Source organism: Chryseobacterium sp. FP211-J200 (genome assembly GCF_001643375.1).
Classification (GTDB): Bacteria; Bacteroidota; Bacteroidia; order Flavobacteriales; family Weeksellaceae; genus Epilithonimonas; species Epilithonimonas ginsengisoli.
Window position 1 is genome coordinate 57,672 of the sequence record NZ_LSHB01000003.1, and the last position, 40,896, is coordinate 98,567.

Sequence of the window (40,896 nt, forward strand, 5' to 3'; positions counted from 1 at the left end):
AGCGGTTGACAAGATGCTGGACGAAATTGGCGAAGACGAAACGGTTTCCGACGCTTTTATGGATTACGTGAATTATAATTTGGATAATAACGAGCGTGTCAACCTCAATCAAACTTTGTACAATTCGGCTAAGAAATTTGTGAGCGATGTGCATTACAAACCTTTGCAGGACAACAAAGATTTCGAATGGGAAGCTTATGAAAACAAGAAAAACGAACTTAGAGAAACCATTAAAAATCTAAAATCAGAATCGCTTGAAATCGCAACGAAAGCTTTGGAATTAATAAAAAGCAGAGATATTGAGATTGAGGATTTTGCGAGTGGAAAAAGTGGAATTGGTGGATTTTTCGTTAATATTCTGGAGTTTCATAAAATTAAGGACAAGAAATTTCCATTCCCAACAACTTCCGAAGATTCGAAGATTGAAACGTTTCTCAAAGGCGCTTCAACAAAGGGAAAACACAAGCAATCCGAAATTCAGGATATTCTTCCACAATTGATTTCGTGGCGACGAGAAATCATTGATTTGTATATCAATTCTCAGAAAAAAGAAAAAGTTTTGCAAGCGATTTTGCCTTTAAAGGTGAATGCGGATATTCAGAAAAAACTATTGGAAATCGAGGAAGAGAATGATTTGGTTCTGCTTTCGAAGTTCAATATTTTGATTAATGAAAATCTTAGAAATGAACCTTCAGCTTTCATATATGAGAAAGTGGGGACGCAGTTTCAGCATTATTTCTTTGATGAATTTCAGGATACTTCCACGATGCAATGGCAGAATTTCCTTCCACTTCGTGACAACAGCATCACGTCGGACGACACAAGTTTCACCATCGTTGGCGACCCGAAACAAAGCATCTACAGATTCCGTGGTGGCGAGAGTGAATTGATGCTCGACATCATTAATAAAAAAGAGATTACTCCCAAATTTGCAACGGCAGAAAATCTTGGCTTCAATTGGCGAAGTGCGAAGAATATTGTCGATTTTAATAATAAATTGTACGATTTTATGTCCGGTGATCTGAATGATGAACATCAGAAAATCTTCGGCGAAAATGCTTTGCAGGAATCAAAATCCAAGTTGGAAGGTCGCGTGAAAATCCATCTTTTGGAAAACTCGACCAAGAATATTTTCTATGATGAAACGGTGGCGAAAATGCAGACTGATATTCAGGAAAGTCTAGATAATGGTTTTGATTTTTCTGATATCACGATTCTTTGCAGAGGAAATTCGGATATTTTTAATTATTCTAAGTTGTTGGGAAATTTGAAAGTCAATTATAAAGGAAAAGAAACTTACATCAAAACGATTTCCGAGAAAGGTTTGACCTTGGATTTGGCCTTTACCATAAAAGCTTTGATCGAGTTTTTGAAATGGAATCTTGTTCCGAAAAATCGTCAATTCTTGGTTAAAATGATGTATTTTTTGAATGTTTCGGGAAGAATTAAAATGACGGATTTCACTTCCGAAATCAAAGAAATTTTGAAGTTCGAAAACAAGAAAGACATAGAGGATTTCATTAATGAAAAATACAATGTAACGCTGATTCAGAAAGATATTCCGCAACTTAATCTTTATAATTTCATTGAATATTACGTTCACGAATTCTCGGTTGAAAATAAAGAAACGGATTTCCTTCTGAATTTCCTAGAAATGCTTCACAACTACACGCAAAATACAGGTGCAACACTGAAAGAATTCCTGAAATATTGGGATGATGAAGCTTCAAAAATCAGTATTCAGGCGAGTGAAAACGTGGATGCGATTCAGATTATGACGATTCATAAAGCGAAAGGTCTGGAATTCCCCATCGTTTTCATCCCAATGCGAAATGAAAACAGTGACAAAAAATTCTCGGAATGGTTTGATTTGGGAAGCGATGATGAACTGAAAACCGTTATTCTAAATCAATTTTCTCCCGAATTAGAGAGGTATGATGAGGAATTGGCAGGTTTTAATTTGATTAATTCTTACCGAAATAAAATCGACCGTTTTTGTATCCAATATGTGGCGACGACTCGACCTGTGGAGCAATTGTTCTTTTATTTGGAAAAACCGAATAAATCTGCGAATCATTTGGAATTGTTTGATTTTGCAAGTCAATTTCAGCCTACGGAAAATGGCGAATTATTAGATTCATTTGATGTTTATGAAACCTCAGCAGAGTTACTAATAAAACAAAAACACAAGGAGAAAAAAGAATATCTATCTGAAAACATCAGTTCCATTTCCCAGAAAACAGAGAAAGCTTCGAATATCGAAATTGCGACCTCATCCAAAAGTTATCAAAACCGAGTGGAACACGTACGAATGGGAATTTTCACCCACGAAATCTTATCAAAAATCAAAACTAAAAAGGATGTTCTGAAAGTTCTGAATTCTTACGTTTTGGAAGGTACAATCACAAACGATGAGAAAACATCGATTTTGGAACGTATTGAAAATATCATTAATGATAAAAATTACAGTTCTTATTTTGAGGAAAATCTGATCATCATCAATGAACGTGATATGCTTTCTGTGGAAGATGGTAATTCGAAAACGTATCGTCCTGATAGATTAATTAAAACAAAAGATGGCATCATCATCGTGGATTTTAAAACGGGAAGCGAGAAGGAAAAAGATCAGAAACAGGTTGCGCTTTATCAGGAAAAATTGGAACAATTTGGGGAAAGGGTTTTGAAGACAGATGTGATTTATATATAGACTTAGAGAAAATAGACTGATAGATTATATACAAAAAAAATCCCGAGAATTACTTCTCGGGATTTTAATTTTCTATTTTTTAACGGCGGTTACAACCTGACCTTCCAATTTGGTGATATTATCGAAGATCTGTTTGAAGGCTGGATAATATTCTTTTGGGTAAACCGGGTCTTCAACTGTTGTCGTAGTTTCTACGGTAAGCTTATTTCCTTCCTGAGTCACTTTGTAAACGTACTGGATCGCATTGTCTTCTGTTCGGAACTTTTTGGATTTCGGAACATTTTCAAAAGCGTAACCATCAGGTAAAGTAATCGTCACTTTTTTGATTTTGTCATAACCTGTGTACAATTCAATTGGTGAACGTCTCTCATCAGTCTGGTCAAACTCGTGGGACCTGTTATACAAAAACAAGAGCGGATTGAACACCAATTTGCCTCCAATTCCATCTACGAATGTATCAGAATCAAAGTCGAAACTGGTTTGAAAGGCATTATCGTCAAGCAATTCTGTTTTTATATTTGTAAAAGGAAAAGTATACCGGTCTTTATAAGATTCTTTTTGATATGTCGCTTTGTCCTCTTCATATTTCTCATTGTTCATCATTGCATACAACATCGTATCTTTATCCGAAAATGAACCAGCTACAGTTCCGTCGGGATTCAGATCAGCATTCACCGTGAGATATGTTGTACTTTTACCAGGACATAGGACATTTACTTTTTTAGCATCTTTTTCCGTCATAATATAGCCGTTGTAATTCAGCGCATTTGGGCGGATCAAATTTGGAACAGAAAGTTTTGAACTAGCGTCGTATATAAAAGCTTTTTTATCGATCTCCAAAAATGCCAAAGTATAATTCAGTTGATTAATAGATGGTGAGTGATCCATAAGCAGACCTCTTCCGATAGTAGCGAGCGCCAATGGCTGAGCATCCAGACCGGCACTTCTCATGAGCATGATCAGCAACAAATTAATCTCTCCTGAAGTGCCAACCTTAGTTTCTAACAAATCTTTGATTCCTTTTTCATCTTCTGAGCCAACAGTGTAATAGCCGTTCCATGTGTAATTTTTTTGAACAAACTTCAGAATGGCAGCGGCTTTTTCCTGAGGTTTTTCTATATTTTTGATATCTGCAGGAATCAGGTCTTTTACTAGAGATTTTCTCTTCAGCTGCTCTCCGAAAAAGTCTGATTCGTAAAGTTGTTTGGAAATATCCTTCCAGGTAACCGCATAGGATTTGAATCCGCCCAAATCACCGCCTTCGTAAGCACCTGGCGTTCTTGTAATATTAGTTGAATTAAGTTCGGCTCTTATGGATGTTCTGTAATTATCGAGGTTATGAACATATTTTTCGTCCCGGTAAGGTGCAATATTTTCAAACCCGAAGCGGTAAGTATAATATTCTCCGCCGTAAATATTTTTATCTGTGACATCTCTGTGTTTGGGAACCAGACTTCCTTTATAATCGATATTGAATCCAAGATATTTTGGAAAGTCCAACACGTAATCGAAACGGCGTGTTGGTACATTTTCTTCTACGGTGATCTTATCTACAGACCAAACAAAAGGCGAAAGAACCGAATATTTGTACTCTATGACAGAACCATCTTTTACATTTTCAAAAGCAAATTTTGTAACCGTATAATTTTTAGATTCTTTGGATTTGTATTTGGAGTTTTTCTCGACAGTCGTTGCCTCTACTTTATCATTTACAAGATTATAGGTGGACACCTTAAGTGAAGTTACTTTTTCTGACTTGTTGTTTTTACCATCATAGGTGTAGATTTCCTGATTCAGAAATTTTCCAGCCTGGTCTTTTTTATAAATCTTCACCCTACTTACGACATCCAAATTGAGTTGTCCATCAACAATGTAATAGTGATAAGACTTATACAGTATCTCAGCCACTTCCGAGGGATTTTTTTCGTAGGTACTCGATTTTAGATCGGCATTATCGAGCTTAGAAATATCCAGAAATTTATACTGCCCGAAAACTGGTAAAACGGAACAGAATAGGATCAGTTGTAAAAATTTGGTTTTCATTATTTGGTTATAGTTTGGTTATTAGAATTTTTGTATGGTCGATCTTATTGGTTTTTTTTCTGAAGTTGATGTAATCGGAAATTTTATCAGCTGAGAAGATCCCTTTCTTCAGCATGAATTTTCTTCTTACCAATAATTTTTTATCTTGAGGAATGAACTCCATGGAGAAACTTCCAAACTCTGAGTCAATCTTTGCTGGTACAGGATTTTCAGCGAATTTATAATTATCAGGAATTGTGAACTCTATTTCGTAATCATCTGTAAAACCAAAAGGAATTTCAATAGGCATCTTTCTATCAGAATCCTCCAGATAAAAATCTGAATCAATGAAAGGAATTGCTCTAAAGTAGATATCTGAACCCAATGTCTTAGAATAATTTGAAGCTTTAAAGTTCAGATCAAAATTAAGATTGGCATTATCTCTGTCATTGATCATATTCTGAATATCAATATTCGATAGTTGCAAATTATCATAACGGTGTTTCAAAGCATCCTTTTGTTCTACAGGCGTAAGTGACAACAACGCCATAGACATATCATACAAACCTCCTGAATAAGAAAAACTAGAGGTCAAATCCAAATTGTTATCTTCTGAAATATTAGCTTTTATCCTTAATATTTCTTTATTATTTTCTGCCATTGATTTCGGCGTGTCAACAATCTCAGCTTTATCATTCTTAATCATTATGACATTTCTATCCAAAGTTTCATACCCCAAATGATTGAAGGCTATTTTTTGGCTCGTGCTTTCTAACCAGATATTTTTGCCGTTTTCGGTTGGTACAAACAAAACAATATGATTGCCTCCCATTTTAGGAAAATCTTTATCGAACAGCATTGGCGTATCATTCATATAAATCTCACAATAATAGGATTCTATACCTGCTGCTTTTAGCAAAACCCTCATGTAATTGGACAAGGCTTTACAATCCCCGTAACCCTTTTTTCTGACATCATCCGCAACCATTGGTTGCCAACCGCCAATTCCCAATGCTATTGCAACATATCTGGTTATATTCTGCATATACTGGTAGATGGTTTTTACCTTTTCTTCCGTAGATCCAGAAAGCTGGAGGGAATTGACTTCCTGCTGAATTTCCGGCGTAATTTGAGAAACGGGATTGAGAATCTCATCATGCAACCATTTTCCATAATTTTGCCAACTAGTAAAATCTCCTTTTTTACCTTTTAAAGTAAAATGGTCTAGCGCAAAATCTGCTTTTGGCATTAGAGTAACCGGATCTGGAGAATATTTTTCTTCAACTATAGCGGGAGAATTATCAAAAGAGATTGTAAAATCATTATCGCTTCCCTGAAAATTAAGTTTACCGTAGCTGGATTCTTTTATTTTTCGTCTCAGATTGATTCCGGATTTGTTATTATAATGGATGACAGAACGTTGAATTGACACATTGAAATCATAAAACGTCATCAAAGAATTGAGAAAAACAGTATCAGACGAATCTTCATCATAAGTCAACTCTATTGTATAAGGATAACTTGTTGAAAGAATCTTCAAAGACAAAACCCTGCTATCTGAATAAAGTACAAAGCTTTCATTATAAGATGAATCTGTTAGATCACTTTTAGAATAGGTCTTATATAATTTACCAAAAGCATCAAAAACTTTAACTTTTATATTGCTTACTTTGTTGGTTTTATCATACGGTATTTTTACAAAAGAATATTTTTCGCCAGCTTTATTCATTATCGTAAAAGCATTGACAAAATGAGTTTCTACATCATCCACAGAATTGATAATGATTTGCGAATCACGATTTCTGATAATCATGTTGGCATCTTTCTTTAGATCTTCCGGAATTTCTGAGATAGGGTAATTTTGTGAAAGCATCTTTACAGACACTAACACAAAAAGGGTTATTAGTTTTTTCATCAATCAAATAGGAATTAATTCGCTGCCGGCACAAATACCCGTTGCGCCAATTCCTGATCGAAAAGATATAGTGCAGAAGGATTGTCCTTAACCATTTTTATCTTTGAAACCAAAAGTGAGGCACTTGCTTCCTCTTCCACTTGCTCATTGATGAACCATTGCAAGAAACTTGTTGTGGCAAAATCACTTTCGTCATTGGCGGCTTTTACGATATTGAAGATGCTTTTCGTTACCAATCTCTCGTGATCTAAGGCTTTTTCGAAGATCTCCTGTGCATTGTTGAATTCGTGCGGTGGTTGTGGAACCTCGTTCAAGATGATCTGTCCTCCGATGTCATTCACATAATCGAACATCTTGTCTGCGTGCATCAATTCTTCTTTGGATTGTACACGGAAATAATTACCGATACCTTCCAGATCTTGTGCGTAGAACCAGGCGCTCATTGATAGATATAATTGTGCTGCATATTGCTCTTTTGTTATTTGCTCGTTAACAAGCGTAACAATTTTCTCTGAAACCATAACTTTATATATTTTTTTGTGAAATTTTAACTTTAAAATCCAAATATAAAAAAAAGAGCCGTTACAAAATAACGACTCTCTCTGAAATTAATCACTAACTAAAAACTTATTTAACTACTGCTGAATTAGCACTTTTTCTTTCTTTAAAATTTTCCTTTCTTTCAGCCATTCTCTTAGCCTTCAACTCTTGGAATTTTTTGTACTGTTCTGGTGTCAGGATCTTTTGCATTTCTGCTTCATTTTGCTTCATTTTCTGCATCTTATCCTCTTTTTTCGCTGACATGTCTTGTTTTCTTTCGGCAGCCTTAGATTCATGCAATGCTTTCAACTGCGCTACCTGGGTATCTGTAAGATCAAGTTCTTGCTTCATTTTCTGCAGGTGCTCAGCTTTTCTCTGTCCCATATCTGCTTTCTGCGTTGTCTGTGCAAATCCAAAAACACCTAATCCAAGAAATGCTGCGCTTAAAATTAATTTTTTCATATTGATTTAAATTTAATATTTGTTTGTGTACTGATTTTTATTAATCTATTGGTTTGATGTCAATTTCAAACCCAAGTTAAAAATTGAAATGATAAAGTTTGTTAAATTTTACCTTGAGGTAAATCTCATTCCAGAATTCCTGCCGTTGCCTTCAGATCTTGGAGCAGAGTTTTTTTGATTGCTTCTATTCTCGATTTTTCTCTTCGTATTTTGATTCTGTCTGACACCGTTATTTTGACTTCTGATTCCTTCATTTTTAATGTTTGGAGCAGTCTGCGTTCTGATATTTCCACTTCTTACGCCTCCAGAATTGTTATCTCTAATTCCACCTTGGTTTCGCACGCCACTATTTTCATTGGTTCTCATTCCTCCATTTTGTGAATTTCTGATTCCTCCGGAACCATTTCCATTTGAACCATTTCTAATGGGTTGGTTACGCATCCCTTCATTTCTGTTTGGTCGGATCATATTTTGATTTCTTCCCACATTTCTGAAACCTTCTTTGAAATTTCCACGATTCACTTTGTAGATATTGATATTCACATTTCTGTAAACCGGTCTCACTGGATATCTTCTAGCGTAGAAATTGGTAAAACGATTTCTATAATACACAAACGGACTTGCACCACGGAAATAAACATTTTGATAGACTACGAAAATCCTTGGTCCCAAAATATTTTGAAGCGCATAGAATCTGTCATAATACCATCTGTCCGGATTCCATCTGTAGTAGGAGTTCCACGCATCATAAGAAGCAAATCGGTTATTCAACATCAGGATCTGATTGATCTGGAACGGACTTAGGCGATATTGCGCAAAGAACTGATTCCAGTTGACAGAAACAACGGCATTCTGATAATCATTGTAATAACCTTGATAATACTGGTCTGGATAGTAGTCAGCCGGATAATTGTAATAATAATCATCTGGATAATCATAAGAGTTGTCGTAATATTCATATCCATTATATTCACTAGGATAAGTGTCATAATAATCCTGGGCAAAAACCAAAGTTCCCAAAACTAAAGCGAGGCTTAAAAATATCTTTTTCATTTTCTTTTATTTTAAAAATTTAATTAGAAAGTCATCTTTTCCTTTGTAATGAACTTTCTCCCTTTTGGATATTGGATAGGAATAAAAGTTAAAGTCAAACGAATCAAGATCTTCAAAACTCAAGATTAATTCAGTATTAACAACTGATAATCAGACCAATAATTTCCATCATTAAAAACAAAAACCTCTCAGAAAAATAATCTGAAAGGTTTTTATTAAATATTTTTTATGAAATTAATATCGTCCGCTGCCTTCTATCCAACCTGCGATTTTCTGGTTGAATTGTGTCTGTTCTTTTAGATCCTCAAGTTTCAGATGCATCCTGTAACGCCAATAATGTGGAAATACAGCTGGATCATTGATTCTCTCTTCATCCATATTCGGATTCATCAAGTTGTCATCTGTTGCTAAAAATTCCTGGATCGGAAAAATTGCCAACATTGCCTCGGTAAAAAGATGTTGCTTCATGATCATTTCGGATAGGTCCGGTGTCAAATCCCAAGGTGCAGTTCCGTATTGCCCCAATTGGTTGTTGAAATATTTCTGCGTCAGATTTCTGTCCTCGTGCCACCATTGTCTCAAGGTAGAACTATCGTGGGAAGAAGCCGTAACAACATTGAGATAACTTGCGTTCTTCGGGTCATACCAAGGAATATTATCCGAAGGCATTCTTTGTACCTTCAAAGCGGTAATTGCCAACTTGTCCATCACAACCGGAACCGAATCTGGCACCAATCCAAGGTCTTCACCACAGATTAACATAGTAGTAGAATTGAGTAAAGCTGGTAATTTCTCCATCGCCTTTTGGTACCAAAGTCCATCTTGGCGTTTGAAGAAATAATCATTGTAAACATCACTCAATTTCGCTTTTTCCCAATCTGGCAAATATTTGTAAGATGAAGTTTTTGATATATTAAATCTTGGATGATAAACAATTCCGTTCTCAGTTTCTTCCGTTAAGAATAAAACATTTCCGGCAAGAGAGATCAGTTTCTCTTCTGCCCAATCCCAAGATTCTTTTTTGAAATAATCGGTTAATTTTCTTTGGGTATCAAATTCCGGTTTGAAAGTATAAGTTCCATTTTGGTGACTATCAAAAAAGTGATTCTGAATCTTCTCCTTCGATTCGCCAAACGCTTCCCAAAGAATTGGTTCATTCACAAATGGTTTGATGTAACGATCTTGGTTGAAAGGAATCTGTCTGTCAGAAAACTCTCTCTCCGTCACAGGAACAGCTGGATAAAAGTAACCCAACAAACCTTGCGTCGCAGAGATCGGCATTCTCCAAATTCTGAAGAATCCAAGAATATGGTCGATTCTCATGGCATCAAAATACTGTTCCAAAACTTTGAAACGTTTTTTCCACCATTGGTAATCGTCGGCTTTCATCACTTCCCAATTGTAGGTCGGAAATTCCCAGTTTTGACCTAGATCTGAGAATTGGTCTGGTGGTGCTCCAGCTTGGAAATCCATTCCGAAAAGTTCAGGCTCTGTCCAGGCTTCTACAGAATATCTGTAGATCCCGATTGGCAGATCGCCCTTCACCGAAAGCCCTAGTTTATGCAAATATTCCACCGCGTCCTGCAATTGCAAATGCAACTGGTACTGAACCCAAGCGTGAAGCATGATCGTAGAATAATCCTTATGTTTAGGAGAATATAAAGTTGCAACTTTTCCGGCAACAAATTTCTTATGCGTTTTCCAATCATTGAAGTTTGGCGTGTTATATTTGTCCCTTAAAACACAAAATGCGGAATAAGGCATCAACCACTCTTCGTTATCTTTAATGAATTTCTTGAAGTTTTTATCCTTAAAAATCGCTTCTTGCTTTTCCTCGAAAACAGCTTTTGCAAATTTCCATTTTCCGGAGATCATTTGCTCGTAATCGATTAAACTTAAAGCATTTAATTCAGCTTTTTTATCTTGATATTCTTTTACTAACTTTTTCGGTAAAGCATATTCCAACTTTTCAACCGAGAGATATTGCGGATGAAGTGCATAAACCGAAATCGCTGCGTAAGGATAAGAATCAGTCCAAGTATAATTCGCAGTTGTATCGTTGATGGGTAAGATCTGAATCACAGAAAGCTTCGCATCATTCGCCCAATCTCCCAGTTTTTTGATATCAGAAAATTCACCAACACCAAAACCCTCATCGGTTCTCAAAGCGAAAACAGGAACTGCAACACCTGCAGAATGCCAAAGTGTCTCATTATTGAATTTAAAATAATGGTCTGCTTTTACGTACAAAATATCCTTGGTTGGATTTCCGAAAACCCAACGGTTCTCGCCTGGTTCTATATAAAATAATTGTCCCGTGTTCTTGTCTTTGATAGCATACTTGTAAAGAACAGTTTGGTATGTTGGGATCTCAACGCCTGCTTCCCAAATACCATAATCGGTTTGTTTAAGTTCTACAGATCTTTCAGCATTCCAATTTCCTAATGCGTCCACATTTCCAATGATGACCAGTGTCCAATTTGGATGATAAAGCGGCGCTTCTATTCGGAAAAGATGGGTCTGTTTTTTAACAACCGATAATTTTTCAGGTTTGTAGCCCTGCAGGCGGTTGTGAAGAATTTTATTGGTGAGATAATTCTCTGGAAAATTTTTGAGATTCCATTGGTCAAAAATCACAAACTCTTTGAAGCTGTTTGGTAAATTAAGTTGATGCGTTGGGATTTCTTCATCCAAAACATGGCCCTGCTCGTTCACCAAAAGATATTTGTACTCAATCGATTTAGAAAAATAATCAATTTCTGTGGTCCAGTTGTTATTTTCGGAATATTGCAAGTTGTGGTCACGATGCTCATTTTTATCGTCGTATAGGCGTAATACGAGCCGTTCGCCAACTTTTGTCCCGAAGTTAACACTAAAGTATAGTTTCATTTATTAAGGTCTATTAATATGGACGCAATTTAATGATTTATTGAATTATAAATAATATTCCAACAAAAAAATCATTTTTCCGCAATTCTTTCCAAATATGCCTTAATGTTATTGTCAAGAGAAATAGTTATTCCGCCTACATTTTTAGCTTTCATGTACATCAAAACTTTTTCGTCCCGTAATGAGAACATCAAAAAATCATTGAGCTTTTCGGGCGGTATTCCTGCTTGTGCAAAATATTCTGGATCGATATTACTCCTAGTCCAGGCCAATCCCTCCTGCATATCTTCATATTTGTAAAGCCTTTTCAATCTTCTGGATTTTCCGCTAACGACATCATAAATTGCCTGAAAATTGATTGTTGGAGGAATACCGATCAGAGGCATTAGAATATCATTGACAGCTTCAGCTGGTTTTTCCCGCGGCTTGTCTGGTCCTTTTGGAAGTCCAATCGAGTTCCTGAGTTCTTCTTCCCTGGAACGGGCAAGATTTTTATTAATGATCTTTACTTCCTCTATTTCCTGTGGAATCCTTTCAAGTTTAATCGATTGAATATCATTAGAACTAATTATTATCTTCCCTAATTTAAAACTTTCTTTAGCAAACCGGATCTCGTCACCCATTTTCCCATCGATGATAAAGTTTCTAGATGCATCAGTGTAAGTTTTTTGGTCGGTCGTCATGTTCACGATTAAAACTTTGGGAATCAGAACATCGTCCTCGGTCGTGACTTTCCCCGAAATATTCTGAGAAATAATAAATCCTGATACGGCGAGAAAAATAAGTTGTAAAAGTCTTTTCAAAAGCTATTGTTTGTTCAAAAATAAGCCACTTTGTTAAAACAAAAATACGGTTTAACTTTCGTTAACCGTATTTCTAAATATTTAAGATTATAATCCTGTATCTTTATAATAATTGATAGGTGGTTCCTTCTCTTCCATCTTTTAATTCAATTCCTTTCTCAAGAAGCTGATCACGGATCTGGTCAGAAAGTTCCCAATTCTTGGATTTTCTGGCTTGATTTCTCAAATCGATTAAAACCTGTAAAGTCTGGTCAAGCTTATCGTTATTCGATTCTTCAATAGTTTCCAATCCTAAAACATCGAAAACAATCGCGTTTAAAAATTGTTTCAAATCTTCATAGTCATTGGTAGAGATACTTTCTTTTCCAAGTTTCGAAGCTGAAATAAACTTCACCGCCTCGAACAAATGAGAAATCAAAATCGGACTATTGAAATCGTCTGACAAAGCTTCCAACACTTTTTCTTTCCAATTTTTATAATCAAAAGAAGATGTTTCTACGCCCTCTGTCGGAACTTGAGTATTTAGGATTTTCACAGCTTCCATCAATCTGTTGAAGCCTTTTTCACTTGCCAACATTGCATCATTTGAAATATCCAAAACACTTCTGTAATGCGCCTGTAAAAAGCAAAATCTCAACACACTTGGATGAAAAGCTTTTTCAAAGAAATCATTATTTCCGCTCATTAATTGCACTGGCAAAATAAAATTCCCAGTTGTTTTGCTCATTCTTTGCCCATTCATTGTCAGCATATTCGCGTGCATCCAATATTTCACAGGTTCTACGCCGTTGCAAGCTTTTCCTTGCGCAATTTCGCATTCGTGGTGTGGGAATTTCAAATCCATTCCGCCACCGTGAATATCGAACTGGTCGCCCAGATATTTTGTGCTCATCGCAGTACATTCCAAGTGCCAGCCCGGGAAACCTTCTCCCCAAGGCGACGGCCATTTCATAATATGTTCCGGTGACGCTTTTTTCCAAAGGGCAAAATCCTGTGGATTTTTCTTTTCAAATTGTCCATCCAAATCTCTTGTGTTGGCAAATAATTCCTCGATATTTCTTCTGGAAAGTTCGCCGTAATTGAGGCCTCTTGCATTGTATTCCAAAACATCGAAATACACTGAACCGTTGCTTTCATAAGCAAAACCTTTTTCAATTAGATCTTTTGCAAGTTCCAATTGTTCGATGATGTGACCAGTTGCAGTCGGTTCAATCGTTGGCGGAAGCAAATTGAATTTCTTCAAAACCTCGTGAAAATCGACTGTATATTTCTGTACGATTTCCATAGGTTCAAGTTTTTCCAATCTGGATTGTTTGATGAATCTGTCATTATTGATATCGCCGTCGTCCGTCAAATGTCCGGCATCCGTAATATTTCTGACATAACGAACTTTATAACCCAAAAACTGAAGACTTCTGTAAATAAAATCGAAGGACAAAAAAGTTCTCACATTTCCGAGATGCACATTGCTGTAAACCGTCGGTCCACAAACGTACATTCCGATATTACCTTCCAAGATGGGTTTGAAAACTTCTTTTTCGCCTGAAAGCGAGTTGTATATTTTTAGTTGCATTGTTTATTTTAAAATTGAAAGATTAAATAATTAAAAGATTTAAAAAATTACACAGACAGCAACTGCAACAAATAATTGTTGCTATGAAAATCCGGATTGTATGCTTTTTAAATTTTATCATTATTAATCAAATTTTGCGTGACTTCCTACATAATGCAGAAATTCTTGTCTTGTAATTGGATTGGTTCGGAAAATCCCACTCAATTCTGCAGTAATCGTTGAACTTGCGGTATCTTTTATCCCACGACAATTCACACAAAGATGTTTTGCATCGATGATACAAGCGACATTGTTTGTTCCTAAAGCTTCTTTTAAAGCGTCAACAATTTGCATCGTCAATCGTTCCTGAACTTGCGGACGTTTTGCGTAATAATCTACAATTCTATTGATTTTTGATAATCCAATAACTTCTCCACTGGAAATGTAAGCTACATGCGCTTTCCCGATAATCGGTAAGAAATGATGCTCGCAGAAAGAATAAACCGTAATATCCTTCTCAACCAACATCTGGCGGTATTTATATTGATTTTTGAATGTGGAAATTCCAGGTTTATTTTCCGGAAGCAAGCCTCCAAAAATTTCGTTCACGTACATTTTTGCGACACGTTTTGGAGAATCTTTCAGGGAATCATCGGTCATATCAAGACCCAATGTTTCCATAATTTCGCCAAATAAGCCTTCAATCTTCTTTATTTTTTCTTCCGGTTTCAGATCAAAAGCATCTGGTCTGAGAGGCGTGTGATCTTTTCCTGTAAACAGATCATCATCATTGTCAGGAATGTGTTCCATAATATCATTAGTAATAAGAAGCAAAAATAAACAAAATTTATCTACTCCATGGAGAGTAAATCTAAAGATTTGATTATAAAAAGGATAGATTTAGAAAGTGTCTAAAAAACTAAAAAAAAATTGAAATGATTTGATTTTTTATATATTTGCACCAAATTAACATAATTAAAAATAAAATACTATGTCAGACATTGCATCAAGAGTAAAAGCTATCATCGCTGATAAGCTTGACGTTGAAGAAACAGAAGTGACTCCAGAAGCTAGCTTCACAAACGATTTGGGAGCTGATTCTTTGGATACTGTTGAACTTATCATGGAATTCGAAAAAGAATTCAACATCCAGATTCCAGATGATCAAGCAGAGAAAATTACAACTGTTGGTCACGCTATCGCTTACATCGAAGAAGTTGTAAATAAATAATATTTATTCAAGACAAAAAAAATTTATGGAATTAAAGAGAGTAGTTGTAACCGGCTTCGGCGCTATTACACCGATTGGAAATAACGCGAAGGAATACTGGGAAAGCCTTAAAATAGGAGCAAGTGGCGCTGCCCCGATTACTCTTTTTGATTCCACTAATTTTAAAACCAAGTTCGCCAGTGAGGTGAAAAACTTTGACCCTCTTAATTATTTCGATAAAAAAGAGGCGAAAAAGATGGATAGAAATTCTCAGTTCGGCCAAATTGCCGCAAGAGAAGCTATCGCTCACGGTAGACTTATTGAAGACAATGTCGATAAAAATCGCGTTGGTGTGATCTGGGGATCAGGGATCGGCGGACTGGAAACTTTTGAACAAGAAGTTTTAGGTTTTGCAGAATCCAAAGGTATTCCGAGATTCAATCCTTTCTTTATTCCAAAAATGATAGCGGACATTACTCCAGGAAACATTTCTATCGAATATGGTTTCCACGGGCCTAATTACACAACTGTTTCTGCTTGTGCTTCTTCTGCCAATGCTTTGATCGATGCAAAAATGCTTATTAACTTAGGCAAAGCGGACGTCATAGTGTGTGGAGGTTCAGAAGCTGCTGTAACAGCCAGCGGAATGGGAGGTTTCAACGCTATGCACGCACTTTCTACAAGAAACGATGATCCGAAAACGGCTTCCAGACCTTTTGACAAAGACAGAGATGGATTTGTATTGGGTGAAGGCGCAGGATGTATCATTCTTGAAGAATACGAACACGCAAAAAAACGAGGTGCAACAATCTATGCAGAATTAGCTGGTGGCGGAATGAGTGCTGATGCACATCACATGACAGCTCCACACCCTGAAGGACTTGGCGCTTATCTGGTAATGAAAAATTGTTTGGAAGATGCTGGTGTAACTGCCGATGAAGTAGACCATATCAACATGCATGGTACATCTACTCCACTGGGAGACATCGCAGAATCTAATGCGATCGCAAAATTATTCGGGGAACACGCTTTCGATATTCAGATCAATTCTACAAAATCAATGACAGGCCACCTTTTGGGAGCGGCAGGTGTTATTGAGGCCATTGCTGCATTACACGCAATCATCCACGGTATTGTTCCGCCGACGATCAATCATTTTACTGATGATGAAAACATCGACCCAAGATTGAATTTCACATTCAATACTGCGGTTGAAAAAGAAGTTAACATCGCTATGAGTAATACTTTTGGTTTTGGAGGTCACAATGCTTGTGTTCTTTTCAAAAAAATATAATATGTTTTTATGGAGTTGAAAAGTTATTTTTCTAAATTCCTTCTTAAAAACAGAGCACAAAAACTTTCGGAAAAAGATATTCTTTTTCGCAAAAACATTTCAAATATCGTTGGCTATAACATCCATGATATTGAGATCTTTAAAGAAGCATTCTCTTTGAAATCTTCTTCAAAAAGTACGAATAAAAAAAATTACGAACGTCTTGAGTTTTTAGGGGATTCTGTTTTAGGAACCATTATTTCTTGTCATCTTTTTCAAACTTACCCGAATGAAAATGAAGGATTTCTCACGCAGATGAAATCCAAGATCGTCAACAGGAAAAACCTTAATAAACTAGGCGAAGACCTTAAATTAAGTTCTCTTTTACAAGCTGATACAAGCCAAACGATCCTCAGTGAAAATATTTCCGGGAATCTTTTGGAAGCTTTGATCGGTGCACTTTATCTCGACATTGATTATGAATTTTGTAAGAAAATCGTCTTAGACAGAATTCTTACACCTTCTACCATCAACAAGTTGGAAAACAAGATCATCAGCTACAAAGGTCTTCTTTTGGAATGGAGTCAAAAGAAAAAGATCCCAATCAAGTATGAAACCTGCGAAGAGATCCAGCCTAACAAGGTCATGGTTTTCCGTTGTCACGTTTGGCTTCACAACGAAAGGATCGCCAATGCAGTAGAAACCTCTAAAAAGAAAGCAGAGGAGAAAGCAGCGCAGAGAGCATTTTACGTTTTGAGTAAAAAAGAAAACATTATTGAACATCAAAAAACAATATCTTAAACTAGAAGAAGATCTTACAGAGATCAACGTCGGATTGATTAGACTTGCCAAACCAATCCCAGAGCACGAATTGTTTTTTTCCATCAATAACATCAATACTTTTAAGTTCAAGAGAGTTGATGATATCCTCATAAAAGGCGAATATTTCGACCATTCTTTTTCGCGATATCAGGCTTACGACCGTTTTTCCAAAAACTGTTATAGCTTCATTTCGAATCGATCGATCTCATCTGTCCAGAAAAAATTACAAAATCAGCTTTTTTCAGATGAATCAAATATTAAATTTTTACTAAATCTGCACCAAGACGTAGATTACATTTTAACTAATACGGATATGTTTGCGGAATTTTCGTTAATTTTGCTCCCGGAAAATTTTGTCTTCCAAATTCAAGAATATCCATTGAGCTCTGAAGAAGAGCTTTATCAATTAATTCAATATTATGAATAAAAACCTTAAGAAAACAAAGATCATTGCAACACTAGGACCAGCATCTTCCAGCAAGGAAACGATGATCCAAATGATCCAAGCCGGTGTTGATGTATTTAGAATAAACTTTTCACACGCAGATTATGATCTGGTGATGAAAAATGTCAATATCATCCGCGAGATCAACAAAGAATATGGCTACTCTGTATCTATTCTTGGAGATCTGCAAGGACCAAAACTAAGAGTTGGTGTAGTAAAAGAAGGATCTTTCCTTAATCCTGGAGATATTCTTACTTTCACCAATGAAAAAATCGAAGGAGATGCTACAAGAGTTTACATGACCTATCAGCAGTTTCCTCAGGACGTAAAAGTTGGAGAGAGAATCTTGATCGACGATGGTAAATTGGTTTTCGAAGTTATCGAAACTAATAACTTAGACACTGTAAGAGCAAAAACAATCCAAGGTGGGCCATTGAGTTCTAAAAAAGGTGTGAATCTTCCTAACACAAACGTTTCTTTGCCTGCATTGACAGAAAAAGATATTGAGGATGCAAACTTTATGTTGGACAATGAGTTTGACTGGATCGCATTATCATTCGTACGTCATGCTCAGGATATCATCGACCTAAAAGATCTGATGGCTAAACATCCAAACAACAAAACCAAAACGCCGATCATTGCTAAGATCGAGAAACCAGAAGGTGTGAAAAACATCGATGAGATCTTGCTAGAGTGTGACTGTCTAATGGTTGCCAGAGGAGATCTAGGTGTTGAAGTTCCTATGGAGCAAGTGCCTGTTATCCAAAAGAACTTGGTAAACAAAGCTAGACTTTATGCAAAACCAGTGATCATCGCAACTCAAATGATGGAGACTATGATCAACATCCTTACGCCTACAAGAGCGGAAGTAAATGACGTTGCAAACTCTGTTCTGGATGGCGCTGATGCAGTAATGCTTTCTGGAGAAACTTCTGTTGGAAAATATCCAGTTGAAGTAGTAAGCAACATGGCGAAAATCGTTAAGAATATCGAGAAAACAGCGCTTTATTCAAAACTAAATCACGTGATCGAAGAAAAGATCAACTGTGTGGACGAGCGTTTCATCACTGATAAAGTTTGTCGTTCTGCAGTGGATATCGCCAAATCTACAGGTGCTGAAGCTATCGTAACGTTGACCTCATCTGGTTACACTGCTTTCCAAATCTCTGCACACAGACCTTCTTCTCACATCATCGTTTTCAGTAACAGCAAACGTGTGATCACGATGCTAAACCTACTTTGGGGTGTTAGAGCTTTCTATTATGACATGGAAAAATCTACAGACGAAACGGTTATCCAAGTGAATATGTTGACTCATAATTATGGATTCGTAGAGCAAGGTGATTATGTGATCAACCTGAACGCTATGCCGGTTCACAACGGTGGAAAAACAAATACATTGAGATTATCTACAATATAATTTCAAGTTATATAAAAAAGAAAAAGACACCAAATTACTTTGGTGTCTTTTTTTATTATAGAATGTTTTAAAATTATTCCTTAATGATCTTCTTAGAGATCGTTCCAGTTTTTGTTTTGACATTAATGATATAAACTGAGCTTGGAAATTTGTTTAGATCAATGGTCTGAGATTTTGATATTTTAGAATTTTCATGGATCAATTTTCCATTCATATCGAAGACTGCGATTCTCTCAATATCAGTTGGAGAAGAAACATTCACCATACCTGTTGTCTTTGTAGGATAGATCTTGATATCTTCTTTAATTAAATTATCCGAAGCTAAAGTGATCTTCTTTGTTCCCGTTGCAACCCAAGCAAAATCTTGTGTAGTAGCGTTACCTTCTTGGTTCACCAAAGTATTCTTGTTTGTCACTTCTACCCTATACACTCCATCTGCAATGGGATTATTGATGACAATCTGCTCAACGTTGTCCACGGTATTGTCACCTTTGATTGCATTGGCATTTGGGTCAGCAATGTCCAATTTCCAAGGATAATAGACGGTTCCAGAGCCAATTTCCACAACTCTTAGATCAAGGTCATTCACAATCCTTGACGTGTGATTCTGTTGAAGGTCTATATCTGTTGTAAAAGGTGTGATCGCTGGATCGACCCAAGAGATACTTACCTTCAAAGGTTCTGTTCCTGTTGCCTTTATTTCTTTTGTAAAGCTAACATTAGATTTCAAATTATCTTTTTGAAAGTACGCATCTTCCGTCAATCTATTAACCAAAACCTGAGCAGCTTTCTTTCCATCTACCAATCCCCAGCCGTACCAAACATCTGGACCTGGCCTACCCGCCTCATTTGCGGTGTGGGTCAAAAGCACTTTCATCTCGTCTGCAGTGAAGATGAAATCATTATTCCCAGACATATTTCGTTGGATCTGCGTCAATGCGCCAGCAATTCCAGAAACGATTGGTGTTGCGAAAGAAGTTCCAAATGTAGCCGTATAAGCAGTGATCGTATTATTTCCGATATAACTTGCCATGACCATATTGACACCCACCGCAGTGAGGTCTGGTTTCACAGCGCCATCCTTTCTTGGTCCAGCACTACTGAAAATCCCCTTTACCACATCGGTGGCCTGAGTATATTTGTTGTTGGGTGTCGTCAGTTGATTCACAGCGCCTACAGTGATGATATTCTTCGCAAGAGAACCAAAACCGATGCAATTGTAACCTAAACTACAGTTGGCGGCAGGAATCACATCACCATCTTCAAAAGGAACATAAGCACCATTTTTGAATTTATATTTTGCTTCAGTACCAGTTGGTCCTCCGCCGTAATAGTTTCCGGTAGATTTCACAATGATCTGCTGCGGATTGGAATAGACGATCTTATCAAAATTATAATCATTTTCATAATAAGCGCCAGAATAGGTATCTAGAGCATTAAGGTCATAGTTAGCATACCAATACCATCCAACTACGGGATAGTAAGGCGGATTTGCAGTACTCACATAGGTCCAGCCGACATTTGTTCCATAAGAGTGATTTGAAATATTGATATTAGGAATGGACACTAATTTTTCAAAATTTGTCCCAAGTGCCGTTGCGGAAAAACTGTAATTATCTGTCGTTCCTAATGGAAGGACACCTTTTGCATTCGCTTTTGAATAACTTTGACCACCAGATGTAAAATTTCCGGTCGCAAGTCCATTGCCTATTAAAACATTGGTAACACTGGTTGAGTGGGTGTATCTTGTGGTTGTCGCCGCTTCTTTGTAAACAGCACGTCCAGCAATTTGCTCATGATTATCCTGAGGTCTTCCACTGTCAAAAACTGTAATTTTGATTCCATTTCCCGTAACTGCAGCAGCACCTGTAACAGAACCACTTTGCAATTCATCGATATTGGAAGTTGCATTGGCTCTGGTTTCTTCTGTTGTATAAAAAAAAGGCATTCCGCCTGCGAAACCTGCAAGATTACTTTTTAAGCTGTCTTTTTCCTCAATGGAATATCTAGAATTTTTATTGAAAAAAGCATCCAACTTTTTTTCATTTTCTAATTTTTGTTTAGCGAACTCATTTTTCAGTTTAAGATCCTGAGCATTAGAAAAATAAAAGGAAAATAACATCCCAACACTTAGTACAATTTTTTTCATCTCGATAACTTTTTGCAAAGATAAAAAATACTTGGTTGAAATCCCTTTTAAACCTTTCAACTATTTCTTTCTGAATTTCTTATATGAAGTCTCAAAATGGAGCTTCAAATTTCCAACATCTTCCTCACTGCAATAGCCATATTTCAGGATAGTCATCGTATGGAAGCTTTGAAGAGAATAATACAAAAAAGAATTAATCTCAGGAAAAGCCAATCCCAGCGAAATAAAATACTCATCGGTCAGATTCTCTCGGATCCATTCCACCAGATCCGTAACTCCCCATTTATTATCAGGTCCACCAATTGTAAAACCTTGCCCAACTGGCTGTACAAATTCTCCAGGTTTTGGTTTCATCAATTCTCCACTGGATCTGGTTTTGAAATAGACTTTCAAATCGTTATTCAAAGCTACTTTTTTCTTATTTTCATTGAAAAGTTTAGAATCCTCATCAAGATTACCAGACAACTTTTTCTTGACCTCAACCTCTTCAATTTCTGTGATTAATTTTATTAGATTAATGAATACTTCATCCGTATTGGTGATCTTCAACACCTTCCTTTCATAACCTTCTTTCACAAATCGGAGCTCATCACCGAGATCTGCATTAATGATAAACTGACCTTGGGAATTAGAATAAGTTTTTTCCTGAGAGTTGATATTCACGACCAAAACTTGACTCACCAAAACCGAATCGGACACAGTTTTCCCATTGATCCGTTGAGAATAAACTTGTTCGAAAAGCAGTAAAAAACAAGAGAATAAAAATATTTTCAAAGGCTATTTTTTATCAAAAATAAATTTAATTCCGACTTACAAATGACATTTAACCAGGATTAACTTTTTTATGAACAATTAACAAAATCGGGATTCCAAAGCATTTTATTTCTCTGTTTAAAACCTTAACTTTACGCAAAATTACAATGTAGATGTACTTAGTTTTCGATACAGAAACCACCGGTTTACCCAAAAATTTCAACGCACCGCTCTCAGATTCAGACAACTGGCCAAGAATGGTTCAGATCGCCTGGCAGATCCACGATGACAATGGAAACCTGATAGAAAACCAAGATTACATCATCAAACCAGAAGGTTATGACATCCCGTTCAACGCGGCGAGAATCCACGGAATCACAACTAAAATAGCTAATGAAGAAGGTCGGGATCTAGAAGAAATCCTGGTAGAATTTTCTAAAGCTTTGGAAAACGTAAGAGTGGTTTCGGGACACAATGTGGAGTTCGATTACAATATCGTTGGCGCAGAGTTTTTCAGGAAAAACATTACAGATAATCTGCAAGAAAAACCAAGAGCTGACACGATGATCTTGGGAACAGATTATTGTCAATTGGCTGGCGGACGTGGTGGAAGGTTCAAATCGCCAAAACTGGAAGAACTTTACGAAAAACTCTACGGACACAAGTTTGATGAAGCGCACAACGCGGCAGCCGATGTGAATGCAACCGCTCAGGTTTTCTTCGAAATGATGAGAATCGGCGTGATTCCAACGGATGTTTTGAAAACTTCTGAAACCCAGTTAAAAGAATTCCAAACCCACAACCCAAATCCGATAAAACCTTTCGGAATCGTCATCAGAAGACAGGTTGCGAGTTTTAACAACAAGAAAAAACAATCCGATGTTGGCAGTATTGATGACATAGACCTTGGAAAATATTTCAACTTCGACAATCACAGTGTTTTCTCCACTTTGACGGCGACGACCAATATCAATGACCTTATCAAAAAAGCAACGGATGAGAATTATGCTGCGGTTGGTATGGTGGACATTGGTAATATGATGGGCGCTTTCAAATTCGTTTCTGCAGTTGAAGACACCAATTCTGGAAGAACTAAAAAGCACAAAGAATATTTGGCTAAAAAACAGGAAGCCGAAGAAAAAGGAGAAGCTTTCAATGAAGAAGAACCAAATACAGACCAGTTGATTCCAATTGTTGGCTGTGAATTTTTCATTTCTAACAGATATGAACAAAAACAATTTACCAAAGATGACCCGGACAGAAGAACACAAATGGTGTTGCTGGCAAAGGATTTCAATGGTTATAAAAACTTAATTAAACTTTCCAGTATTGGTTTTCAGAAAGGTTTCTATTTCGGCGTTCCAAGGATCAGCAGAGAATTGATCTCTCAATATAAAGAAGGACTGATTGCCTTGACTTCCGGGATCAACGGCGACATTCCAAATACTATTTTAAATATTGGAGAACAAAAAGGGGAAGAACTCTTCCAGTGGTGGAAAGAGGAATTTGGTGATGATTTTTATGTGCAGATCCAAAATCACAATTTACCTGAGGAAGAGCATTTGAATGAAGTTCTACTTCAATTCGCTGATAAATACAATGTAAAAATTCTTGCTCAAAACGAAACTTACTACACCAACAAAGACGATGCAAATATCCAAGATATTTTGGGTTGCATCAAAGATGGTGAGAAGCAGTCAACGCCTATTGGTAAAGGCTTTGGGAAAAGAAAAGGTTTGACGACCAATGAATATTATATCAAAAGTCAAGATGAATTAAAACAAGCTTTCCTTGCTTACCCAGATGCCTTCGAGGCTTACGAGGAGTTTTTGGCTAAGTTCAAACCATACACCTTGAAGCGCGATGTTTTGCTTCCGAAGTTTGATATTCCAACAGAATTCATAGATCCGGAAGATGAAGCTGATGGCGGAAAACGTGGTGAGATGGCTTATCTTAGACATTTAACATACGAAGGTGCGAATAAACGTTATCCGGTCATTACGCCTGAAATTCAGGAACGTTTGGATTTTGAGTTGGAAGTTATTGCCAACACAGGTTATCCGGGTTATTTCTTGATCGTTCAGGATTTCTGTAACGAGGCTCGAAATATGGGCGTTTCGGTTGGTCCAGGTCGTGGATCGGCGGCTGGATCGGCAGTTGCCTATTGTATTAAAATCACTAATGTTGATCCCATAAAATATGATCTCCTTTTTGAGAGATTCTTGAATCCAGAAAGGGTTTCGATGCCCGATATCGATATCGATTTTGATGATGAAGGACGAGACAAGGTTATCAAATGGGTGGTTGAAAAATATGGTCAAGAGCAGGTGGCGCAGATCATCACTTACTCGGTTTTGGGAGGAAAATCGGCGATCAAAGACGCTGGCAGAGTTCTCGACCTATCAATTCCAGAAACGAATATGATCGCGAAATTGATTCCGCCAAGTCCGGGAATGAACATTGCGAAAGCGCTTTCAAAATATGACAAGCTGAAACCTGAGGATCAACAATTGGTTGATGAGATGAAGTTCATCCTCTCCAACTCAGACGATTCGAGATTCTCGGTTTTGGAAAGTGCTAAGAAAATGGAAGGCTGTATTAGAAATACGGGAATTCACGCTTGTGGTGTGATCATTACGCCGGAACCTGTGAGCAATTTGGTTCCTATTACGATTGCGGCGAAAGATGCAGACATTCTGGTTTCACAATTCGATAACTCGGTGGCAGAAAATGCTGGTCTTTTGAAGATGGATTTCCTTGGATTGCGAACTTTGACCATTATCAAAGATGCGGTGAAACTCGTGAAAGAACGTCACGGTGTTGATATTGATCCGGACGAAATACCTTTGGATGACGCCAAAACTTATCAATTATTCAAGGAAGGAAGAACAATCGGGATTTTCCAGTACGAGAGTCCGGGAATGCAGAAATATATGCGTGAACTGAAACCAACAGTTTTCGCCGATCTGATCGCGATGAATGCATTGTACCGTCCAGGTCCTATCAAATATATCCCGAATTTCATTAATAGAAAACACGGAACCGAGGAAATCATCTATGACCTCGAAGAGACTAAGGAATATCTCGAAGAAACTTACGGAATCACCGTTTATCAGGAACAGGTAATGCTTTTGTCTCAGAAATTGGCCAACTTTACGAAAGGTGAAGCCGATACTTTGAGAAAGGCGATGGGTAAAAAACAGATCGAAGTTCTGAACAAAATGTACCCGAAATTCATAGAAGGTGGTAGGAAAAACAACCTCGATGAAGAAAGACTTGAGAAGATCTGGAATGACTGGAAGGCCTTTGCAGAGTACGCCTTCAACAAGTCCCACTCTACTTGTTACGCTTGGATTGCTTATCAAACTGCTTATCTGAAAGCGAATTATCCTGCAGAATATATGGCAAGTGTGATGAGTAACAACATTAACAATACCGCTTCTATCACGATGTTCATGGAGGATTGTAAAGCCATTGGCGTGGATGTTTTGGGACCGGATGTGAATGAATCTCAATATAAATTCTCTGTAAACGAGAAAGGACAAATACGTTTTGGATTGGGTGCTATCAAAGGAATTGGTGAAGGTCCAAGTGAAGCGATCGTCACATTCAGGAAAGATGGAAGATATAAGAATATCTATGATTTCTTTGAGAGAATTCCGCCTTCGCAAGTAAATAAAAGAGTGGCGGAAAGTTTGGTAACAGCTGGAGCTTTTGACGAATTGGATACCTATCACCGTGGACAATATTTTGACATCGATACAGCTGGGAAAACCAATATCGAAAGACTTTCGCGCTACGGACAAAGTTTCCAGGACAGCAAGAATGAAATGGACAATTCCTTGTTTGCAGATTTTGCTGAGGAAGTTCAAATCGAGCAACCGAAACTTTTGCCTTGCGCTGAGTGGCCGAATATGCATAAACTCAATAAAGAGAAGGAGATCATTGGATTCTATCTATCAGCGCATCCTTTGGACGAGTTTAAATATCAGTTCAAATTTATGCAAGGAGTTCTATCTAAAAAAGCAATCCTTGATGAGAAGAAAGACGAAATTCCAGTCTTGGATGAAGTAATACCAATCCTTGAAACCGACAATACGCCTGATGAAGAAGTACCTGACATTTTGGTTTCTGATGAAGTGGGATTGGAAGATGAGATCATTGAAGAGTCTGGAAAGAAAGCAGAACCGAAGGGCAATTTTAATTTCTTGAATCTGGATGAAGTGGAAGCTTTCAAAGATCTGGCATTTCCTCCGAAAGCACCAGAACTTTTCGAAGAAAAGAAAAGCTGGAAGGACAAGATGAATGAAAAAGACAACACGAAAGAATACACTGTTGCCGGCCTAATTACGGAATATCGCGTTGCCGATGGTTTCCGAAGTGGAGAAAAAGTAGCGTTTGTCTTGTTGGAAGATTACACCGGTTCCTACTCTTTCCGTTTGGGGGACCGTGATTATATGCGTTTGAAAGATAAATTAGAAGTTCAGCGCTTTGTCATAATGAAACTGAAATTCTCACAAGGAAAAGACGGACGGGTTTTCGTCAACGTTAATGATGTTCTGGAACTGAAAGAAGCTTTTGACAAGTTCGCCAGAAGCTTATCCATTGTTGTTCCTTTGGATTCTTTGCGCAGAACAGATATTGAATTCTTTAAAGAAAAACTGATAGAGAATCAAGGTGAGCAAAAATTGAATTTCTTTATCAAAAATCCCGAAGACCAATCTGTTTTGGAAGTGGTGAGCATGAAACATCACATTAATATCAATGAAGATCTTTTGGAGGTGATTCATTCTATAAATAATTATGAAGTTTTCCTGAATTAATAACTTTAGGCATTAATTCCAATTATTTTAATAAAATTAATAGGCTTTGTGGTTGTTTTATATAAATAAATCAATCATAAAGCGAAAATTTATTTTTTTTCACACATTACAAAAATCATTATTACAATCTTTTACTTAAAATGTGTGAAAAAAAATAGTTATTGCTAAAAAATATTATGTTTTATTAAATTAAATACACTACATTTGTTTGATTAATATAAATTAAACAATTATGAAAAAACTTTTACTATCTGCATTACTTGCAACATCAGCAATTTTTAATGCACAAGCATTCTCAGAAGGATTTGACACAACTGCACCAGGATGGACTGTTCTAAACGGAGGAGACACCACTACATGGGGCTTGTGGAGCAGCTACACTTTCACTCCTAGAACAGGAGCAGGTATGGCAGGAATCCAGTATCAAGACGTCAATACCACTTTGGGCGCACACGATGATTATTTGATCAGTCCCGCATTTACAGTTACAGCCAACGTTTCTGACAGACTAAGATTCTTCGCAAGAAACAGAAGCGCTACATTTGCAGAGACATTCAGCGTTAGAGTATTTGAAGCTACACCAACTGCGGGAGGATATACTGGAACCCTTGGAACAGCATTGAACCCATCCGCTACAGCATGGTCTGAGTATACTTACGACTTGAGCGCCTATGTTGGAAAACAGATCTATATCGCTTTCCATTCCCAAACAAATGACCAGTGGTTTTTAGGAATTGATGATGTTTCTGTAACCAATGCTGCGACATTGGCTGTATCGGATACAAACAAAGACAAATCAACTGTTTCTGTATTCCCTAACCCATTCACAGATGTACTTAAAATCTCTGATGTGAAAGGCGTGAAATCTGTTTCTATAAATGATATCTCTGGAAGAGAAGTTAAATCTCTTGCTCCATCTGCAGAACTTAACCTTTCTAGTCTAAAAGCAGGTTTATATATCGTAAATCTAAAAATGGAAGACGGAAGCGTTAAAACTTTCAAAGCAATCAAAAAATAATTTTAATTAAATTATTTAAAAAATGAAATGGCCTCGTTGCAAACGAGGCTATTTTTTTTTGACATCAACAACCAATATCTTATTTTAGTGTTAATATTCTTTTTTAGATTGGAAAAAAATTCTATATTCGTATCAGTTTTAATAAATTTATAATATTATGAAAAAAATTCTATTCTCTTGCCTTTTGGCATCAGCCTCTGGATTATTCTTTGGGCAATCAGTTTTTACTGATAATTTTGAAGCGGCAACGCTCGGAAACTTAGGTACAGACATTACAGGCGTTACCGCAGGACAAGGAGGGTGGTACATTACCGCTGCTGCTGCTGCCACCAATTCTGCAGCTAGTAACTTTCAAGTTGAGAATAACACGGCAGTACATGGAAAAGTATTATCTATCCTTGGATCAGCTGGTCCTACAGGTACAAAACAGATCAACCAGAACAACAAGTTAGTTTCCGTATGGGGAACTAGAACTCCTGGCAATGATATATTAACATATGAGTTCGATGTCTTTTCAGGTGCTACAACGACCTCGCAAAACACGGGTAGAGTTTATCTTTGGGATGGTTCCGCTGCTAATAAATGCGTAATCGGTTTCGCGCTTAATATGGCGACAAAACAACATACGCTTGTTGCATATATTGATCCAGCAGAAGTAAATCCATCAGAAACTGGCGAAGTAGGAAATTGGGGTTTTACTTTCAATACAGCTTTAGAAGCAAATACATGGTATAAGGTTGGACTTGCATGGGATTCTGTAACTGGTGAGATAGCTTATAAAATCATCAACGAAACGACTGGTGCCGTTGTCATAGACCAATTCTATAATGGAGCAGGTGTTGGTGCTGTACCAAATTTGGCAAACATCCAGGTTCTAGCTGTTCCAAATACAACTGTTATTGCCAACACTGTTGCAGCAAATCTATTATTTGATAATATCCAGTTGAAAGCAACTGATTCTATCGACTTATTGGCTGTGGGTGATGTAGTTGATACTAAGAGTAAACTCTCGGTTTACCCTAACCCATTCACAGATGTTCTTAAGATCTCTGATGTAAAAGGTGTTAAATCTGTATCTGTAAATGATATCTCTGGAAGACAAGTTAAAACACTTGCACCTTCTGCAGAACTTAACCTTTCTAGCTTGAAATCTGGACTTTACATTGTTAATCTTCAAATGGAGGATGGAAGCGTAAAATCTTTCAAAGCAATCAAAAAATAATTCTTTAGAATTATAATCAATACAGAAGCCCACTCAAATGAGTGGGCTTCTTTTATTTAAGATAAAAAGCAAGCTTGCTTTGACTTAACACTAGGCCTGCTTTGACTCGATACCAATTTTAGCCTTATTAGATGGCTAGCTTCTCACCTGTCAGCAGCGAGCTTCTTAACACCACATAATACTTTAGCAATTGATCAAAAGCATGCCTATCCTCAATCAATTTTGCTCATGGTATTGGCCAAGAGCAGGCGTAGATTGTAAAAATGATATTTTAATTGTTAATTTAAAATGATGTTGCAAATATTTTAAAAACTCTTCTTGCAGAGGATCTTATTTTTAAAAAATAAAACTTTAGACTCCACTTTTAAACAAAAAAGACCCGTGCAATCCACGGGTCTTTGTCGTCTTATTTTGAGATGGACCTTACCAGATCTTCACTCTTTCTTCTGGTTTTTTGTAAAGCTTGTCGCCTTGTTTTACGTCAAATGCTTTGTAGAAAGCTTCCGTGTTTACCAATGGTCCAAAACTTCTGAAAAGTCCTGGAGAGTGCGGATCGGTCTTTACTTGGTTGGTCATGAACTTCTCGGTAGAAAGCGTTCTCCAAACGGTTGCCCAACTAAGGAAGAATCTCTGGTCTGGTGTATAGCCATCAATTTTTCCAGGATTTCCTTTATCTTTCAGGTACATTTGTAATGCATCGTAAGCGATATTGACACCACCTAGATCGGCAATATTCTCTCCATTGGTAAAAGTTCCGTTCACGTGAACATCTTTCACCGGCGAATATGTGTCATACTGAGCTGCAAGACTTTTAGTTGCTTTCTCGAAGTTGGCCTTGTCCTCGGCAGTCCACCAATCTTTCAGGTTACCATCGCCGTCGAATTGTGCGCCACTATCATCGAAACCGTGTGTCATCTCATGGCCAATAACCGCTCCAATTCCTCCAAAATTAACCGCAGCATCAGCATTGGCATTGAAGAAAGGCGGCTGAAGGATTGCAGCAGGGAAAACGATCTCGTTGTTTACTGGATTATAATAAGCATTCACAGTCTGTGGAGACATTCCCCATTCTGCTTTATCAACTGGCTTTCCAATTTTTTCCAATTCCTTAGCATAATGCCAGCTGGAAACGTTTTGAAGGTTACCATAAAGTGTTCCGCCATCTTTTTCAGACTTCAAAGTTAACTTAGAATAATCTTTCCAAGTATCAGGATAAGCAATCTTAACGGTGAATTTATTTAATTTTTCTAATGCCTTGGTCTTAGTCACAGACGACATCCAAGTCAGTCCGTTGATGTGAACTGCAAAACTTTTCTTAAGATAATCAACATAAGTCAACATCTGAGCCTTAGCCTCGGGCGTGAAAAATTTCTCTACATAAACTTTTCCAAAAGCTTCTCCCACAACGCCATTGATCAAACCAAGCGCTCTTTTGTTCAATGCTCTTTGCTCCTGCTGACCTTGCAAATATTTGCTGTAAAAATTGAATTTCATATCATCCAACTTTTGATCTAGGTAACCTGCGCTCCCGGAAACAAGATTGAACTTAAGATAATCCTTGATCAAAGGGATATTCTTCTCTGTCAGGAACGTATCCAGATTCTTGTAATATCCAAGCTCACCGATGATCACTTTATCAGTCTTGACACCAACTTCTGCCAGATATTTTGGAAGATCAACACTCTTCACCAAAGTTTTTAGCTCCGCCAAAGTCTTAGGATTGTACTGAAGGTTTGCATCACGGATCTGTTCGTTGGTCAGGTAGGTTTTTGCTATTGTCTTTTCAAAATCTACGATCTGTCCCGCAACCACAGCAGAATTCTTGTATCCGATCTCCGTAAGGACCTGAGCCACATACTTTTTGTATTCTTCGATGGTTTCTGTATTCTTCGGAGAATCTTTTTGATAATAATCTCTACCCAATCCCAAAGATGCGGAGCCTAGGTAAACGGCATTCATCTTAGAATCCTTCAGGTCGCCATCTACACCCCATTCGTAGAAAGAGTTGTCGCCTCTTTTGGTAGCATCTATTAGATATTTTTGAAGATCAGAAAGATTTTTGATCCCATCAATTTTTGCAAGATCAGCTTTGATCGGATTCAGACCATCAGTATTACGCTTATTCATATCCATGTAAGTTTGGTAAAGCGCTTGGATCTTCTGCCCTTCGGAACCGTTTTCGAATTTTTCTTTTAGGATATTATCCAAAAGTCCCAATGAATTCATATCAGTAGTCTCTCTCAATTGCGTGAAAGAACCCCAGCTCGGCTTGTCGGCAGGGATCTTGGCAGTCTTCATCCAAGTACCGTTGACATAATTATAAAAATCATCTTGCGGACGAACGGAAGTGTCCATATAAGTCAATTCCAAAGCGTTTTGTTTGGATTGGGCAGAAACAGTGCTTACCAAAGAAGCTAACATTAATGCTGTAAGTGAGATCTTTTTCATTTCTTGATAAAAATATTTGTTCTATATGTAGTTTTAAAGCGGAATTTGTTACAATCTTGCCCTAGAATTTTCAAAAACCTAAAATTAAGACTTATCAGCCGAAAAACTTCTATAACTCACTTACAATTAATACATTAATCACTATATCAATTTCAATGGTTTTATTAATTGAATTAATTTTTTCAGTAAATAGGATTTTAATGGATAGAATGATATTTTTACACATCAATTGATCACAATTCCTACACAAATGCATCACAATCTATTATTGATATTGGCTTTACTATTCTCGGTCTTCATGATGGTAATGGTAGCCCGGAAAATGAAGATCGCTTATCCCATATTCTTGGTCATTGCAGGATTAGCGATCAGTTTACTTCCCGGAATCCCAGAAATAGAACTAGACCCGGAACTGGTCTTTCTGATCTTCCTTCCACCATTATTATACGAAGCCGCCTGGTACACCTCGTGGAATGACTTCTGGAAATGGAAAAGGCCCATCGCTCTCTTGGCTTTCGGGTTGGTTTTCGCCACCTCTGTGATCATCGCCTACCTTTCTCAGGCCATGATTCCCGGTTTTACTTTAGCCTTGGGATTTTTGCTTGGCGGAATCATTTCACCGCCCGATGCAGTGGCTGCCAATACAGTTTTGAAAGGATTACCAGTTCCGAAGCGTATCGTGAGCATACTGGAAGGTGAAAGTTTGGTAAATGATGCTTCATCTTTGATCGTTTTCCGATTTGCTTTAGCAGCAATTCTGACGGGCAGTTTCTCTATGCACGAGGCTGTGGGACAATTCTTTTTGGTTGCCGGAATGGGAATCGTTTGCGGTATAGTAGGTGGTGGAATCATGTATCTCATCCACCGTTTTCTCCCGACAACCTCAGCGATGGATGCAGCACTGACGATAATGACGCCTTACATTTTATATCTTGGTGCAGAGCAGTTTCATTTCTCCGGAGTGATGGCTGTTGTGACAGGTGGACTTTTCATCTCCTATCGTTCTCATGAGATCTTCAAAAACGGAAATACGCGTGTCAATATGATCGGTGTCTGGACAACGGTAATTTTTGTGATGAATGCCATGGTCTTCATCTTAATTGGACTGTCTTTGCCCTCCATTATTCATGGCTTGGAAGAAGCGTCATTAATTCAAGGGATCAAATATGGTGTGATCATCAGCGTAGTCGTAATCGCCATCCGCTTTTTATGGATCTATCCTGCGGCGTTTGTTCCGAGATGGCTTTTCAAATCGGTAAGAAAAGAGCAGCATCCTGGTTGGAAAGGACCGCTCGTGATCGGTTGGGCAGGCATGCGTGGTGTGGTTTCTTTGGCAACAGCACTTTCGATTCCATTTTTGATGCCGGATGGTTCGCCATTTCCACACCGTAATTTGATCTTGTTCATTACCTTTATTGTGATCTTCATTACTTTGGTTGTGCAAGGTCTGTCTTTGCCTTTCATTGTCAAAAAGCTTAATATGCCAGCAATGGACGTCGTTCTGCCACAGGAGCAGCAGGAAGCGCAAATCCAAATTAGACTAAACAGATTGGCACTGAATCACATTAATACCAATTACAGTGATGACCTACAGCGCAGCAATCTTCTCAAAAATTACCGCATGCAGATCTCATTGGAAACAGAGAACACAGAAAATCAGCTTGATCTGATGGAATGCAACAATTGTACGACCCAAGAAATCGATAATTTCGAAACAATACTGAAGGAGATCTATGATAAACAAAGAGTAGAGATCTTCCAGATGAGAAAAGAAAAATATTATGAAGACGAGGAGATCAGAAAAGCTGAGCTTCAACTCGACTTGAACGATCTAAAGATCAATCCGGATTTTCATTCATAAAAATTAAAAAAACTCTTCGTTAATCGGGAAGAGTTTTTTAGTTGTCAGTTATAGAAGTTGAGAAATCAGAATTATTTCAAATTCATATAATGCGCCACTTTCTCTTCCAGATCTTCCAGATTAAAAGGTTTCGCCACATAATCATCTGCTTGTGCACTTTCTGCCAACGCTGCAATATCATTGTTTGCAGTGACATAAATGACAGGAATATCTTTGAATTCCTCGTGACTTTTCAGAAGTTTTGTAGCTTCTACACCTCCAATATTCGGGATCCAATTGTCCATCAGGATCACATCTGGACGGACCTTTGCAACTTTCTCTATGATGTCGTGCGATGTCTCGGAAATCTCCACCTTGTATCCATTTTCTTCAAAAATGATACTGATGACCTCGAGGATACTTGCATCGTCGTCAAAAATTAAAATCTTATTCATTAGGTATATATAGTTAGTTATTTTAATTGATTAATATAATTTGCCAGTTCATCAGGCTTTATAATAAGATCATATTCCACATTTTGGATGGCTTGCCTTGGCATATAATCCACGTCGGCCGTTTCCGGGTCCTGGATCCACACTTTGCCTTGATTTTTCTTGATGTATTTCAAACCTTCCACACCATCGGCATTTGCCCCAGATAAGAGAACACCAACAACGCTTTGTCCAAAGATCTCTGAAGCCGACCTGAAAGTGACATCGATAGAAGGTCTGGAATAATTCATTTTTTCTGAACTGTCCAGTGAGACAGTCTTTCTATTTTCGAACAATAGATGGTAATCTGAAGGGACGATATAAATTTTATTGTTATCGATCTCTGTTTTGTCTTCGATCTCAATCACTTGAATGTTAGAAAACTGTTGTAACAAATTCGGTAGAATACTTGCAGCCTGTGCTTTGCGGTGAAGCACCAACAGAATGGGAAAACTTAGATCAGCATTCAAATTCTTGACCATTTCCAGAATGACCTGCAAACTACCTGCAGATCCTCCGATCACGACCAATCCTGTCTTAGCATCTCTTATCTCCATGTTTTCTAGTTATGATCCACTTTTCTCCATATCTTTTGACTATCGATCTGATGATAGAATTTACTCAAATTCGAAAAACGCAACGTTTCCTTGGAACCTAAAGCCAAGTAACCCAGATTCTCCAGACTTGCATCAAAAAGACCGAATACGCGCTCCTGCAATTCTCTATCAAAATAGATCAACACATTGCGACAGATGACCAATTGGAAACTATTGAATGAACTATCCGAAACCAAATTGTGTGTGGACAATATCAATTTTTCCTGAAGGCTTTTGTCAAATTTTGCCCCATCATAGTTCGCTGTGTAGTAATCCGAGAAATCCTTTTTCCCTCCAGAAAGCATGTAGTTTTCCGAATACGTTTTCATCTGATGCATCGGGAAAACGCCAGCTCGGGCAGTTTCCAAAACCGAAGGATTGATATCTGTTCCATAGATGAGACATTTGTGATAAAGTCCAGCTTCCTTCAACAAAATTGCAATCGAGTAAGCTTCTTCTCCTGTAGAGCAACCAGCCACCCAGATCCTGATCAAAGGAAAAGTTCCTAACTGAGGCAAAATATCCTCCCGAAGTGATTTGAAAAACAGTGGATCGCGAAACATCTCGGTCACGTTCACCGTGATCTCCTCGATAAAATGTTTGAAATAATCTGGCTCATTCAAAACCTGATAGCGCAGCTCAGCATAACTGGTAAATCTGTCTATCATGCATATCCGATTGATCCTTCTGGTGAAAGATGCCCGGCTGTAGAGAGAAAAGTCATAACCGTAAGATTCGTAGATATCCTTTATCAGGTGTTCTATTTCGTTATCTTTTACGATACTTGGTTCCAGCATTAGCAGTGTTTTTCTATAGCATTAAGTAACAGATCGACGTCTATTGGTTTTTTAATATAATCTTGTGCGCCCGCTTCCAGGCATTTCTGCCGATCATCGTCCATCGCTTGTGCAGTGACAGCAATGATTGGCATCTTGCTTATTTCCGGTGTATTTCTTATTATTTTAATAGCCTCATATCCATCTATTTCCGGCATCATCATATCCATCAATACGACACAGAAATCCTGATCTTCCTTCAAAATCCGGATGGCCTCATGTGCCATCATGCAACTTTCAAGTTGGTATTTGCGGGCTTTCAGGGTCAATCTCAAGGCAAAAATATTATTAGGATCATCATCCACGATCAAAATCTTTTTACTCATAAAAAATTCAAACAGTTTTTAATTTTCATATAACCAAACACGCAACAAAGATAGCAATTGATCGATATCCACAGGTTTTGTGATATAATCTGACGCACCAGCCTGCAGACATTTGTCCCGATCACCGATCATCGATTTTGCAGTGACCGCAATGATAGGCAATTTTTTGTAAGCTGGCATCTTCCTGATTTCCTGGATCGTCTCGTAACCATCCATTTCTGGCATCATCATATCCATCAGGACCACATCGATATCAGGATTTTGTTTGATCTGTTCGAGCGCCTGCTTGCCATCCATCGCCAAGACGACTTCTACCTTGTACTTTTCTAAAGCTTTGGAAAGCGAGAAAATATTACGAACATCATCATCTGTCACTAATATCTTTTTGCCACTCAAGACCTCTGTCAATGATCCTAAAGTTTTGTTTCTAATGATCTCTACAGAACTATTTTTTTCCTCGACCAAATGTAAGAACAATCCGACCTCATCTAAAATCCTCTGGTAAGAATGAGCCGTTTTCACGACTATAGAATCAGCATATTGCTTGATCTTAAGTTCTTCTGACTTGGATAGATTGCGTTCGGTAAAAATAATGATTGGTAAGTTTTCCAGACCTTCGTAAGTTTTTATCGATTCTATAATTTGATAACCGTTTCCTCTTGCCGGACCGATGTCCAAAATCACGCAATCTACTTTATCGGAGGTCAATGCTTTCACACTGTCTTCCAAGTTATCCTCAACGGACAAGGAAATATTGAAGTTGCTCAAGAAGTATGACAATGCATTGGCATGTCTCGCATTTTCTTCCACGATCAATACTTTTTGAGGTGAACGTTTCAATGCTTCCTCAATTTTTTTGAAGATCTCCGTCATCTGTTCCATCGCCACCGGTTTATTAATAAAATCGATAGCACCTTTCATTAGACTCTGTTGTCTCACGTGCAATGAGGACATCATATGAACAGGAATTGGCTTAGTTTGAGGATTAGCTTTCAACTCGTCCATCACTTGCCAACCATCTTTCACAGGAAGCTGAATATCCAGCAAAATAGCCGCCGGGCGATATTGTAACGCCGCAGAAATTGCATGATCGCCTCTCACGGCCACGATTCCTTTATAATCTTGACGCCTCGCATACTTCAACAATGCCTTGGCAAAATTGGTATCATCCTCTACAATGAGGATCACTTTATCATCATTCTCAATATTGTCTCGGTCATCTGGAACATCTTCAGGAATTTGCAGATCATTGATCGGCGTTGCAATCCCATATTCATTAAAATCGATGATGCTTTTCACTTCCTCTACCTCTTCTTCTCGAATAACCTGATCTAAGACCTCATCTTTCTGAAGTTTGTTTATTTTTGATTTTTCATCTTTTGGAATGATGAGACTGAACTCACTCCCTTCATTCACTTCACTTTCCAGAACCAACTCGCCACCCAGCAATTTTGCGATCTCGCGGCTGATGGACAACCCCAAACCAGTTCCGCCGAACTTACGTTGTGTAGAACCATCCGCTTGCTGGAAAGCTTCGAAGATGACCATCTGCTTATCTTCCGGAATTCCTATGCCTTTATCTTTGACAGAGAAAATAACGAAATCTTCGTTCTTAGGATCTTGTTTGATGCTCAGATCCACGCTTCCTTCTTTTGTAAATTTGATGGCATTTGACAAAAGATTTCTCAGAACTTGATCCAGACGCAAACGGTCTGTTTCGATAGTTTTCGCCAGATCATTTTCGATATTGATATTAAAGTCGATACCTTTGTTTTTGGCTATTGGCCCCATCAGATTTTTAAGGTCTTTCAACACATTATCCAAAGCAACTTCTTCGTATTCAAGGGACATTTTCCCGGATTCTATCTTGGCAAGATCTAATATTTCATCAATCAATGTCAATAAGCTTGTTCCGGAACTTTGGATCACTTTTGCAGATTCTATCTGATCTTCGTTTAGATTATCATCCGAATTTTCTGCCATCAATCTAGACAAGAGTAAAATTGAGTTCAGCGGTGTTCTCAACTCATGAGACATATTGGCTAGGAATTCTGATTTGTATTTGGTACTCAATTCAAGTTCTTCAGCTTTTTTCTGAATTTCTGAATTTCGTTCGGCAATCAAATGGTTTTTTTCTTCCAATAGTTTGGAGCGCTCTTCCAATTCTGTATTGGTCTGCATCAATTCTTCCTGCTGTACTTTCAATTCCTCTTCGGAGGCTTGAAGTTTTTGGGTCTGCGCTTCCAGTTCGGTATTCAGGTTTTCCAATTCGGAATGCTGAACCTGTAATTCTTCAGATTGTGCCTGAGTTTCCTCCAGCAATCTTTGCTCCTTTTCACGGCCTTTCGCAGCATTGAGTGCGATGGCAATGTTCCTGCTGCTCTCTACGAAATATTCGATCTGGTCTTGGTCATAATTCACCGTTGAACTCAGTTCCAAGATCCCGATACTTTCGTTACTCAAAATAATTGGAACCAGTATGATAGCGTTGATCTTGATCTTACCGCTTGCGAAGGAAATCGCAAAATCATTTTCATCAAGGTCATTATAGACCTTCGGCGATTTTTGAATAAAAGCCTGCCCTACCATTCCTTCTCCAATTTCGAAGGAGTGCTTCATGTTATTCTCCAACCCGTAAGCTGTAGTAAGCCTTAATTTCCCTTCGTCCACCAGATAAACTGCTCCATTGGTACAGTTTCCATATTCTATCAATTGATTAAGAGAATCTATGGTGACCTGACTTACAGATTTGTTTCCTACAAGCGCTTCATTGATCAATGCCAGACCTTTCTGATGCCAATCGCTTTTGTTGAGCTTATCAAAAGATTCTTTGAGGGAATCTGTCATATGATTCAGTGAATCCACGAGGTCGCCTAGGTCGCCGTCATAATCGTCTACCACTTTCACGCTGTAGTCGCCATTGGAAACTCTATTGGCAACCTGCTGGATCACATTGACCCTGTTGGAGATCTCAAAGTCTTTTGCTATCAGTTCTTTTTCAAGCTTGTCTCTTCTAAGCAGGTCATTTCTAAGTTTCACATAGAAAAATATTGTAACGCCAATGGCTGCAAGTGCGGAGAACAAAATAAAAAGAACGGTAGTATTGGATGAGTCGTTCAGATCTTTGCTCTTTTTAGACAGTTGAGATTCTTCAAATTGAACAAAATTATGGACCAGAATTCTACATTTGTCCATATAAACTTTACTCAGCATCATTTGATCTTGAGTCATTGCAATTCCGTTGCGCTTATTCTGAACAAACTGTTTCAGATTGCTCATATTCCCGTCGACATTCTGCTCTAGACCTCTCAGACGTTCAATCTGTCCTGTGTTATCAAGATCTAATGATTTGGCAAGTTCTATTGCTTTGGAATATTCATTGAGGCTCCGGTTGTAAGGCTCCAAGAAATCTTCTTTCCCCGTCAGCTGAAAACCCCTGTTTCCAGTTTCAGCATCCAAAAGCGCGATCAAAACATCCTTCACAGCGGTCATAGCCTTTCTGCTTTTGGAGACATTTTCACGATGTTCCATTTGTTTTTGGATGCTCCAATAAGATGCTATAGAACTTGCAATTAATATGAATAAAGAAAATCCGATCCCGAACTGTAGATTTCTTATAACTTTTTTCGGCATAAAATTAATTTAAAGGTAATGTGAAATAAAACGTAGAACCTTCTTCTACCACACTAGATAATCCAATTGTTCCATCATGCTGACTAATGATCTCTGAACAAATGTAGAGACCAATGCCCATACCTTGGAATTGAAGGGAAGACTCCTCCACCCGATAGAATTTTTTGAACACCGCATCCTGTTTGAAATCCGGAATACCGATCCCGAAGTCCGTAACACTTACTCTCACTTCATTTTCATCAACAAAAGTGGTGACAATGATTTGATTATTCTCTGGCGAATACTTGATAGCATTGGTCAGGAAGTTGATCAAAACCTGCTCGATCCTGATCTCATCAAAAGGAATCAAAATATCCGGAATGAAGCCATGCCTGGTGATCTTCACTTTATCACTATGGGTTTGGATAATAGTATCGATCGCATTATTGATCACAATATCCAAATTGGTTGGTTTTTTATTGATCTTGAGTTTTCCGTTATCAATTTTGGAAACATCCAATAAGTCTGTGATCAAACTGTTGAGCTTTTCTACTTGAGACAAGGCCTTTGTGACGTAACTCGCTTCTGCGTTCTCTTCGTTGACCTTCAGTTTACGTTCTAGCAGCTGCATGTAAGCTTTGATACTGGTCAATGGTGTTTTGAGTTCGTGGCTGGCAATACTTAGAAACTCGTCCTTTTCCTTTTCGACCTTTTTTTGATCGTCTATATCTGTAAAAGTCCCCACCCAATTCTTGACGGTTTTCCCATCAAAAACGGGAGACATCCTCAGTAGGTGAAACCTGAAATCTCCAGTCTCTCTATTTTTGATACGAATTTCCAATTGCAAAGACGTTCTCTTCTTTCTGCAACGTTCGAATTCCAGAAGAATGCTATGGTCATCCGGATGGGCTATTGGAAAAACTTTTTCCGAAGAAGAATAGTCATACCATTTGCTATTGACGAATGTCACAGCTCCACTCCCATCAAGGGTGAATGCTATTTGAGGCAAAGCTTCCAGCATCAGATGAAAATGATCTATTTCGGACCGCATCGTCACCTGAGCTTCCCTTCTCCCTTGCACTTCCAATTCCAGACTCTGTTGACTTTTCTTCATCGCAAGGTTATTCTCCTGCAGATTGTAGAAAGTTTTGACTTTCAGCAAAAGGATTTCTGGATCAATGGGTTTGGTGACATAATCCATACCTCCGGATTCATATCCACGGGTGATGAATTGCTTTTCAGTATTCACGGCAGATAAAAAAATGATAGGAATATCTTTGGTCTTGCTGTATCCTGCAAAAGACTCTGCTACTTCGAAGCCGTCCATTCCTGGCATTTGAACATCCAGGATGATCAGGGCGTAATTATTTTTAAGGGCTTTCACCAATGCCTGCTCACCAGATTCTGCGGTATCGACCTGAAAATCTTTGGATTCCAGCAGCTTTTTTAGTGAATAGATATTGTTTTGATTATCATCAACAATTAAAATCATAATATATAAATGGTCTAATGCCTGGTTTATATTTTCTTTGTTTCAAAAATACTCACATATTTTCAAAAAGCACGCCATTTTCTGGATCAGTTTCAAAACTTGGGGACTAGGTGAAAAGTTTGGATAATCTAAAAAGGAAAAATGCTATGTCTTTTACGCATCGAAGTTGTAATCTAA

General features: G+C 37.8%; 28 protein-coding genes (1 of these 28 cut by a window edge). 10 read left to right on the forward strand and 18 right to left on the reverse strand.

From position 1 onward, the window contains the following. Positions 1-2,707, forward strand: partial view of a UvrD-helicase domain-containing protein gene (locus AXA65_RS01100; protein WP_063968291.1) — the 3' portion only. Its footprint begins 452 nt before the window's first position; the window shows 2,707 of its 3,159 coding nt (coding positions 453-3,159); the start codon falls outside the window, past its left edge; the stop codon is at positions 2,705-2,707. A gap of 72 nt (positions 2,708-2,779) precedes the next feature. Here the strand turns inward: AXA65_RS01100 and AXA65_RS01105 are convergent, their stop codons facing one another. The 9 genes from AXA65_RS01105 to folE form a co-directional block, all read right to left on the reverse strand. Then, positions 2,780-4,750, reverse strand: coding sequence for a transglutaminase-like domain-containing protein (locus tag AXA65_RS01105; protein WP_063968292.1), 1,971 nt, complete (start codon positions 4,748-4,750; stop codon positions 2,780-2,782). Between the two features lie 7 nt (positions 4,751-4,757). After that, complete coding sequence (locus AXA65_RS01110) at positions 4,758-6,644, reverse strand: DUF3857 domain-containing protein (protein ID WP_063968293.1); 1,887 nt, start codon at positions 6,642-6,644, stop codon at positions 4,758-4,760. A gap of 14 nt (positions 6,645-6,658) precedes the next feature. After that, positions 6,659-7,165 carry a ferritin gene (locus AXA65_RS01115; RefSeq protein WP_063968294.1) on the reverse strand — a complete coding sequence of 169 codons (507 nt, stop codon included), beginning with the start codon at positions 7,163-7,165 and terminating at the stop codon, positions 6,659-6,661. A gap of 106 nt (positions 7,166-7,271) precedes the next feature. After that, positions 7,272-7,646, reverse strand: a complete 375-nt coding sequence (locus tag AXA65_RS01120) for a Spy/CpxP family protein refolding chaperone (RefSeq protein ID WP_063968295.1) — start codon at positions 7,644-7,646, stop codon at positions 7,272-7,274. Positions 7,647-7,754: 108 nt separating this feature from the next. Further along, a complete protein-coding gene (locus AXA65_RS01125) occupies positions 7,755-8,699 on the reverse strand; it encodes a hypothetical protein (RefSeq protein WP_063968296.1) in 945 nt (314 codons plus the stop codon). A gap of 234 nt (positions 8,700-8,933) precedes the next feature. After that, entirely contained in the window at positions 8,934-11,588 is a 2,655-nt protein-coding gene (locus AXA65_RS01130) for a 4-alpha-glucanotransferase (RefSeq protein ID WP_063968297.1), read from the reverse strand. A 71-nt stretch (positions 11,589-11,659) separates the two neighbouring features. Continuing rightward, entirely contained in the window at positions 11,660-12,391 is a 732-nt protein-coding gene (locus tag AXA65_RS01135; RefSeq protein ID WP_063968298.1) for a hypothetical protein, read from the reverse strand. 103 nt (positions 12,392-12,494) lie between these two features. Beyond that, complete coding sequence (gene cysS, locus AXA65_RS01140; RefSeq protein ID WP_063968299.1) at positions 12,495-13,964, reverse strand: cysteine--tRNA ligase; 1,470 nt, start codon at positions 13,962-13,964, stop codon at positions 12,495-12,497. Between the two features lie 123 nt (positions 13,965-14,087). Further along, a complete protein-coding gene (gene folE / locus AXA65_RS01145) occupies positions 14,088-14,753 on the reverse strand; it encodes a GTP cyclohydrolase I FolE (RefSeq protein ID WP_034975871.1) in 666 nt (221 codons plus the stop codon). A gap of 181 nt (positions 14,754-14,934) precedes the next feature. Between folE and AXA65_RS01150 the strand changes: the two genes are divergently transcribed. From AXA65_RS01150 to pyk, 5 genes are read left to right on the forward strand one after another with little or no spacing between them, the layout of a single operon-like run. Next, the gene (locus tag AXA65_RS01150) at positions 14,935-15,174 is read left to right on the forward strand and encodes an acyl carrier protein (protein WP_002976354.1); all 240 of its coding nucleotides are present in this window, start codon (positions 14,935-14,937) and stop codon (positions 15,172-15,174) included. A 25-nt stretch (positions 15,175-15,199) separates the two neighbouring features. Beyond that, positions 15,200-16,447 carry a beta-ketoacyl-ACP synthase II gene (gene fabF, locus AXA65_RS01155; RefSeq protein WP_063968300.1) on the forward strand — a complete coding sequence of 416 codons (1,248 nt, stop codon included), beginning with the start codon at positions 15,200-15,202 and terminating at the stop codon, positions 16,445-16,447. 9 nt (positions 16,448-16,456) lie between these two features. Further along, complete coding sequence (gene rnc / locus AXA65_RS01160) at positions 16,457-17,227, forward strand: ribonuclease III (protein WP_063968301.1); 771 nt, start codon at positions 16,457-16,459, stop codon at positions 17,225-17,227. Beyond that, entirely contained in the window at positions 17,202-17,675 is a 474-nt protein-coding gene (locus tag AXA65_RS01165; protein ID WP_063968302.1) for an IPExxxVDY family protein, read from the forward strand. Before rnc ends, AXA65_RS01165 begins: the two co-directional genes overlap by 26 nt. Continuing rightward, positions 17,668-19,113, forward strand: a complete 1,446-nt coding sequence (pyk, locus tag AXA65_RS01170) for a pyruvate kinase (protein WP_063968303.1) — start codon at positions 17,668-17,670, stop codon at positions 19,111-19,113. The genes AXA65_RS01165 and pyk overlap by 8 nt, the downstream gene beginning before the upstream one ends. Positions 19,114-19,186: 73 nt before the next feature. Here the strand turns inward: pyk and AXA65_RS01175 are convergent, their stop codons facing one another. Both AXA65_RS01175 and AXA65_RS01180 read right to left on the reverse strand, forming a co-directional pair. Continuing rightward, a complete protein-coding gene (locus AXA65_RS01175) occupies positions 19,187-21,262 on the reverse strand; it encodes a S8/S53 family peptidase (protein ID WP_063968321.1) in 2,076 nt (691 codons plus the stop codon). Positions 21,263-21,322: 60 nt separating this feature from the next. Then, positions 21,323-22,036, reverse strand: a complete 714-nt coding sequence (locus AXA65_RS01180) for a hypothetical protein (protein ID WP_063968304.1) — start codon at positions 22,034-22,036, stop codon at positions 21,323-21,325. Between the two features lie 152 nt (positions 22,037-22,188). On the opposite strand from AXA65_RS01180, the gene dnaE reads away from it, so the two are divergent. The 3 genes from dnaE to AXA65_RS01195 all read left to right on the forward strand — a co-directional run bounded on the left by dnaE (position 22,189) and on the right by AXA65_RS01195 (position 29,078). Further along, positions 22,189-26,838 carry a DNA polymerase III subunit alpha gene (gene dnaE, locus AXA65_RS01185; RefSeq protein ID WP_063968305.1) on the forward strand — a complete coding sequence of 1,550 codons (4,650 nt, stop codon included), beginning with the start codon at positions 22,189-22,191 and terminating at the stop codon, positions 26,836-26,838. Positions 26,839-27,070: 232 nt separating this feature from the next. After that, positions 27,071-27,856: a T9SS-dependent choice-of-anchor J family protein gene (locus AXA65_RS01190; RefSeq protein WP_063968306.1), complete on the forward strand. Its 786-nt coding sequence runs from the start codon at positions 27,071-27,073 to the stop codon at positions 27,854-27,856. Between the two features lie 157 nt (positions 27,857-28,013). Next, on the forward strand, positions 28,014-29,078 hold the full coding sequence (locus AXA65_RS01195; protein WP_063968307.1) for a T9SS type A sorting domain-containing protein: 1,065 nt from the start codon (positions 28,014-28,016) through the stop codon (positions 29,076-29,078). A 423-nt stretch (positions 29,079-29,501) separates the two neighbouring features. Here AXA65_RS01195 and AXA65_RS01200 read toward each other — a convergent pair whose 3' ends face one another. Next, positions 29,502-31,526 (reverse strand): M13 family metallopeptidase, encoded by a 2,025-nt coding sequence (locus AXA65_RS01200; RefSeq protein WP_063968308.1) that lies wholly within the window; start codon positions 31,524-31,526, stop codon positions 29,502-29,504. 250 nt (positions 31,527-31,776) lie between these two features. Here AXA65_RS01200 and AXA65_RS01205 point away from each other — a divergent pair, with 250 nt between their 5' ends. Then, positions 31,777-33,387 (forward strand): Na+/H+ antiporter, encoded by a 1,611-nt coding sequence (locus AXA65_RS01205; protein WP_063968309.1) that lies wholly within the window; start codon positions 31,777-31,779, stop codon positions 33,385-33,387. Between the two features lie 71 nt (positions 33,388-33,458). On the opposite strand, the gene AXA65_RS01210 is transcribed toward AXA65_RS01205, so the two are convergent. The 6 genes from AXA65_RS01210 to AXA65_RS01235 are packed head-to-tail and all read right to left on the reverse strand — an operon-like array spanning position 33,459 to position 40,719. After that, entirely contained in the window at positions 33,459-33,821 is a 363-nt protein-coding gene (locus tag AXA65_RS01210) for a PleD family two-component system response regulator (RefSeq protein WP_063968310.1), read from the reverse strand. 17 nt (positions 33,822-33,838) lie between these two features. Next, complete coding sequence (locus AXA65_RS01215) at positions 33,839-34,414, reverse strand: chemotaxis protein CheB (RefSeq protein WP_063968311.1); 576 nt, start codon at positions 34,412-34,414, stop codon at positions 33,839-33,841. Positions 34,415-34,419: 5 nt separating this feature from the next. Continuing rightward, entirely contained in the window at positions 34,420-35,250 is an 831-nt protein-coding gene (locus AXA65_RS01220; RefSeq protein WP_063968312.1) for a CheR family methyltransferase, read from the reverse strand. Then, on the reverse strand, positions 35,250-35,615 hold the full coding sequence (locus AXA65_RS01225) for a response regulator (RefSeq protein WP_063968313.1): 366 nt from the start codon (positions 35,613-35,615) through the stop codon (positions 35,250-35,252). Before AXA65_RS01225 ends, AXA65_RS01220 begins: the two co-directional genes overlap by 1 nt. Positions 35,616-35,633: 18 nt before the next feature. Beyond that, positions 35,634-39,248 (reverse strand): response regulator, encoded by a 3,615-nt coding sequence (locus AXA65_RS01230; RefSeq protein WP_063968314.1) that lies wholly within the window; start codon positions 39,246-39,248, stop codon positions 35,634-35,636. Between the two features lie 4 nt (positions 39,249-39,252). Next, the gene (locus AXA65_RS01235) at positions 39,253-40,719 is read right to left on the reverse strand and encodes an ATP-binding protein (protein WP_063968315.1); all 1,467 of its coding nucleotides are present in this window, start codon (positions 40,717-40,719) and stop codon (positions 39,253-39,255) included. Between the last annotated feature and the right edge of the window lie 177 nt (positions 40,720-40,896).

Coding starts and splice junctions, on each gene's coding strand:
- cysS (WP_063968299.1), bottom strand. CDS start 13,964: ATGCAACTAAAAATATACAACTCGCTTTCAGGCGAAAAAGAAGTTTTC.
- AXA65_RS01230 (WP_063968314.1), bottom strand. CDS start 39,248: ATGCCGAAAAAAGTTATAAGAAATCTACAGTTCGGGATCGGATTTTCT.
- AXA65_RS01220 (WP_063968312.1), bottom strand. CDS start 35,250: ATGCTGGAACCAAGTATCGTAAAAGATAACGAAATAGAACACCTGATA.
- AXA65_RS01200 (WP_063968308.1), bottom strand. CDS start 31,526: ATGAAAAAGATCTCACTTACAGCATTAATGTTAGCTTCTTTGGTAAGC.
- AXA65_RS01195 (WP_063968307.1), top strand. CDS start 28,014: ATGAAAAAAATTCTATTCTCTTGCCTTTTGGCATCAGCCTCTGGATTA.
- AXA65_RS01150 (WP_002976354.1), top strand. CDS start 14,935: ATGTCAGACATTGCATCAAGAGTAAAAGCTATCATCGCTGATAAGCTT.
- AXA65_RS01175 (WP_063968321.1), bottom strand. CDS start 21,262: ATGAAAAAAATTGTACTAAGTGTTGGGATGTTATTTTCCTTTTATTTT.
- AXA65_RS01235 (WP_063968315.1), bottom strand. CDS start 40,719: ATGATTTTAATTGTTGATGATAATCAAAACAATATCTATTCACTAAAA.
- rnc (WP_063968301.1), top strand. CDS start 16,457: ATGGAGTTGAAAAGTTATTTTTCTAAATTCCTTCTTAAAAACAGAGCA.
- pyk (WP_063968303.1), top strand. CDS start 17,668: ATGAATAAAAACCTTAAGAAAACAAAGATCATTGCAACACTAGGACCA.
- AXA65_RS01115 (WP_063968294.1), bottom strand. CDS start 7,165: ATGGTTTCAGAGAAAATTGTTACGCTTGTTAACGAGCAAATAACAAAA.
- AXA65_RS01190 (WP_063968306.1), top strand. CDS start 27,071: ATGAAAAAACTTTTACTATCTGCATTACTTGCAACATCAGCAATTTTT.
- folE (WP_034975871.1), bottom strand. CDS start 14,753: ATGGAACACATTCCTGACAATGATGATGATCTGTTTACAGGAAAAGAT.
- AXA65_RS01205 (WP_063968309.1), top strand. CDS start 31,777: ATGCATCACAATCTATTATTGATATTGGCTTTACTATTCTCGGTCTTC.
- AXA65_RS01225 (WP_063968313.1), bottom strand. CDS start 35,615: ATGAGTAAAAAGATTTTGATCGTGGATGATGATCCTAATAATATTTTT.
- AXA65_RS01215 (WP_063968311.1), bottom strand. CDS start 34,414: ATGGAGATAAGAGATGCTAAGACAGGATTGGTCGTGATCGGAGGATCT.
- dnaE (WP_063968305.1), top strand. CDS start 22,189: ATGTACTTAGTTTTCGATACAGAAACCACCGGTTTACCCAAAAATTTC.
- AXA65_RS01110 (WP_063968293.1), bottom strand. CDS start 6,644: ATGAAAAAACTAATAACCCTTTTTGTGTTAGTGTCTGTAAAGATGCTT.
- AXA65_RS01210 (WP_063968310.1), bottom strand. CDS start 33,821: ATGAATAAGATTTTAATTTTTGACGACGATGCAAGTATCCTCGAGGTC.
- AXA65_RS01105 (WP_063968292.1), bottom strand. CDS start 4,750: ATGAAAACCAAATTTTTACAACTGATCCTATTCTGTTCCGTTTTACCA.
- AXA65_RS01125 (WP_063968296.1), bottom strand. CDS start 8,699: ATGAAAAAGATATTTTTAAGCCTCGCTTTAGTTTTGGGAACTTTGGTT.
- AXA65_RS01120 (WP_063968295.1), bottom strand. CDS start 7,646: ATGAAAAAATTAATTTTAAGCGCAGCATTTCTTGGATTAGGTGTTTTT.
- fabF (WP_063968300.1), top strand. CDS start 15,200: ATGGAATTAAAGAGAGTAGTTGTAACCGGCTTCGGCGCTATTACACCG.
- AXA65_RS01130 (WP_063968297.1), bottom strand. CDS start 11,588: ATGAAACTATACTTTAGTGTTAACTTCGGGACAAAAGTTGGCGAACGG.